The sequence below is a fragment of the Actinomadura rayongensis genome (assembly GCF_009831215.1).
Classification (GTDB): Bacteria; Actinomycetota; Actinomycetes; order Streptosporangiales; family Streptosporangiaceae; genus Spirillospora; species Spirillospora rayongensis.
In genome coordinates this window covers 1-57,671 of record NZ_WUTW01000003.1, presented here as the reverse complement: position 1 = coordinate 57,671, position 57,671 = coordinate 1, and the positions used below count along the sequence as shown (strand labels likewise).

At 73.8% G+C, this 57,671-nt stretch carries 37 protein-coding genes (1 of these 37 running past the window's edge); 15 read left to right on the top strand and 22 right to left on the bottom strand.

From position 1 onward, the window contains the following. Positions 1 to 708, bottom strand: partial view of an epoxide hydrolase family protein gene (locus GQ466_RS17230; protein ID WP_161103994.1) — the 5' portion only. The gene continues 456 nt to the left of window position 1, outside the view; 708 of the gene's 1,164 nt are visible here — the first part of the coding sequence; the start codon lies at positions 706 to 708; the stop codon falls past the left edge of the window. A gap of 62 nt (positions 709 to 770) precedes the next feature. On the opposite strand from GQ466_RS17230, the gene GQ466_RS17225 reads away from it, so the two are divergent. Beyond that, the gene (locus GQ466_RS17225; protein ID WP_161103993.1) at positions 771 to 1,730 is read left to right on the top strand and encodes a helix-turn-helix transcriptional regulator; all 960 of its coding nucleotides are present in this window, start codon (positions 771 to 773) and stop codon (positions 1,728 to 1,730) included. 69 nt (positions 1,731 to 1,799) lie between these two features. On the opposite strand, the gene GQ466_RS17220 is transcribed toward GQ466_RS17225, so the two are convergent. Genes GQ466_RS17220 through GQ466_RS17195 form a run of 6 tightly spaced genes read right to left on the bottom strand, consistent with a single transcriptional unit; the run spans position 1,800 to position 10,509 of the window. Continuing rightward, positions 1,800 to 3,611: a sulfatase-like hydrolase/transferase gene (locus GQ466_RS17220; RefSeq protein ID WP_161103992.1), complete on the bottom strand. Its 1,812-nt coding sequence runs from the start codon at positions 3,609 to 3,611 to the stop codon at positions 1,800 to 1,802. Further along, on the bottom strand, positions 3,608 to 5,371 hold the full coding sequence (locus GQ466_RS17215; protein ID WP_161103991.1) for a sulfatase-like hydrolase/transferase: 1,764 nt from the start codon (positions 5,369 to 5,371) through the stop codon (positions 3,608 to 3,610). Before GQ466_RS17215 ends, GQ466_RS17220 begins: the two co-directional genes overlap by 4 nt. A 48-nt stretch (positions 5,372 to 5,419) precedes the next feature. Beyond that, positions 5,420 to 6,253: an ATP-binding cassette domain-containing protein gene (locus tag GQ466_RS17210; RefSeq protein WP_161103990.1), complete on the bottom strand. Its 834-nt coding sequence runs from the start codon at positions 6,251 to 6,253 to the stop codon at positions 5,420 to 5,422. Then, a complete protein-coding gene (locus GQ466_RS17205; protein WP_161103989.1) occupies positions 6,250 to 8,001 on the bottom strand; it encodes a dipeptide/oligopeptide/nickel ABC transporter permease/ATP-binding protein in 1,752 nt (583 codons plus the stop codon). The genes GQ466_RS17210 and GQ466_RS17205 overlap by 4 nt, the downstream gene beginning before the upstream one ends. Next, positions 7,998 to 8,942 (bottom strand): ABC transporter permease subunit, encoded by a 945-nt coding sequence (locus GQ466_RS17200; protein WP_161103988.1) that lies wholly within the window; start codon positions 8,940 to 8,942, stop codon positions 7,998 to 8,000. The genes GQ466_RS17205 and GQ466_RS17200 overlap by 4 nt, the downstream gene beginning before the upstream one ends. 1 nt (position 8,943) lies before the next feature. Continuing rightward, positions 8,944 to 10,509, bottom strand: a complete 1,566-nt coding sequence (locus tag GQ466_RS17195; RefSeq protein ID WP_202420704.1) for an ABC transporter substrate-binding protein — start codon at positions 10,507 to 10,509, stop codon at positions 8,944 to 8,946. 347 nt (positions 10,510 to 10,856) lie between these two features. On the opposite strand from GQ466_RS17195, the gene GQ466_RS32380 reads away from it, so the two are divergent. Continuing rightward, positions 10,857 to 12,557: a putative Ig domain-containing protein gene (locus tag GQ466_RS32380; protein ID WP_272918050.1), complete on the top strand. Its 1,701-nt coding sequence runs from the start codon at positions 10,857 to 10,859 to the stop codon at positions 12,555 to 12,557. A gap of 35 nt (positions 12,558 to 12,592) precedes the next feature. On the opposite strand, the gene GQ466_RS32375 is transcribed toward GQ466_RS32380, so the two are convergent. The 4 genes from GQ466_RS32375 to GQ466_RS32835 are packed head-to-tail and all read right to left on the bottom strand — an operon-like array spanning position 12,593 to position 18,224. Continuing rightward, on the bottom strand, positions 12,593 to 15,226 hold the full coding sequence (locus GQ466_RS32375) for a helix-turn-helix domain-containing protein (protein WP_161103987.1): 2,634 nt from the start codon (positions 15,224 to 15,226) through the stop codon (positions 12,593 to 12,595). After that, the gene (galE, locus tag GQ466_RS17180; RefSeq protein WP_161103986.1) at positions 15,223 to 16,179 is read right to left on the bottom strand and encodes a UDP-glucose 4-epimerase GalE; all 957 of its coding nucleotides are present in this window, start codon (positions 16,177 to 16,179) and stop codon (positions 15,223 to 15,225) included. Before galE ends, GQ466_RS32375 begins: the two co-directional genes overlap by 4 nt. Positions 16,180 to 16,206: 27 nt before the next feature. After that, complete coding sequence (locus GQ466_RS17175; RefSeq protein ID WP_161103985.1) at positions 16,207 to 16,905, bottom strand: hypothetical protein; 699 nt, start codon at positions 16,903 to 16,905, stop codon at positions 16,207 to 16,209. 41 nt (positions 16,906 to 16,946) lie between these two features. Further along, positions 16,947 to 18,224: a PucR family transcriptional regulator gene (locus GQ466_RS32835; protein WP_337193515.1), complete on the bottom strand. Its 1,278-nt coding sequence runs from the start codon at positions 18,222 to 18,224 to the stop codon at positions 16,947 to 16,949. A gap of 521 nt (positions 18,225 to 18,745) precedes the next feature. Here GQ466_RS32835 and GQ466_RS17165 point away from each other — a divergent pair. Next, positions 18,746 to 20,227 carry a sigma-70 family RNA polymerase sigma factor gene (locus tag GQ466_RS17165; RefSeq protein WP_161103983.1) on the top strand — a complete coding sequence of 494 codons (1,482 nt, stop codon included), beginning with the start codon at positions 18,746 to 18,748 and terminating at the stop codon, positions 20,225 to 20,227. A gap of 7 nt (positions 20,228 to 20,234) precedes the next feature. On the opposite strand, the gene GQ466_RS17160 is transcribed toward GQ466_RS17165, so the two are convergent. Then, entirely contained in the window at positions 20,235 to 21,143 is a 909-nt protein-coding gene (locus GQ466_RS17160) for a poly(ethylene terephthalate) hydrolase family protein (RefSeq protein ID WP_161103982.1), read from the bottom strand. A 716-nt stretch (positions 21,144 to 21,859) separates the two neighbouring features. Here GQ466_RS17160 and GQ466_RS32830 point away from each other — a divergent pair. Continuing rightward, positions 21,860 to 24,739 carry a fibronectin type III domain-containing protein gene (locus GQ466_RS32830; RefSeq protein ID WP_161103981.1) on the top strand — a complete coding sequence of 960 codons (2,880 nt, stop codon included), beginning with the start codon at positions 21,860 to 21,862 and terminating at the stop codon, positions 24,737 to 24,739. A gap of 84 nt (positions 24,740 to 24,823) precedes the next feature. On the opposite strand, the gene GQ466_RS17150 is transcribed toward GQ466_RS32830, so the two are convergent. From GQ466_RS17150 to GQ466_RS17140, 3 genes are read right to left on the bottom strand one after another with little or no spacing between them, the layout of a single operon-like run. Then, entirely contained in the window at positions 24,824 to 25,747 is a 924-nt protein-coding gene (locus GQ466_RS17150; RefSeq protein ID WP_161103980.1) for a patatin-like phospholipase family protein, read from the bottom strand. Continuing rightward, on the bottom strand, positions 25,744 to 34,212 hold the full coding sequence (locus tag GQ466_RS17145; protein WP_161103979.1) for a type I polyketide synthase: 8,469 nt from the start codon (positions 34,210 to 34,212) through the stop codon (positions 25,744 to 25,746). Before GQ466_RS17145 ends, GQ466_RS17150 begins: the two co-directional genes overlap by 4 nt. A 29-nt stretch (positions 34,213 to 34,241) precedes the next feature. After that, positions 34,242 to 35,597, bottom strand: a complete 1,356-nt coding sequence (locus GQ466_RS17140) for a wax ester/triacylglycerol synthase domain-containing protein (RefSeq protein WP_161103978.1) — start codon at positions 35,595 to 35,597, stop codon at positions 34,242 to 34,244. A gap of 409 nt (positions 35,598 to 36,006) precedes the next feature. Between GQ466_RS17140 and GQ466_RS17135 the strand changes: the two genes are divergently transcribed. Then, the gene (locus GQ466_RS17135; RefSeq protein WP_337193514.1) at positions 36,007 to 36,339 is read left to right on the top strand and encodes a response regulator transcription factor; all 333 of its coding nucleotides are present in this window, start codon (positions 36,007 to 36,009) and stop codon (positions 36,337 to 36,339) included. A gap of 23 nt (positions 36,340 to 36,362) precedes the next feature. Beyond that, positions 36,363 to 37,880, top strand: coding sequence for an acyl-CoA synthetase (locus tag GQ466_RS17130; protein ID WP_161103976.1), 1,518 nt, complete (start codon positions 36,363 to 36,365; stop codon positions 37,878 to 37,880). Positions 37,881 to 37,889: 9 nt separating this feature from the next. On the opposite strand, the gene GQ466_RS17125 is transcribed toward GQ466_RS17130, so the two are convergent. Next, positions 37,890 to 38,498: a TetR family transcriptional regulator gene (locus GQ466_RS17125; protein WP_161103975.1), complete on the bottom strand. Its 609-nt coding sequence runs from the start codon at positions 38,496 to 38,498 to the stop codon at positions 37,890 to 37,892. 265 nt (positions 38,499 to 38,763) lie between these two features. On the opposite strand from GQ466_RS17125, the gene GQ466_RS17120 reads away from it, so the two are divergent. The 3 genes from GQ466_RS17120 to GQ466_RS17110 all read left to right on the top strand — a co-directional run bounded on the left by GQ466_RS17120 (position 38,764) and on the right by GQ466_RS17110 (position 42,479). Further along, positions 38,764 to 39,978, top strand: coding sequence for a lipase family protein (locus GQ466_RS17120; RefSeq protein ID WP_337193513.1), 1,215 nt, complete (start codon positions 38,764 to 38,766; stop codon positions 39,976 to 39,978). 145 nt (positions 39,979 to 40,123) lie between these two features. Next, positions 40,124 to 41,137, top strand: coding sequence for a protein kinase domain-containing protein (locus GQ466_RS17115; RefSeq protein ID WP_161103974.1), 1,014 nt, complete (start codon positions 40,124 to 40,126; stop codon positions 41,135 to 41,137). Positions 41,138 to 41,381: 244 nt separating this feature from the next. Further along, positions 41,382 to 42,479, top strand: a complete 1,098-nt coding sequence (locus GQ466_RS17110) for a DNA glycosylase AlkZ-like family protein (RefSeq protein WP_161103973.1) — start codon at positions 41,382 to 41,384, stop codon at positions 42,477 to 42,479. 255 nt (positions 42,480 to 42,734) lie between these two features. On the opposite strand, the gene GQ466_RS17105 is transcribed toward GQ466_RS17110, so the two are convergent. Beyond that, entirely contained in the window at positions 42,735 to 43,256 is a 522-nt protein-coding gene (locus GQ466_RS17105; RefSeq protein ID WP_161103972.1) for a pyridoxamine 5'-phosphate oxidase family protein, read from the bottom strand. Positions 43,257 to 43,400: 144 nt separating this feature from the next. Between GQ466_RS17105 and GQ466_RS17100 the strand changes: the two genes are divergently transcribed. Next, positions 43,401 to 43,844 (top strand): DUF1877 family protein, encoded by a 444-nt coding sequence (locus GQ466_RS17100; protein ID WP_161103971.1) that lies wholly within the window; start codon positions 43,401 to 43,403, stop codon positions 43,842 to 43,844. Between the two features lie 4 nt (positions 43,845 to 43,848). Here the strand turns inward: GQ466_RS17100 and GQ466_RS17095 are convergent, their stop codons facing one another. Beyond that, a complete protein-coding gene (locus GQ466_RS17095) occupies positions 43,849 to 44,928 on the bottom strand; it encodes a fatty acid desaturase family protein (RefSeq protein WP_161103970.1) in 1,080 nt (359 codons plus the stop codon). A gap of 357 nt (positions 44,929 to 45,285) precedes the next feature. Between GQ466_RS17095 and GQ466_RS17090 the strand changes: the two genes are divergently transcribed. Genes GQ466_RS17090 through GQ466_RS17075 form a run of 4 tightly spaced genes read left to right on the top strand, consistent with a single transcriptional unit; the run spans position 45,286 to position 50,636 of the window. Next, positions 45,286 to 45,804, top strand: a complete 519-nt coding sequence (locus GQ466_RS17090) for a DUF4365 domain-containing protein (RefSeq protein WP_161103969.1) — start codon at positions 45,286 to 45,288, stop codon at positions 45,802 to 45,804. Further along, positions 45,801 to 46,919, top strand: a complete 1,119-nt coding sequence (locus GQ466_RS17085) for a hypothetical protein (protein ID WP_161103968.1) — start codon at positions 45,801 to 45,803, stop codon at positions 46,917 to 46,919. Before GQ466_RS17090 ends, GQ466_RS17085 begins: the two co-directional genes overlap by 4 nt. Then, positions 46,909 to 47,535 (top strand): hypothetical protein, encoded by a 627-nt coding sequence (locus GQ466_RS17080; protein ID WP_161103967.1) that lies wholly within the window; start codon positions 46,909 to 46,911, stop codon positions 47,533 to 47,535. The genes GQ466_RS17085 and GQ466_RS17080 overlap by 11 nt, the downstream gene beginning before the upstream one ends. Next, complete coding sequence (locus GQ466_RS17075; RefSeq protein WP_161103966.1) at positions 47,532 to 50,636, top strand: helicase HerA domain-containing protein; 3,105 nt, start codon at positions 47,532 to 47,534, stop codon at positions 50,634 to 50,636. Before GQ466_RS17080 ends, GQ466_RS17075 begins: the two co-directional genes overlap by 4 nt. 4 nt (positions 50,637 to 50,640) lie before the next feature. Here GQ466_RS17075 and GQ466_RS17070 read toward each other — a convergent pair whose 3' ends face one another. Together GQ466_RS17070 and GQ466_RS17065 are read right to left on the bottom strand one after the other, a co-directional pair. Next, positions 50,641 to 51,726: a baeRF2 domain-containing protein gene (locus GQ466_RS17070; RefSeq protein WP_161103965.1), complete on the bottom strand. Its 1,086-nt coding sequence runs from the start codon at positions 51,724 to 51,726 to the stop codon at positions 50,641 to 50,643. A 35-nt stretch (positions 51,727 to 51,761) separates the two neighbouring features. Then, on the bottom strand, positions 51,762 to 52,109 hold the full coding sequence (locus GQ466_RS17065) for a VOC family protein (protein ID WP_202420702.1): 348 nt from the start codon (positions 52,107 to 52,109) through the stop codon (positions 51,762 to 51,764). 52 nt (positions 52,110 to 52,161) lie between these two features. Here GQ466_RS17065 and GQ466_RS17060 point away from each other — a divergent pair, with 52 nt between their 5' ends. After that, positions 52,162 to 55,323 (top strand): BTAD domain-containing putative transcriptional regulator, encoded by a 3,162-nt coding sequence (locus GQ466_RS17060; RefSeq protein WP_161103964.1) that lies wholly within the window; start codon positions 52,162 to 52,164, stop codon positions 55,321 to 55,323. 4 nt (positions 55,324 to 55,327) lie between these two features. Here the strand turns inward: GQ466_RS17060 and GQ466_RS17055 are convergent, their stop codons facing one another. Beyond that, positions 55,328 to 56,128, bottom strand: a complete 801-nt coding sequence (locus tag GQ466_RS17055; protein WP_161103963.1) for an ABC transporter permease — start codon at positions 56,126 to 56,128, stop codon at positions 55,328 to 55,330. Continuing rightward, positions 56,125 to 57,096, bottom strand: coding sequence for an ATP-binding cassette domain-containing protein (locus GQ466_RS17050; RefSeq protein ID WP_161103962.1), 972 nt, complete (start codon positions 57,094 to 57,096; stop codon positions 56,125 to 56,127). The genes GQ466_RS17055 and GQ466_RS17050 overlap by 4 nt, the downstream gene beginning before the upstream one ends. Positions 57,097 to 57,671 lie beyond the last annotated feature (575 nt).

Genomic DNA, 57,671 nt, shown 5'->3' with positions numbered 1-57,671 from the left:
CCAGTCCTGGAACCCGGCCAGCCGCCGCCGCTCGGCGTCGTTCAGCGCCCCCATGACCGACGGGTCGCCGGTCGGGAACGTGAGCAGGGCGTTGACGTGGATTCCGATCACGCGGTCGGGCGCCAGACGGCCGATGAGCGGGGCGACGAACGCGCCGACGTCGCCGCCCTGCACGCCGTAGCGGTCGTAGCCGAGCCGGGACATCAGCTCGGCCAGCGCCGCCGCCGTCCGGCCGTCGGTCCAGCCGGTGCTCGTCAGCGGCCCGGAGAAGCCGTAGCCGGGCAGGGACGGGATGACGACGTCGAACGCGTCGCCGGGCGTGCCGCCGTGCGCCACCGGATCGGTGAGCGGCTCGACGAGGTCGAGGAACTCGACGACGGAGCCGGGCCAGCCGTGCAGGAGCAGCAGCGGCGTCGCGTCCGGCTCGGCGGAGCGGACGTGCAGGAAGTGGACGTTCGCGCCGTCGATCACGGTCGTGAACTGGGGATACCGGTTGATCGCCGCCTCCTGTACGCGCCAGTCGAAGTCGGCGGCCCAGTAGTCGGCGAGCTTGCCGAGGTACGCGGTCGGCACGCCGCGTTCCCAGCCGGTGCCGGGGATCTCGGGAGCCCAGCGGGTGCGGCGGAGCCGGTACCGCAGGTTCTGGATCGCGCTCTCCTCCACGTCGACGCGGTAGGGGATCAGGTCTCTGGTGGTTTCGCTGTTCATGAAACTGACGCTATTCGGCATTGGTGTCAGGTTCTGGCACTGATTCTTGGCATGATGCGGTCATGCTGGAAACGTCGGCCCGGCTGCTGCGGCTACTCTCCCTGCTCCAGTCCCGGGCGGACTGGACCGGCGCCGAACTCGCCGAACGTCTCGGCGTCGGAATCCGCACGCTGCGGCGGGACGTCGAGCGGCTGCGCGGGCTGGGCTACCCGGTCGAGGCCACGCCCGGCGCGCTCGGCGGCTACCGGCTCGGGATCGGCGCGAATCTGCCGCCGCTGCTCCTGGACGACGAGGAGGCCGTCGCCGTCGTCATCAGCCTGCGGACGGCGGCGACCGGGACCGTCGCGGGTATGGAGGAGGCGGCGCTGCGGGCCCTGGCGAAGGTCCAGCAGGTGCTGCCGTCCCGAATCCGGCACCGGGTGACCGCGCTGCAGACGATGACGGTGTCGCTGGCGAGCGCCGCCGACACGGGGGTGAGCGCGGACCTGCTGGCCGCGCTCGCCACGGCGTGCCGCGACCACCGCCGGATACGCGTGCGCTACCGGACGTCGTCGCGGGAGCTGGAGCCGTACCGGCTCGTCCACACGTCCCGCCGTTGGTACCTGCTGGCGTGGGATCTCGGCAGGGACGACTGGCGGACGTTCCGCGCCGACCGGATCGAGCCGCCGCTCGGGCCGCCCGGCGCCCGCTTCGCGCCGCGTCCGCTCCCCGACGGCGACCCGGCCGCCTACATCTCCCACTCGATCAGCGCGGCGCCGTACCGCTACCAGGCGCGGGTCCTCTTCCACGCGCCGCTGGAGCGGATGGCCCCCCGCACCTCGCCCGCGGCCGGACGTCTGGAGGCCGTGGACGACCGCACGTGCGTGTTCCACACCGGCTCGAACTCGCTGGAGGAACTGGCCCTGTACGTCGCGGTGAAGGGAGTCGACTTCGAAATCCTGGACCCGCCGGAACTGATCCCGGTGCTCCACGAGATCGCCGACCGCCTCCACCGAGCCGCGACCCCACGCCCCCGCCCATGACTTCCCGCCGACCCGTCCAGACGCGCCTGCTCCCACGCCTGGTAGCCCACCGAGGCCGAGTGGGAGTCGTCAGACCAGCCCGGTGTGCTGGGCGTCGAAGTGGTCGTTGTCGAACACGACGGTGTCGGGCGTGTAGTCCCCGCGCAGCCGGAGCAGCAGGTACCGGGCCGCGGACCGGACGCCGGGATGGTCGGCGTCCGCTGCCGCGGTGAGGCCGTCCTCGGCGAGAGCGGCGTCGGTGCCCAGGTACACCAGCGCGTTGAGGGCTTGGAGGCGTATCGGTGGCGGGTGCTCCGGGCTGAGCGCTTGCGCCAGGACGACGACGCCGCGCGGGCCGTCCACCGCCAAGCCGTAGGCCTCGGCCGCTGCGATCCGGACGTGGGCCGACGGATCGTCCAGGGCGGTCTCCAGTGCGGTTGCGGCCGGGGCGGCGTCTGCGCCCAGCATCAGAAGGCCCTGCGCCGCCCAGTACCGGATCACCTCGTGGGCGTCGGTGAGCGCGGTGACGAACGTGGCGAGGTTCGCCGGGTCCCGGGTGATCGCCGTGGCGGCCAGGGCCATGACCTCGCGCAGCGGGTAGGCGCCCGGTTCCCTGCTCGGGCCGTAGCCCTGGAGCGGTGAGCCTTCGGGGATGAAGCCGTTGTCGTTCACCCGCAGGAGGTGGGCGTCCAGCAGGTCGCGCAGGGTCGCCAGCCGCTCGGCGTGGCGGGGGTCGTCGGCGAGGTTGTGCGTCTCGTCGGGGTCTTCGGCCAGGTCGTACAGTTCCTCGGCGGGCTTGGGGCGGAAGAACCGGTCGGTCGGCTCGTCCAGCGTCCCGGCCAGGTGCGCGGCCTCCCACGCCTGGTAGCCGCGCGCCATCCACATGTACGCCACGTGCTGCCCGTACGGACGGTGCGGGGCGTAGTTGCGCAGGTAGCGGTAGCGCTCGTCGCGCACGGTGCGGACGAAGTCGTACCGCTCGCCCATCCGGTCCCGGCCGCCGAACGCCAGGCCGGCCGGGGGCTCGGCGGCGCGTCCGAGGAGCGGACGGCCCTGCATGCTCGCGGGCACCCGGACGTCCGCCAGCGACAGCAGCGTCGGCGCCAGGTCGATGTGGCTCACGGCGGTGGTGACGCGCTCGCCGGGACGCCACGGGGACAGGTGCGCGAACCGCGCGGGGACCCGGACGACGAGCGGGACGCGCAGCCCCTCGTCGTAGCAGAACCGCTTCGACCGCGGGCCGACGCCGCCGTGGTCCGACGAGTACAGCACGACGGTGTCCTCCCACAGCCCGTCTTCTTCCAGCTCACGCAGCAGCCGCGTGAACACGCGGTCGACCTTCTCGATCGCCGTGTAGTAGCGGGCGAGGTCCGCGCGGATCTCGGGCAGGTCCGGCAGGAACTCGGGGACGCGCACCTGCTCGGGCGAAACGGTGGTCACCGGCTCGTGGAAAAGCGCCGACTCGTGCGTGTCCATGGGATTGAAGACCGCCAGGAACGGCGCGCCGTCCGGACGGTCGCGCCAGTGCGCGGTGGCGCTCGACTCGTCCCAGACGGCGTCCTTGTCGAGATCGGTGTTGTAGTCGGTCTTGGCATTGTTCGTGCAGTAGTAGCCCGCTTCGCGCAGCAGCTCGGCGTAGGTGTCCAGGGCGTCCGGGAAGGGCGAGACCGCGCGCATGTGCTGCGCCGGTCCGTGGCTCGCGGCATGGACGCCGGTGATCAGGCTGAACCGGGACGGCGCGCAGACCGGCGCGGTGCAGAACGCCTGCTCGAACAGCACGCCCTCGCGGGCCAGCCGGTCGATCGCGGGCATCCGCCCGAGGACGTCCCCGTAGGCCGCGCCGTGCGGGGAGCAGTCCTCGCTCATCAGCCACAGGATGTTCGGCCGCGACGCGCCGGTCATCGCGTCTCCGCCAGGTCGGCCGCGAGCGCGCGCAGCTGCCGCGTGGTCAGGTGGGCTGAGCGGGCGAGGTCGTAGAGGGTGAGCTGCGGCATCGCCGCGACGAGTTCGCTGTCCAGGACGAACGGCACGTGCTTCTCCAGGACGGGCCGCACCGGCGTCCGGGCCAGGTGCAGGAGCGGCCGGGTCAGCAGGTCGGACGCGGGCAGCCCCTCCACCGGCGGCAGCGGCTCGGCGGCGGCGTCGGCCTGGTCCCGCTGCGCGGCGACGAGGAGATGGTCGCGGGTGACCGGTTCGTCCTGCGGTATCCCGAGGCGCCGGTACTGCGAGGGCGGCGCGTCGCTCTCGCGCAGCAGGCGTTGCAGCAGCCGGAGCATCCGCAGCTCGACCTCGTCGTCCACCAGCGGGTGTTCCTGCCCCGGATCGGTCTCCAGGTCGAACAGCAGCGTCCCGTGCAGCCACGGGTTGGACATGCGGGCGGATCCGGCGGCCGGCATGCGCATCGTCCGCAGGCCCTTGGTGAACGACAGCGGCTCGGACGGCTCCCAGTCGACCAGCTCACCGACCGCGAAGCGCGACCGCATGTGGGTCGGCATCAGCGTGAACTCCTCCAGCGGTTCGTTCGCGCGGTCGGTGGCGGCGCGCATGTAGACGTATCGCCCGTCGGTGACGTTCACGTGGCCGCCGTGGATGCCGAACAGCGCGCCGTCGCGGACGGCGCGGTCGTCCTCCAGGACGTCGGCGAGGTCGCGGCCCTGCATGTCGGGGGTCGGTGCGAGGCCGAAGAAGCCCAGCACCGTCGGCGCGATGTCGATGGTCTGCGCGAGCGCGGCGCGGCGGGTGTCGCGGTGGGCGGTGCGGGGGTCCCAGACGAACATCGGCAGGTGGACGAGTTCGTTGAACCACGGCATCACCGACTTGGCCCACCAGCCGTGCTCGCCGAGCAGGAACCCGTGGTCGGTGTTGACGATCAGCAGCGTGTCGTCCCACAGGCCGTGCCGGTCCATGGCGTCCAGCACCCGGCCCAGCGAGCGGTCGCACATCGACACCAGCGCCGCGTACTCGTTGCGCGCGTGCCGGACGGTGTCGGCGGGCTCGACCGTCTTGGCGTACGGCGGCCAGTCGAACCGCGGCTCGGGATAGTCGTCCGCGTACTTCTTGCGGTACTCGTCGTTGTTGGTGAAGAACGGCTCGTGCGGGTCGAACATCTCGATCTGCACCAGCCACCGGTCGGCCGCGGCGTTGGTGTCGATGAAGTGCACGCCCGCGTCGACGGTGAGCGTCTGGGAGTGCTCGGCCTCGGTGGGCATGTACCGGCGGTTGACCTCGTCCTGGCTCAGCATCCGGGCGCGCTGCCCGGCGGGCGGCTGCCCGGTGACCACGCCTTTCCACGGGTCGCCCTCCTGGCCGCGGAAGAACTCCCAGGTCGAGTAGCGGGTGTGGTACGTCGCGCCGCCGTCCTCCCAGTAGTGCGGGTGGTCGGACGCCAGATGGGTGTGCACTCCCGCGTCCCGCAGGATCTGCGGCATCGAGTCGTCGAACGGCTCCAGCGGCCCCCAGCTGCGGTGCAGGAAGTTGTACCGCCCGGTGTGCAGCTCACGCCGCGCCGGCATGCACGGCATCGACCCGGCGTAGAAGGTGTCGAACGTCACCGCCCGCCGCGCGAGCCGCGCGAAGTTGGGCGCGTCGACGAACGTGTCCCGCGCGTACGGCGCCAGCAGGTGCCGGTTCAGGCTGTCGAACATGACGATGATCGCCTTCACCGTGGGTCGGTTCCTCTCCGGTTGGTCGAGCGGGGGGACGGTCGCGGCTCACGCGGTCTCGGCGCGCAGCCGCCGACGCGCCTCGCGGCGCTCGCGCTGGGCCTGCGGATCCGGCAGCGGCGCCGCCAGGAACAGCTTCTGCGTGTAGGGGTGCTGCGGGTGGTCGGTGACCTGGCGCACCTCGCCCGACTCGACGATCTCCCCGGCCCGCATGACCGCGACGCGGTGGCTGAGATGCCGGACGACCGCGAGGTCGTGCGAGACGAACAGGTAGGCGACCCCGGTGCGCTCCTGGATCTCCCGGAACAGGCTCAGCACCCGCGCCTGCGTGGACAGGTCCAGTGCCGAGACGGGCTCGTCGCACACGATCAGCGCGGGGGAGAGGGCCAGGGCGCGGGCGATCGCGATGCGCTGCCGCTGGCCGCCGGAGAACTCGCGCGGCAGCCGCCGCCCGGCGTCCGCGGGAAGGTGGACCTGGTCGAGGAGGTCCCGCACGCGCCGGCGCGCCTCGTCGGCCGGGACGCGCCGCGCGAGCAGCGGCTCGACCAGGGTCCGCTCGATCACCAGGGACGGGTTCAGCGAGGTGTACGGGTCCTGGAAGACGACCTGGATCTGCGCGGCGAGCCCGCGGCGCGCGGACCGCGACAGTCGGCTGATCTCCCGGCCCCGGAAGCGGATCGAACCGGACGTCACCGGGGCGAGGCCGAGCACCGCGCGGCCGAACGTGGTCTTGCCCGATCCGGACTCCCCGACCAGGCCGACCGTCTCGCCGGCGTCGACGTCCAGGCCGACGCCGTGCAGCGCCCGGAACGGCGGCCTGCGCAGGCCCTTGACGGGGTACTCCACGACGAGGTCCCGCACCTGAAGCAGCGGCTCGTTCATGCGTCCGCCCCGTCCTGCGGCGACCCCGCGGGCTCCCCGGTCGCGATGACGGCGTCGAACAGGGCCCGCGTGTACGGGTGCTGCGGCGCGGCGAAGAGGGCGTCGACCGGGCCGGTCTCCACGACGCGTCCGTGCCGCATCACCGACACCCGGTCGCACAGGTCCGCCACGACGCCGAAGTCGTGGGTCACCAGCAGCACCCCCATTCCGAGGTCGTCGCGCAGGTCGCGCAGCAGGTCGAGGACCTCGGCCTGGACGGTGACGTCCAGCGCGGTCGTGGGTTCGTCGGCGATGAGCAGCTTCGGCTCGCAGGCGACGGCGCCCGCGATCAGCACGCGCTGCGCCATGCCGCCGGAGATCTCGTGCGGGTAGGCGCGGAACGTCCGCTCCGGGTCGGGGATGCCGACGCGGTCCAGCAACTCCAGCGCGCGGGCGCGGGCCTGCGCCCGGCCGTATCCGCGGTGCGTCCGGATCGGTTCGACGAGCTGGCTCCCCACCGTGAAGCTCGGGTCGAGGTTGCTCATCGGTTCCTGCGGGATGTACGCGATCGCGTCGCCGCGCAGGCGGGTGAGCCGCTTGGCGGGCAGCCCGGTCAGCTCGGTGCCGTCGAACACGATCGATCCGGACGTCCGGGCTCCGGCGGGCAGCAGGCGCAGGATCGAGAACGCCGTCTGCGTCTTGCCGGAGCCGGACTCGCCGACCAGGCCGTGCACCTCGCCTTCGCGGACCGACAGCGACACCTCGTCCACGACCCGCCGGGCCGAGCCGTCGGGCCGCCGGTACGCGACCACCAGGTCGCGGACCTCCAGCAGCGCTTCCCCGCCGGACGGCGCCGGGGGCGCGGCGTGCTCGTCGTCGGCGTCGTGCCGTGTCGGCGCGGGCTCGGCGGTGCGTTCCAGGGCGTCGCGCAGCGCGTTGGACAGCAGCGTCAGCGCGACGCAGGTGACCCCGATCGCCAGGCTCGGCCAGGCCAGCGCGACCGGCGCGGTGTAGATGTTGGCGAACGCGTCGTTGAGCATCCCGCCCCAGGTCGGCACCGACGGGTCGCCGAGCCCGAGGAACGTGATGCCCGACTGCAGGGCGATGGCGGCGCTGCCGACGCCCGCCGCCAGGATGATCGCCGGTGCCCGCACGACGGTGAGGACGTGCCTGCCGATGATCCGCGGATCGCTCAGGCCGGACACGCGCGCGGCGTCGACGTACAGCTCGTTGCGCACGCCGGACACGGCGGCGTGGACGACGCGGTAGAAGGCCGGGGACAGCAGGACTCCGAAGATCGCCATCGTCGTCCACAGCGACGGCCCGACCACCGCCCGGACGGCCAGCAGGGCGACGATGCCCGGCAGCGCCATGATCAGGCTCGCGACCCAGGTGCCGGCGGTCTCCGTCCATCCGCCGTAGTAGCCCGCCAGCAGCCCGGCGCCGATGCCGATCACGGCCGCGACGAGCAGGGTCAGCGCGGCCCCGGCCACCGAGATCTGCGACGCGTGCAGCAGCCGGGACAGGATGTCGCGGCCCGAGCCGTCCGCGCCGAGCAGGTGCGCGGAGCCCGGACCGGCCAGGATGTCCCGGGCCGCCGGTTCGTCGGGGTCGTACGGGGAGAGCCACGACGCCAGCAGCGCCGAGACGAGCACCAGCGCCAGCCATCCGATCGCGGCCACGCCGAGCGGGTTGCGCAGCAGGCGGCGCAGGCTGCCGGGCGCCGGAACGGAGGCGACGTCGGGCACCGCGAGGGACGGGTCGCTCATCCGAGCCGCACCTTCGGGTTCAGCCAGCCCTGGACCAGGTCGACCAGCAGGTTCACGAGGACGACCAGGACGGCCGACACCACCACCAGCCCCATCACCAGCGGGATGTCACCCTGCCCGGTGGCGGTGACGGCGACCTGCCCGAGGCCCGGGATCGCGAAGACCTGCTCGATGATCACCGCGCCGCCGAGCAGCCCGACGACCTGCACCCCGAGGAAGGACAGCGCGGGTCCGGCGGCGTTGCGCAGCACGTGCCGGTACACCACGCGGGACTCCGGGAGGCCCCGGCTGCGCAGCGTGCGGACGTAGTCCCGGCCGAGTTCGTCGAGGACCGATCCGCGGACCTGCTGGACGACCCCGGACACGCCGTTGATGGTCAGCGCCAGCACGGGCAGCGTGATGGACGACAACCACAGCTGCGGGGAGTCGGCGAACCGGACGTACCCGGTCGGCCGGAACCAGTGCAGCGAGATCGCGAAGAGGGTGACCAGGCCGAGCGAGATCAGGAAGTTCGGGACGGCGTGCCCCAGAACCCCCAGGAACTGCACCACCCGGTCCACCCAGCCGCCGCGCGTGGCGGCCACGACGCCGAGCACCGTCGCGAGGACCACGGTCAGCAGCGTGGAGCCGATCACCAGCGTCACCGTGACCGACAGGCGGCTCAGGATCGCCGTCCGGACGTCCTGGCCGTTGAACCACGAGGTGCCCAGATCCCCGTGGACCGCTCCAGACGCCCAGTGGCCGAACTGGGTCCAGATCGGGCGGTCCAGCCCCAGCTCGTGCTCCTTGGCGCGGACCGCGGCGTCGTCGGCGTCCTCGCCGAGCAGCTGCCGGGCGATGCGATCGCCCGCGCCGAGATAGAGCAGGAAGAACGTCAGGGTGGCGAGCGCCGCGATCAGGACGACGCCGGAACCGAGCCTGCGTGCGATGAACCGGTACACGTCAGCCCCTGGGGGTGATGTTCCACAGGTACGGGTAGGCGTTGTTCTGCTGCGGCACGGCCGTCGTGTTGCGGTCCACCGCGAAGCCAAGGCGCGGCCGGTACCAGGGCGCGAACCACGCCTGCTCGACGATGTACCGGTTGAGGTCCTTCCCGGCCTTCGCCGCCTCGGCGGCCGAGCCGGTCTGGAGCTTCCCGGCGAGCGCGGCGACCGTCGGGTCGGCGGTGTGGAACGGGTTCCAGGTCGCGTGCGGCAGCAGCTTGAAGTTGGCGACGTGCCAGGCCGTCGGGTCGGTCTGGAGCGGGAGGCCGGCGACCACGGAGAACTTCCCCTTGGCGACGTCGGCGAGCAGGCTGTTCTGCGGCTCGTTCACGTACTTCACGGTGATCCCCACCGCGCCCAGCTCCTGCTTGACCAGGTCGTAGAGGACCGTGCTCCCGCTCGGGACCTGCGGGATCGTCACCGCGAACCCGCCCGCGTAGCCGGCGTCCTTGAGGAGCTGCTTGGCCTTGGCGGGGTCGTAGGGGTAGCGGCCGTCCAGCGCCGGGTCGAAGGACTCCTTGTCGGTGGCCTTGAAGATCTGGGTGGTCGGCGTGCCGAGGCCCTTGCCGACGGCCTTCACCAGCGTCGGGCGGTCCACCGCGTAGTTGATCGCCTGGCGGACCCGGACGTCCTTCAGCGCGGGCGTGATCTTGCCGTCGCGGTCGAACAGCAGCAGGCCGAGGAAGTTGAGCTCGGAGGTCTTCACGTCGAACCCGGCCGCCGCGACCTGCTGCTGCACGCTCGCGTCGGGGACCGCGACGCCGTTGACCTGTCCGCCGCGCACGGCGTTCACGGTCGCCGTGGGCGTCTGGTAGACGGTGAGGACGATGCTCGCGTAGTGCTGGTCGGCGGGCTTCCAGTAGTTCGGGTTCCGCTTGTAGACGTACGTCGAGCCGATGACGGTCTTCGCGGCGTCGAGCACGTAGGGGCCCGTCCCGACCGGACGGGTGTCGGCGTTCGCTGCGCCGAACGTCTTCGGGCTCGCCTGCAGCCCGGCAGCCCCGGCCAAGTACGACAGCAGCGCCGGATTCGGCGCGCTCAGGGTGAGCCGCAGGGTCGAGGCGTCCACCGCCTCGGCCGTGCGGACCTCCTGCAGATAGGACCGCAGGTTGGAGGTGCCGTCCCGGAACCGGGTGATGTTCTCGGCGGCGACCTTGGCGTCGAAGGGCGTCCCGTCGCTGAACTTCACGCCCGTGCGCAGCTTCAACGTCAGCACGGTCTTGTCCGCGTTGTACGACCACTCGGTCGCCAGGCCGGGCTCGATCTTCAGGTCCGGGTCCTGCCGCAGCAGGGTGTCGTAGACGGCCTGGTGGAAGGGCGCGTCGTTCGCCCAGGCGGCCTTGCTCGCCGCCAGCGAGGCGGGGACGACCACCGAGCCGAGCCGCAGCGTGCCGGTGGCCCGCGCCCCGGTGGCGTTCTTGTCGCCCGCCGCTGTGCCCGCGTCACCGCCGCACCCCGCCAGCCCCAACACGGCGCCGACGACCAGACCACCTGCGGTTATCCTGCGGACCCAGAGCACGAGCATTCCTCTCATCGAAGCGGTTACCGAACCATACCGGTAGGTATTGGTAACTGTTGCCCCTGGGTGTCCCCGCACCGGACCGCTGCGCCGACGCGTCCTCTCCGCGTCGCGGTCTCGCGCTGCTGCGCGAACTTCCTTCCCGCCGCGCCGGTGAGCGCGACGGCGTTCTCGCCGGTGGCTCCCGGGACGCTGCCGGTGACGGCGGCCCACGCGCCGAGGCGGTGGTCGCCGCCGGCGGGGCGGGAGTGAGGTCGTGGGACGGCAAGGGTTTTCCCGGTTTCGGGGGATCAAGGGTCTTCCTAGGTTGAGCGCGACACACGGGGGATCGCGTTCGAACCGTAGGAGACTGGATGAACTCCCTCTTCCGGGCCTCGACCTTCCGGCGCGCCCTGGGCGCCGGATCGGCGCTGGTCCTGACCCTTCCCGGGGTGGCGGTGGCCGCGCCGCCGCCCGGTCCCGGCGCGTCGGTGCGGATCGCGCCGGGCATGGCGGCGGCGATGCGCCGCGACCTCGGACTGACCGATGAGCAGATGCGCGCCCGGCTGGACGCCGAGGCGGCGGCGCGCGGCGTCGCCGCCCGGCTTCCGGCCGGGCCCGACCAGCCCGGACGGTGGTTCGACGCCGCGTCGGGACGGCTGGCCGTCGCCGTCACCACCGACGAGGCGGCGGCGCGGGCGCGCGCGGCGGGGGCCGTGCCGGTGCGGGTCCGCCATGACCAGGCCGCCCTGGCGCGCGCCGTCCGCGCGGTGACGCCCGCTCCGGGGCTGGTCAGTTGGGGAGTGGATCCGCGGCGGAACCGCGTCCGGGTCGCCCTCGACGCCCGTGCCGACGATCCGGCGACCGCGGCTCTGGCCCGGCGGCTGCGCGGGCTCGGCGACGTGGTGTCGGTCGTCACCGCCGCGCGGCAGCACCAGCAGGGCACGGTGCGCGGGGGCGACAAATGGGTGCCGGGCAGTGAGGGGGCGTGCTCGGTGGGATTCTCGGCCGTGGGTTCCGACGGCTCCCGCCACTTCCTGACGGCCGGGCACTGCACCAACGACGCCAACCAGGCGGCCTATGGCTACGACGGCTCCCGCGTCGGTACGTCCAACACCGGCGGCACGCATAGCGTCAACGCGCGTGAGGGGGACTTCGGGCTGGTCGACGTCGACCAGCCTGGTTGGACGCTGTCGCCCGACGTCAACACCTACGGCGGCAGTGACGTGGTCGTCACCGGGTACGCCCAGCCCGTCACCGGGATGTCGATCTGCCGTTCCGGGCAGACGTCCGGCTGGCGGTGCGGGACGGTCACGGCGGTCAACCAGTCCGTGGACTACGGCAACGTCGTCGTCGACGGCCTGTTCATCACCAACGCGTGCTCGCAGGGCGGCGACTCCGGCGGCTCCTACGTCAGCGGGGACAAGGCCGTCGGGATCCACTCCGGCGGCGGGAACGCCTGCGGGCAGTCCAATCCCAACACCGACGCCCAGCCGGTCGGCGAGGCCCTGGCCAAGTGGAACCTCACGCTGAGCACCGGCGGGACGCAGCCCGGCAAGGTCACCGTGGCGTCCCCCGGCGACCAGACCGGGACCGTCGGGCAGGCCGCCTCGCTGACGCTGCGCGCGTCCGGCGGCACCGCGCCCTACACCTGGTCGGCGACGGGCCTGCCGTCCGGACTGCGGATCGACGCCTCCACCGGCGTCGTCTCAGGCACGCCGAGCACGGCCGGGACGAGTTCCGTCACCGTCACGGCCCGCGACAAGAACGGCACGACCGGCACCGCCTCGTTCGGCTGGACGATCCGGACCACCGGCGGCACCACGCCGACGATCGTCAACCCCGGGTCGCAGACCGCCTACGTGGGCACGCCGGTGACGCTGCCGATCCAGGCGTCCAACGCGGTCCGCTACCAGGCGACGGGCCTGCCGACCGGCCTGCGGATCGACGCGGCGACCGGCGTCGTCTCCGGCACGCCGAGCCAGTGGGGGATCTTCACCTCCACCGTCACGGTGACCGGGTCCGGCGGGGCGACGGCCAGTGCCCGCTTCACCTGGAACGTCTGGTTCCGGTAGGCGCAGAGGGCCTGACCGCCGGGACGTCCCGGCGGTCAGGCCCGCGCCGCCTCGTCCCGGCCGAGCGCGCCCGCGAGTTCGGTGCGCGACCGGACGTCCAGCTTCCGGTAGATCCGGCTCAGCGTCCCCTCCACGGTCTTGACCGACAGGAACAGCCGCTGCGCCGCCTCCTGGTTGGTGGCCCCGGCCGCGACCAGGACGGCGAGCCGCCGCTCGGTCTCGGTCAGCGCCGCCCCCGCGGACGCCGCCGGACGGTCCAGCAGCGCCCCCGCCAGCCGGCTCCACGGCCGCGCCCGCGCCGTGTCGAAGAGGTCGGCGGCGTGCTCGAAGTGGGCGCGGGCGGCGGCGCGGCGGCGCCGGGCGCGTTCGACGCGGCCCGCCGCGAGCAGCGTCCGGCCCGCCTCCACCGGCATCCCGAGCGCGGTGAACCCGGCGGCGCCCGCGCGGAGCCGGACCGCCGCCTCGTCGTGCCGGCCCCGCGCCGCCGCGCACAGCGCCGCCGCCCGCTCCACGGCGGGATGGGGATCGAGGGCGGCCAGCACGGACTCGGCCTCGGCGGTCGCGCCCGCCGCCGTCAGCGCCTCGGCCAGCTCCGGCCGCCAGCGCAGCACGCGCGGGTCGGCGACGCGCTGGCGGGTCTCCAGCTCGGCGACCTCGCGCAGCGCCGTCACCGCGTCGGCGGCGCGGCCGGCCATCAGGTGCGCCGAGCCGAGCGCCAGCAGCCCGCGCGGCAGGAAGACGAGGTCGTGCTCGCGGCGGGACGACCGGACGGCGCGCCGGGCGAGGTCGGCGGCGCGGTCCAGGTCCCCGCCGGCGGTCTGCGCGACGGCGGCGGTGTACCAGGCGGGCCCCGGCGACAGGCCCGCCGCCGCGCACACGCCGACGGCGCGGTCGCTCCAGTCGAGCGCGCGGGCGCACGCGCCGCGCCGGACGTCGACCTCCGCCAGGCTGCGCAGCACCTCTTCCAGGTCCTCGGCGTCGCCGCGCCGCTCGGCCGCCGGGAGCAGCGCGAGCAGCCGGTCGCGGGCCTCGTCCAGCCGGTCGTCGAACACGGCGTGCCGCGCGGCGAGGTACTGCGGGCAGCGCTGGACGCCGATCGCCTCCACCGGGACGTCCAGCGCGAGCGCGGCGGCGAGGGTGCGCGCGGCGGCGGGGTCGCCGGTGATGCGCTCCATCCGGGCCAGCATCGTCAGGGCCGTCGCCTCGCCCGCGCGGTCGCCGCCGCGCCGGGCGAGGTCGACCGACCGGGCGGCGGCCGTGCGGGCGCGCCCCGGGTCGCCGCCGAGATTGTGCCGGACGGCCGTCCGGAGCTGCACCGCCGCCGCCAGCACCGGGTCGTCCCCGGCGGCGGCCGTCGCGGCGGCGAGCACGTCGTCCAGCTCGTGCAGCGCCTGACCGCCCGCGTCGACGGCGGCCAGCAGCGCCGCGACCCGTTCCGCGCGGCCCGCCGACGCGGCCTCCACCGCCGCGCCCACCCGGCGGGCCAGCTCGGCGGATCCGCCGGCGGCGGCGTCGGCCGCCGCCGCGCGCAGCCGGGCGCGGCGCGCGCCGTCCTCGCCGGGCGGGGTCCGCCGGGCCGCCAGCAGCGCCAGCTCCCCGGCCGGCTCGCGGCGGCCGCGGGACCGGGCGACGGCGGCGGCGCGGTCGGCCTCGGCGGCGAGCGCGGCGTCGAACCCGTCCCGGGCCAGCAGGCGGTGCCGGACGGCCTGCACCGGGTCCTCGACGGCCCCGGCCAGCGCGGCGTGGACGGGCCGGGTGTCGCCCGCGTCCCTGACGAGCGCCGCCGCGAACAGGCCGGCGGTGAAGCGGACCGTCCCGTCGTCCTCGGCCGCCACCACGCCCGCGCGCGCGGCGGCCTCCAGGTGGACGGCCGCGTCCCAGTACCCGGCCCGGTGCAGCACCGCCGCCGTCGGGCGCCGCACGAGGGCCGCCGCCGTCAGGGTCGCGCGGACGTCCGCCGCGAGCCGGGCCAGGCCGTCCGCGGCGGCGTCCAGGGCGTGGGACGGCGGCGCGGGCATCCGCGCCGGACCGGGCGCGCCCGCCGCCAGGCTCTCGGCGAGCGCTACGGCCAGCCGCGGATTGCCGCCGCAGGCGCGGTGCGCGCGCGTCGCCCAGGCGGCCGGGAGCCCGTGCGTCTCCAGCAGGGCCGCGACGTCGTCCACCGTCAGCGGGGGGAGCAGCAGCCGGGCCGCCCGGGGGCCGCACAGCCGCAGGGCGTTCCCCGGACGCGGCTCGGTCGCCGTCACGCGCGCCGGGACGGAACTCAGGACGCCCGCGAGGATCCCGACGTCGGCGTCGTGGAGCCGCTGGGCGTCGTCCACGAGGATCCGCGCGCCCGGCGCCGCCTTCAGGGCCGCCGCGAGCGCGAGCCGGACGGCGACCGGGTCCCAGCCCCCGGCGGGCGGGGCGGCCCGGCGCACGAGCGCGTCGGTGACCGCGCGCAGCGGCCCCGTCGGCGCGGGCGGCGCGAGCCCGGCCGCCGCCAGGCCAGCTAAGAGCTCGGCGACCGCGCCGTACGGCCCGTCCGGCTGACCGGAGATCCGCACGACCGGGCCGGGGACGCGTTCGGCCAGCGCGTCCAGCAGCCAGGACCGTCCGTAGCCCCAGGGCCCCCAGACCACGGCGCGCGCCGCCGCCGCGGCCCGGTCCACCAGGCCCGCGCGCGTCATCGCCCGTCCCGGTGGAAGCGCCAGGCGTCCTCGACCATCGCGGGGAGGCCGCGCCGGGCCGTCCAGCCGAGGTCGGCGCCGATCCGGGCCGCGGACGCCACGAGCACGGGCGCGTCGCCGGGCCGCCGGGGCGCGACCCGGACTGGAATGGGACGCCCGGTGACCTCGCGGCACACGTCCAGCACGTCCTTGACCGAGTAGCCGGTCTCGCCGCCGACGTTGTAGACGACGTGCCGTCCGGGCTCGCACGCCTGGAGCGCGAGCGCGTAGGCCGCGCCGAGGTCGGCGACGTGGACGTAGTCGCGGACGCAGGTCCCGTCGGGCGTGGGGTGGTCGGTGCCGAAGAGGTCGGCGCGGTCGCGGCGGCCGAGCGCCACGGCGAGCAGATTGGGGACGAGATGGGTCTCCACGGCGTGCCGCTCGCCGTGGCGGCCGTACGCTCCGGCGACATTGGCGTGCCGCAAGCTGACGCCGCCCAGCCCGTACCGGCGCGCGAACTCCTCCAGGGTCTGGTCCACGGCGAGCCTGGCGGCCCCGAACGGGCCGGTCGGCGCCGTCGGATCGGTCTCCCGGACGGGCACCGACGTCGGCTTCCCGTAGACGGCCGCGGTCGAGGACGCCACGATCCGGTCCACGCCGGTGCGGCGCATGGCGTCGAGCAGGACGAGGGTCTCGCCGAGGTTGACGTCCCAGCAGTCCTCCGGCCAACTCGCCGACCCGTCCGCGACCGAGCGCGCCGCGAGGTGCAGGACGGCGTCGAACCCGCCCTCCGCCAGCACCCGGAACGCCGCGCCGCGCAGCGTGCCTCGGACGAGGCGCGCCCCGGCGGGGCAGGCGTCGGCGTGGCCGGTCGACAGGTCGTCCAGGACGACGACCCGGTGCCCGAACTCCAGGAGCCGGGCGGCGACGACGCTGCCGACGTAACCGGCGCCCCCGGTGACCAACAGCTTCATCGCCGCCCTTTCACCGCCCCGGATTCTTTATGACGTGAGGTAGAGCTTGCGGTCGAAGGTTCCCGAGCCGGGGACCTTTTCGCCGCGCGCGATGGCCGACGCGCCGAACGTGCCGTTGGCGGGGCAGAGCCCGTCGCTTCCGGGCAGCCTGACCAGGGTGATGTTGGTGGACTTGCCCTGGGCGTCGTCGTTGGGGAGCGGGCGGTTGGGGTTGTCGCGGTTGTAAAGGTCGAAGGAAAGGCCCGGGGTTCCATTGGTGCGGAAGCCGAAGTAGCAGACGCGGTGGGCGAAGAGGAAGTCGCCTTCGAGCTTGAAGGTGAGGTCGCCGTCGATGGTGAGGGTGCCGTCGCGTCCGCGGGCGACGGGCGCGTAGGTGACGTGGCCGGTGTTGCGGGGCAGGTCGCCGAGGTCGGTGGGCGGGGAGCTGATGCCGTTGGACGTCCGGCAGGCGCCGATCGACGCGGCCGTGAGCGCGCCGGTGCCGGCGGCCGTGATCGTGCCCTTCAGCTTCGCGTTGTCGCAGGTCCCGGTCACGTTCGTGCCGAGGAAGGAGATGCCGAAGGTGACGGCGCCGACCGTGGAGACCTGCCAGTTCCCCGCGTAGGGGGCACCGGTGGCGGTCTCCTGGCGGACGGTGGTGGTCGCGGCCGACGCGGCGGTGGCCGTCGCGCCGACGACGGCGCCGGCCGCCACGAGGGACAGCGGAAGAAGCGAGCGGATTTTCACGGGTTCTCCTGTCGGGTGGGTTTTCAGGAAAGGGCGTGCGGTCATGAGATTCCGGCGGACAGCGTCGTCGCATGGCCCGCGCCGAACGGGTGTTGTGTTCGCAGCGCGTTGCGGGCGGGCGGCGTCCGGGTGTTTCCCGTGCGCGGCCGGACGAGTTTCGCGCTGTCGCTCCCCGCGGGTTCGCCGTACCGGGCGCGCAGGATCATTTCCAGTTCGAGGCAGCCGCGCGGATCGTGGAGGTCGGTGCCGAGCAGTTCTTCCAGGCGCCGCAGCCGGAACCGGATGGTCTGCGGATGGACGCAGAGCCGGACCCCGGCCTCTGTCGCGTTGAAATTGCATTCCAGCAGGACCAGCAGCGTCCGCGCGAGCCGGTCGGCCTGGGCGGGCGGAAGGCCGGCGAGCGGGGCGAGCCGGAGGTCGGCCGCGTGGTCGAGCAGGTCCTCGGCGGCGAAGACCACCAGCAGCGGGACGTGGTCCATGCAGCGCACCACGCCGTCCGCGGCGATCTTGCCGCGCCGGACGAGGTCCAGCGCGCGCCGCGCCCACGTCAGCGACTCGGGCAGCCGGGGGACCGGCAGCGCCGGCCCCTGCACGACGATCCACTCCTTGAGCAGCGCCCGGAGCTGCCGGGCGCGGGCGCCGCCGTCGGGGTCGGGGACGATCAGGCGCGGCTCGGGCAGCGCCGGGTCGACCAGCACGTCGGGCGGGAGCAGGAGCGGGCGCGGCTCGGCGGCGCGCGGGTGCAGCAGCACGGCCGCCGCGGCGGCGGGGACGCGCCAGTCCGCCGCGCGCGCCGCCTCCGGCAGGGTCCGCGGGTCGGCGCCGTCCAGGAGCCGCCCGACCAGCCGGACGCGCCGGCGGTGCAGCAGCTCGTGGGCGCCCGTCCGCGCGGCGGCGTGCCCGGCGGCGGCCTCGGCGAGGACGGCGTCGAGGTAGGCGAACTGGGCTTCGGCGATGGCGCCGAGCGCGGCGCCGTCGAGGTCGAGCGACTCGGCCACCGGGACGAGCGCGCGCCAGACGGCGCGCGCGCCCCGGTGCAGCGCGGTGTGCAGGTCGCCGAGGTCCAGGCCGCGCAGCGCCACGCCGTGGCCGATCTCGCGGTAGGTCGCGGCGACGCGCGGCCAGGCGCGGCCGGGGTCTCGGGTGAGCGTCTCGAACAGCCGCAGGCTCTCGGCGGCCCAGGCGCGCGCCTCCGCGCTCACGGCGTCGGCCTGCGGATCGGCCGCCAGTTCCTCGGCGATCAGCGCGACGTACGGGCGTATCCGGTCGAGAAGGCCGGGGCGGATCGCCTCGAACGGACGCGTGTCGAACCGTGGCACGGCAGTGGGTCCGTGCGCGTCCGCTCGCGGGACGCTCGATCGGTCGCTCATCGCTCGCGCGGACCGGCGCATGTCGCGACGCGCCTCCGGAAGCGCGGCCCCTCCACGGCCGCGACCGTCCGGGGAGCGGGGCGGGCGACCGCGCGGAACGTCGCGGCGGAACTCGGTCTGGGGCGCGGGGACATGGCGAGGTCCTTTCGGCGTGCGCGTGTGAACCGTCGCGGAGAAGACGTCGGCGCGGCGGCCGGATTACAGGGCCGCGCGGAATTTCTTCGTCCGGTTCCGCGCCGGCGTTGTCACGTGAGCACGAGCGAACGCGCGGAGAGCGCGCGAACAGTGCATTGCCGGGCGGGTGCGGCGGGGGCATCCTCGGTGCTCCGTGATCGCCGCGGGACGGAACGCGTCCCTTTCCGTCGCCCACGTCCGCGCAGGGCCGCGAAAACGTTTCACCTTCGGGATTTCGGTCGCCGTTGCGCGGGGGCGCGGCCAGCGATGTTCGTCTCCGGGGAGGGAGCCTGAACATGATCGAGGCGGTCGGTGCGGATCTGGCGGAGCGGGTGCGGGCGGGCGACGAGCAGGCCGTCGCGGAGGTGTTCCTGCGGCACCACTCGGCGATGCTGGCGTACGCGCAGGCGTTGTGCCGGGATCGGCATACGGCCGAGGATCTGGCCAGTGAGGCGTTCACGCGGACGCTTCAGGCCGTCCGGCGGGGCGGGGGCCCGGACGGTGCGTGGCGGCCGTATTTGTATGCGGCGGTGCGGAACCTGGCGGCGGACTGGGCGCGGGCCCAGCGGCGTGCGGTGCCGTCGGACGACATCGCCGACCTGGCCGAGTCCGCAGGCCGTCCGGCGGACACCGGCACGGGGCCGGACGAGCACGCGGCGCGTGCGGAGGACCGGTCGCTGATCAGCGCGGCGTTCCGGGCGCTGCCGGTGCGCGAGCAGACGGTGCTGTGGCACACGATCGTGGAGGAGGAGCCGCGCGCGCAGGTCGCCGCCGCGCTGGGGACGACGCAGAACCATCTCAACGTGCTGGTGTTCCGCGCCCGCGAGAGTCTGCGCGAGGCCTACTTGGCGTTGCACGCCGCGACCACGTGCGCGGGGTACGCCAAGCTCCTCGCCCGCGCCGTCCGCAGGCAGCGCGATTCGCGCAGGCTGCGCGCGCATCTGGACGACTGCGCGCACTGCCGGGCCGTCTACGCCGAGCTGATCGACCTGGACCGGTACCTGCGCGCCGCGCTGCTGCCCGCCGTGCTGCTGCCGGCGCTCGTCGGCAAGTCCGGGGCGGCGGTGACGGGCGCGGTGGCCGCCAAGGCCGGACTGCTGCACAAGCTGGTGTCGCTTCCGGGCGCAGCCGTGGCGGGGACGGCGGGCGTCGCGCTGGTCACCGTCCCGATCGTGATCGCGCTGAACGGGCCCGACGGTCCGGCGCCCCGGCACGACCCGCCCGCCGCCGCCACCGCGCAGCCCGACCCGTCCCAGACCCGCCGACCCCGCCCCCCGGGAGCGACCGGCGACGTCATGGCCGAACCGATCCGCGGCCAGACCGCCATCACGACGCCCGCGCCGTCCACGCCGCCCGCCCGCACGGCGCCCAAGCCCAGACCCACCGCAGGCGCCACGGACGCGCAGCGGCGCGCGATCCAGGACGGCCGGAGCATGATCGCCGCCGCCAACCGGGGACGCACCGCCAACGGCGTCCCGCCCCTGCGCACCGACGACCGCCTCAACCGCGCCGCCGCCGACCAGGCGCTGGAAATGGCGCGGACCGGCACCGTCCAGGCCCAGACCCAGACGATGGCGACCCGCTACGGCTACCCGACCTGGTCGGGGGCCTACAGCTCGGGCGGCATCGACCCCGTGGCCGCCGCGACCCGCTGGTTCGGCCCCCAGGCGCCCGCCGGCAGCGTGGCGCGCTCACCCGACACCCGCGCCATCGGCGCCGCCTGCGCCCGCGGCGCGCAGGGCGCCACCTGGTGCTCCCTCCTCGTCGGACGCACCTGAGCCCGCTCTAGGACGACGGGCAGGAGTCGCGGTACGCGGTGAGCCCGGAGTCGGTGGGGGCGGGGCACAGGAACTGCTCATAGCGGGCGTCGTCGTCCACGAAGCGCTTCAGCCAGGCGACTTCGAGTTCGCCGATGAGCGGATTCCCGCGGGCGAAGGTGCCGTGGACGGCGTTCGCGATCTCGGCGTAGGCGCGCTCGCGGGCGCTCGTGAGGCTCCGGTAGATCGGCTTGGCGAAGGTGCCGACCGGCGCGGTGGTGTCCTGCGTCCCGCCCTGGACCAGGGTGGGGACGGTGATCCCCGACCAGTTCTTGGTGGTGTGCCAGGGCGCGAGGGGAATCGCGGCCTTCAGGCTCGGTCGTTTCCAGGCGGCGTAAAGGGTGCCGCCACCGCCCATCGAGTGGCCGGTCACGGCGAGGCGCTTCGGGTCCAGGCGCTGCCGGACGGCGGCCGGGGACTTGCCGGTGAGGTAGTTCAGCGCGGCGAGGAGCTGCTGACCGCGTGCGGTGGGCTGGTTGGTGAGGCTGTTCGTCGCGATGGTGAAAACGACGAACCCCTGCGAGGCCAGGCGCGGCCCCAGCCAGGCGACGGCCTTCTCGCTGCTCTTGTAGCCGGGCACGGCGGCGACGCCGCCGAACGTGCCCTGGCTCGTGTCGTCGGGGTAGTAGATCGTCCCGCCGCCGAACGCGCCCCCCGCCTGGCCGGCCGTGACGGTCACGGTGGAGTAGGTGAACGGGCCGCGCTGGGCGCGGATGCCGGACAGCGTGGGGGCGGGTCCGCGCGCGTACGACACGGCGGCGACCGGGCGCGCGACGCTCGTGGTGGGCCCGCCCGTGGACGCCACCGCGAGGGCCGCCGCCGCACCGAGGGTCAACACGACGGGAATCGCCGCCAGCCTGCGCGGAACCGACTTCATCAATACTCCAGCTTTCGGGACCAGACCAAAATGGCGAGTAGATTCTGTTGCCTGCGAGTTCTCTCGTCAACGGCCGCCGCGCCCGCCCGGGGATGATCTCCGCGGGCGCGCCGCGGGCCGGACGGGACCCTGCCGGTCGGCCCCGCTTCCGGCGGGACGCGGCCCTCCGCGCCCGCGCGTCCGCACTGTCCGCCTAGGCTTCGCTGCGCTGCGGACATGCGCTCGGAGAATTGGGCTTCGAGTGAGCCCCTGGGGGGTGAAACTTGTCACAGCCGTACGATGACGTTGGACTCGTCAGGCAGTAGTTTACGTCCACGAAACGTCGGAGGAAACGGCTCGACGAGAGCCGGTGCGACCCGCCATCGACCCCCGCCCGGGTGATTCCCTCGATCTTTCCGAGAACGGCCCGGCAGTCGGGCGTGCCCCACACGCCCGACGGGTTCTTTTCGATTCAGAAAGGCGTGGCGTGAATCCCAAGAAAACGGGGACCGGGAAAAACGCGGCACCGGTGCCCGCGACCTGCCCGATCGCCGCGCCGGAGAACCCGCGGCCCGCTGAACGGCGTTCCCGCCGCCTTCGCCTCCCGATCCGGTGACCCCCGTCGCCTTCGGCGGGGAGAGCGCCTGAGCGGTCATCGGGCGTGCACGCTCCCGCCGTCGAAGTGAGCTCCACGCGGTGCGAGCCCTGGTCCGTCAATCACAGGAGAGAGATAAACGGTGAGTTCGACTTCACGAGCACGAAGGGGCAGGGTCGTCGCGGTCATCGCGGCGGCGGCCACCGCCTTCTCCGGTGCCGTCGCCTTCGGGGCGGCGCCGTCCGCCTCGGCGGACGTGCCGCACGGTGAGCTGACGCTCAACTACCGCTGCGTCTACCCGATGATCGGCGCCCAGGACCTGACGGTGAAGGTCAAGGTGACGGGCATCCCCGACACCGTGTCGTTCGGTCAGACGGTCGACCCGCTCCCCATCGAGACCGTCGACACCGTGAGCGCCGCGACCACCAAGGGCCTGTTCGCGATGGACGCCAAGTCCCTGGAGGGCTCGGCGACCGCGGAGGTCCAGGGGACGTGGCCCGACGGCCACAAGGAGGTGCTGACGGGCGACCTCCCCATCCCGAAGACGAGCGTTCCCGACGACGGGGCGTTCCCGCTGTCGGTGAACGGCAAGACGCCGAAGGCGATCACCGCGCCGAACACCAAGGGCTGGGGCCGCGTCAACGTCGGCAACCTGAAGCTGCACGTGGCGCCGAAGAACGCCGCGGGCGAGCTGACGGCGCTGGGCGAGTTCGACGTCCAGTGCTACCAGAAGGCCGGCCAGAACAACCAGATCGCGGCGATCTACGTCAAGGAGGGGTCGGAGAACCCCGGCACGCCTCCGGTCGTGAACTGGGACGTTCCGCCCGCGCCCGAGCCGAAGGCCGACGACCACAAGCCGGTCGACGGCAAGCTCAGCGGCCTGGTGTTCTCGTGCAAGTTCCCGATCATCAAGCCGCAGGGCCTGAAGGTCGACGCGAGCCTGCCGTACCCGGAGGACATCCACGCCAACACGCTGACCCCGGAGATGAAGGTCACTTCGGACGCCGAGGTCAACGCGTACACGGTCAACGCGATGCAGACGGTCATCGACCCGCCCGCGGCCTCGCTTGAGGGCTACGCGATCGCGACGGCCAACCTGTGGGCGCCGGAGATCCAGAACGGTCAGACCCCGCTGGCGGCGAAGCTGAAGCTGCCGATCGCCAAGATCCCGGTTCCCGAGTCGGGCGCGCTCCCGATCAAGGGCCTGCTGGGCACCGCCCCGCCGCTGGTCTTCTCCAAGGCCGGCGAGGGCAAGATGGGCGTGCAGCGTCTCGACCTGTTCGTCATCCTGCGCGACAAGGACGGCAACCCGCACCCCGACCTGAACGCGGGCGGCAAGCCGTTCCAGGTCCCCTGCACGCTGGACGGCCCCGCCGCTCCGACCGGGCAGAACAACATCATCCACACCTTCAAGATCACCGGTGGCGGGACGCAGCCGGGCGACACGACGGCGCCGACCGTTCCGGGCAAGCCGGCCGTGGCCGACATCACCGGCACCACGGCGAACGCGACCTGGGGCGCCTCGAAGGACGAGGACGGCGGCTCGGGCCTCGCCGGGTACAACGTGTACCTCAACGGCACCAAGTTCGGTGACACCGTCACCGACCCGAAGGCGGCGCTGACCGGTCTCGAGGCGGGCAAGCACTACAAGCTCGAGGTCGAGGCGGTCGACAAGGCCGGCAACAAGTCCGACAAGAGCTCGGCCGAGTTCGACACCCCCGCGGCGGCGACGAAGCCGGGCCCGGTCACGGGTCTCCAGGTCACCAGCACGACGTCCACGTCGGTGTCGCTGAAGTGGAACGCCGCCGAGGGCGCCGAGTCCTACGTCGTGAAGTACGGCGCCAAGACCCAGGACGTCCCGACGGGCACCACCGCGACGATCAGTGGCCTGACCCCGAACACCCCGTACACCTTCTCGGTGAACGGCGTGAACAAGCAGGGCTCCGGTGACGCGGCCAAGGTCGACGCCAAGACCCAGGAGGACACGCCCCAGAAGCCGGCGGACCTCAAGGGCCTGACGGTCGTCGGCACGACCTTCGACTCGGTCACGGTCAAGTGGGACCAGAGCACCGGTGCCGCCAAGTACAAGATCGCGTGGAACGGCGGCTCCGCGGAGACGGCCGACACCACGTACACGATCAAGGGCCTGACCGCGAACACCGCGTACAAGGTCACGGTCACCCCGAGCAACGCCGCGGGCGACGGCACGGCCGCGTCGGTCGACGCCAAGACCCAGGCCAAGACCGACACGACGAAGCCCTCGGTTCCGGGTGACGTCAAGGGCACCGCGACCGACACGAGCGTCGCGCTGACCTGGTCCGCGTCCAAGGACGAGGACGGCGGCTCCGGCCTGGCCGGCTACTACGTCTACCAGAACGGGACCAAGCTTCCCGGCCTGGTGACCGGCACCAGCAAGACCATCAGCGGTCTGGCGGCGGGCAAGTACTCGTTCACGGTCTCGGCCGCGGACAAGGCCGGCAACGAGTCGGCGCAGAGCACGCCCGTCGAGGTCACGGTGAAGGCTCCGCCGACCGGCGGCGACGTCACCTACACGCTGGCCGGTTCGTCCCTCGTCAAGGGCGTCAACGCGACGATCCCGCTGACCGGCAGCGTCGCCACGACGATCACCGGCGGCAAGGTCACCGGCGACCTGAAGCTCAACCCGAGCGCGGGCAAGTTCTCGCTGTTCGGCTTCCTGCCCGGCACGGTCGACGTCGCCTACGCCCCGCAGGGCAAGACGACCGGCACCCTGTCCGGCAGCACGCTGAAGACCACGACCTCGACGGTCGTCAAACTGACCTCGATCAAGGTCTTCGGCTTCGAGATCGGCAGCCCGACCTGCCAGACGACCGCTCCGGCCACCATCCCGCTGCAGTCGTCCAACTTCGGCGCCGCCGGCGGCGACCTGAAGGGCACGTACACGCTGCCCGCCCTCAAGGGCTGCGGTTTCCTGAACCCGCTGATCAGCGCGATCGCCGCGGGCCCGGGCAACACCGTCACCCTGAAGGCCGTCAAGAAGTGACCCCCGGTCACGGCTGACCAGCAATAAGACGGAGCCCCCGTCGCCGCGTCCAGCGGCGGCGGGGGCTTCCGCTTCCCCGGTCTTTCACGTGGCGGGCCGGTGGCCGCCGACCCTCTTGCGGGCCGACCTGCCGATCTGGCCTTCCAGCCGGAGATAGGCGGCCGTGGCCTGGTAGGCCGCCTCCATGTAGTGCTCGCCCTCGCGTCCGGCCTCCGCCGTGTCGAAGCCGTAGATCCGGCGGATCATGTCCAGGCCGTGCGGGGTGCGGCGGCGTCCGAGGGGCAGGAGATGCACTTCGACGCCGTCCGGAAGGTCGCGCAGGAGCTTTTCGAAGACGAAACGAAAGCTCCCTTCCGCGAACCCCGCCTCCCAGAACGTGCGCGGGAAGTGGGGCGTCTCGCCGAAGTCGGACGCCTGGAGGACGTAGACGGTCCGGGCACCCAGCCGAACGGCCCGGTCGACGGGCACGGGATCGACGAATCCCCCGTCGATATAACGCTCACCGCCGATCCTCGTGTGCGCCACCATCCCGGGCGCGGCCCCGGCGGAGAGCAGCGCCGGGACGAGCGGCCCGGAATCGAACCAGTGCTCGCGCACGCTGCGCATCTCGATGGCGTTGCACTCGAAATGCACCGCCAGTTCGTCGAACGTGCGGGCCTTGATGTGCCGCTCCACGATCGACCGCAGGCAATCCTGCGCCCTGGCCCGCGCGCTCGCCGAAATCAGCCTGGCCGTGGCGTGCGGGATCGTCCATTTCAGGGCCGGGGCGGTGAGGATCTCGGTCCAGCAGTCGTACACCGAACCGAGGGCGCCGGGACGGTCGGCGAACGCCGCGCCGATGATCGCACCTGCGGAGCTGCCGAGGACCATGTCGGGCCGGATCTCCGCCTCGGCCAGCGCGGCCAGCATGCCCAGCTCGGTGCTCGCCATCTTGCCGCCGCCGCTGAGGACGAACGCGACCGGCCCGGACGGCTGTTCCACCTTCTCCGCGAGATCGGCCGGGCTCATGCCGGATCCCGCAGCCACGTCTCGGCGGCCCGCGCCGTCGTGGCGGCCCGGGTCGTCATCATGGTCAGGTGGTCGCCGGGCGTCCGGTCCGTGCGCCCGGGACGCGCCCAGCCGGCGTCCGCGCCGGGCATGGACTCCTCGGCCCGCAACGCGAGAACGGGACAGGAGAGAGCGCCCGGCGTCCATTCGCCGAACAGTTCCGCGTAGCGCATCATGGCGGACACGTTCGCGTCGTCGAGCAGCGGAAGAAGGTCCATCCGCGCCCAGAGGCGATCGGCGGTCCCGACCATGGCGCGGAGGTCGTTCCAGCCGATGTCGACGGGGTCCAGGAGAACGAGTCCGGCGGGGGAACGTCCGTCCTTCTCGCATTGTTCGGCGACGGCGTGCGCGAGCCACGCGCCGGACGAATGCCCGACGAGAACGAACGGAGCGTCGCCCGCCTCGGCGAGCACCGCGCGGGCCGCCGCACGGCCGAAAGCGTCCACCGTCGCGGGAAGCGGCTCGCCGTCGGAGAAGCCCGGCAGGGTGAGGGCGAGAACGTCGCGGTGTCCCCGGAAGAACCTGGCGAATTCGCCGTACTGGTCGGGTTCCGCGGGCGCGAGGATCGACGGCAGGCAGAACAAACGCGGCACGGCGTCCCCCGTGGAAAGGCGCACCGGCCGGACGGCGAGGTCCCCGTTATCGCCTCCGGATTCGCGGGCGCCGAGGATTTCCCGCAGCAGGGCCACTTTTTCGTCAGGGTCCACCTTTTCGTCGCCGAGGCGCCGCAGACGCGCGGTGCCGTCATCGGCGGGCGCCGGCCCGCCCGACCGTTCCGCGAGCCGGACGTCGATCTCGCGGGCCAGCGCGAGCGGCGTCGGGTGGTCGAAGACCAGGGTCGTCGGCAGCTTCAGCTCGGTCAGCCGGTTCATGTGGTTGCGGAGCTGGACCGCCATGAGCGAGTCGAACCCCATCTCCCGGAACCGCCGGTCGGCGTCGATCTCGTCCGCCCGGCTGTGCCCGAGCACGGACGCCGCCTGCGCGCGGACGACGCCCAGCAGTTCGCGGACCCGGTCGTCCGCCGGGAGCGCGGCGAGCCGTTCGCCGAGCGGCGCCGGGTCGGTCTCGGCGGGACGCGTGCTCGCCTTCGCCCGCGCCGGACGGACGAGACGGCGGAGCACGGCGGGCACCCCGTCCTCGGGCCGCCCGGCGAGCGCGCCCGCGTCGAGGCGCGCCCCGACGAAGAACGGCCCGCCGTCGGCGAGCGCGGCGTCCAGCAGGGCCAGGCCGTCCCGGTCGGACAGCGGGAGCTGGCCGTTCTGCGCGAGCCGCGCCCGGTCGGTGTCGGCGAGGCGTCCGGTCAGCTCGCTGGCCCGCTCCCACAGCCCCCAGGCCACGGACGTCGCGGGCAGGCCGTGCTGACCGCGCCGCAGCGCCAGGCCGTCCAGGAACGCGTTGGCGGCGGAGTAGTTCGCCTGCCCGCCGGTGCTGACCACCGACGCCACGGACGAGTAGAGCACGAACGCGGCCAGGTCGGACCCCCGGGTGAGCCGGTGCAGGTTGAGCGCGGCGTCGGCCTTCGGGCGCAGGACGCGGTCGATCTGCCCGGGCGTCAGCGCGGTCACGACGCCGTCGTCGGTCACGGCCGCCGCGTGGACGACGGCGGTCAGCGGATGCTCGGCGGGAATGCCGTCCAGCAGCCGCCGCAGCGCCGCCGGGTCCGCCGCGTCGCAGGCGGCGATCGTGACCTCGGCGCCGAGCGCGGTCAGCTCGGCGCGCAGGTCCTCGGCGCCGGGCGCGTCCGGCCCCCGGCGGCCGACCAGCAGCAGGTGCCGCAGGCCGTGCTCGGTGACGAGGTGCCGGGCGGTCAGCGCGCCGAGCGCACCGGTGCCGCCGGTGATCAGGACGGTCCCGGCGGGGTCGGGCCGACGCGGCACGGTCAGGACGATCTTCCCGACGTGCCCGGCCCGCCGCATGTGCTCGAACGCCTCCCGGGCGTCCCGGACGTCCCACGCGGTGAACGGCAGCGGACGCAGGACGTCCTGCTCGAAGAGGCCGCGCAGGTCGCCGAACAGGGCGTGCAGCCGGGCGGGATCGAGCAGGCCGAGGTCGAACGCGGCGTAGCTGACGCCCGGATGCTCCCGGGCGACGGCGTCGGCGTCGCGCAGCTCGGTCCGGCCCAGCTCGACGAACCGTCCGCCGGGCGCCAGCAGCCGCAGCCCCGCGTCGATGACGTCGCCGGTGAGGCAGTTGAGCACGACGTCCACGTTCTTGGCGGTCGCGCGGAAGTGCTGCTCGAAGGCCGTCGAGCGGGACGAGGCGATGTGGGCGTCGTCCAGCCCGAGCGCGCGCAGCGCCGGGTGCTTGGCGGGCGAGGCGGTGGCGAAGACCTCGGCGCCGAGGTGCCGGGCGATCTGCACGGCCGCCAGCCCGACGCCCCCGGTCGCGGCGTGGATCAGCACCGCTTCGCCGGGCCGCAGCGCGGCGAGGTCGGCGAGCGCGTACCAGGCGGTCAGGAACGCCACCGGGACGGTCGCGGCCTCCGGGAACGTCCAGTCGTCCGGGATGGGAACGACCAAACGCGCGTCGGTGACCGCCGTGGACGCGAACGCCGTGGTGCCGGTGAAGGCACCCGCCACCCGGTCGCCGGGCGCCACGTCCGTCACGCCCGGCCCGGTCGCTTCGACGACGCCCGCGCCGTCGAAGCCCAGGAGCGGCCAGACCTCGTGCCGCTCCACGAGGCCGCCCGCGACCGCGACGTCGCGGAAGTTCAGCCCGGCGGCGCGCACGGCCACCCGGATCTCGCCGGGCCCGAGCGGCGTCTCGTCCGCCGGGACGATCCGCAGGCTGTCGGGGTCGCCCGGCTCCAGGTCGAGGCGCCACGGCCGCTCGTCCGGCGCGTCGCCCGGCTTGGCCGGGACCAGGCGCGGGACGTGCAGGGCGCCGCCGCGCAGCGCGATCTGGGGCTCGCCGGTGTCCAGCGCGGACGCGACCGACGTCTCCTCGTCCAGGTCGATCAGGACCAGCCGGCCCTGGTGCTCGGGCTGCGCGCCCCGGACCGCGCCCCAGACCGCCGCCTGCGCGAGGTCGGTCACCGCGTCGCGCGGATGCACGGCCACCGCGCCCCGCGTGAGGACGACCAGCACGCCGGGCGGCTCGTCGCGCAGCCATTCCCGCAGCTCCGACAGCACATGGCCGACCGTCTCGTGGGCCCCCGAGCGCGGGCAGACGAGGACGGCGACGTCGGGCGCGCCCGACGCGCGCAGGGCGGCGACGTCGGGGAAGACGGCCGGGCTTCCGGGCAGGACGCCGCGTGCCTCCTCGTCCCCGACCAGCGCCCAGGTCCGGGCGTCCGGCGCGGTGCGGTCCGCCGGCGGCACGACGGGCCAGTCGAGACGGAACAGGCCGCCCGCGCCGGTCGTCCGCAGCCGCTCCACGGTCCGCAGCGCCAGCGACCGGACGGTGAGGACGGGACGGCCGGCCGCGTCGGCGACCGTCACCTCGAACGTGTCGGGTCCCGTCCGGGCCAGCCGGGCGCGCAGCGCGGTCGCGCCGACGGCGTGCAGCCGGACGTCCTGCCAGGAGAGCGGCATCCGCAGCCCGTCCGCCGCGTCGAGCAGCGTCCCCTGCAGCGCCGCGTCGAGCAGCGCGGGGTGCAGGGCGTACGCCTCGGTCTCCGCGTCGCCGGTGAGCGCGATCTCCGCGAACACCTCGTCGCCGCGCGACCAGGCGGCCCGGAGATTGCGGAAGGCCGGACCGTACTGGTAGCCGCGCTCGGCGACCCGGTCGTAGAAGCCGTCCAGCGGGACGGGCTCGGCGCCGGACGGCGGCCACGCGGTCAGGTCGTCCGTGTCGGACGGCGGGGGATCGCCCGCCGCGCCCGTGGCGTGCCGCGTCCATTCCGGGGCGGACTCCGGCCGGGAGAAGATCTCCAGGGTGCCGTCCTCGTCCACCGTCGCCTGGAGCCGCACCGGCTCGTCGGCGGGAATGACCAGCGGTGTTTCCAGGATCAGTTCCTCGACGCCGTCGAACCCGGCCCGGTCGGCCGCCTGGAGGGCCACCTCCAGGAAGGCGGTGCCGGGGAACACGACGGCGTCGTGCACCGCGTGGTCGGCCAGGAAGGGGTGGGTGCGCAGCGACACCGATCCGGTGAGCAGCAGCACCTGGGAGCCCGCCAAGTCCGTCGCGGCGCCGAGCAGCGGATGGCCCGCGTCCTCCAGCCCCGCCGTGGACAGGCCGGCCGCGCCCGGGGCGTCGGCGTCGAGCCAGTAGCGCCGGTGCTGGAAGGCGTAGGTCGGCAGGTCGAGGAGGCGCGGCGCGGTGCCCGCGAAGGCCCGCGACCAGTCCGCGGCGACGCCGTGCGCGTCGGCCTCGGCGACCGCGAGCCGGAACCGCCGCAGGCCGCCGTCCCCGCGCCGCAGCGTGCCGAGCGCGACGGCGTCCGTCCCGGCGTCGTCGATGATCTCCTGCATGCCCATCGTCAGGATCGGGTGCGGGCTGATCTCGATCAGCGTCCGGTGGCCGGCGGCGAGCGCGGCGCGGAGGGCGGGGTCGAACCGGACGGGGCTGCGCAGGTTGGTGAACCAGTACTCGGCGTCCAGGGCTTCGGTGTCCAGGAGTTCGCCGGTGACGGTCGAGTAGAAGGGGACGTCGGACGTCTTCGGCCGGACGCCGTCCAGGTCGTCCAGCAGGCGGTCGCGGAGCCGTTCGACGTGCGCCGAGTGCGACGCGAAGTCCACGGCGATCCGGCGCGCCCAGACGCCCTCGGCCTCCAGTTCTTCCAGCAGGGACGCGACGGCGTCGGTGTCGCCGGAGACCACGACCTCGGCGGGGCCGTTGATCGCGGCCACCGAGAGCCGTTCGTCCAGCCGTTCCGCCGCCGCGTCGGGCGGCAGCGCGACGGTGGCCATCGCGCCCGTCCCGGCCAGCACGCGCAGCGCCCGGGCGCGCAGGGCCACCACGCGGGCGGCGTCCGCCAGCGACAGGGCGCCCGCGACGACGGCCGCCGCCATCTCGCCCTGGCTGTGCCCGAGCACCGCGTCCGGGACGACGCCGTGGTCCTCCCACACGGCGGCCAGCGACACCATGACCGCGAACAGCGCGGGCTGGACGACGTCGGTCCCCGCGTCGTCCGGGACACCGGCGCGCAGCACGTCGGTGAGCGACCAGTCGATGTAGGGCGCGAGCGCTTCGGCGCACTCGGCGATCCGCCGGGCGAACACCGGGGACCGCTCCAGCAGTTCGGCGGCCATACCCGACCACTGCGATCCCTGGCCGGGGAAGACGAACACATTGTGGGCGTCGTGGACGTCCGCGCCCCGCACTAGCTGGGGAGCGTCGGTACCGGCCGCCAGCGCCGCCAGGCCGTCGAGGAGTTCCGCGCGGTCGCCGACGATGACGCCCCGGTGCTCCAGCCGGGCCCGCGACGTCGCGAGCGTCCAGCCCACGTCGGCGGCGCGGGCCCCGGGGTTCTCCCGCACGTACCGCAGCAGCCGCTCCGCCTGCGCGCGCAGCGCCGCCGGGGACCGGGCCGTGAGCACCCACGGGAGCGCCGGGACGTCCTCGGGCGCCCGCTCGGCGGGCCGTTCGGACGGCGACTGCTCCAGGACGAGGTGCGCGTTGGTGCCGCTGATGCCGTACGCCGACACGGCCGCCCGGCGGACCCGGTCCGTCCGGGGCCAGTCCCGGTTCTCGCGCAGGACGCGGACGTCGCCCCGCGACCAGTCCACGTCCGGGTTCAGCCGCTCCGCGTGCAGCGTCTTCGGCAGGACGCCGTGGCGCAGCGCCAGCACCGCCTTGATGACCCCGGCGACGCCCGCGGCGGCCATGCTGTGCCCGATGTTCGACTTGACCGACCCGAGGAAGACCGGGTGCCCGGCGGGCCCGTAGGCGGCCAGCAGGGAGCGGGCCTCGATCGGGTCGCCGACCTTGGTGCCCGTCCCGTGCGCCTCCACGAGGTCGATGTCGCCCGCCGTGAGGCCCGCGTCCTCCAGCGCCCTACGGACGGCCAGCTCCTGCGCGCCCGCGTCGGGGACGGCCAGGCCCTCGCTCGCGCCGTCCTGGCTGAGCGCCGAGCCCCGGATGACGCCGAGCACGGGACGGCCGAGCCGCCGGGCGTCCGAGAGCCGGGCGAGCAGGAGCATCCCGGCGCCCTCGGCCATGCCGAACCCGTCGGCGTCGGCGGAGAACGCGCGGCTGTGCCCGTCGTGCGACAGGGCCTGCTGGCGGCTGAAGTCGACCAGCAGGCCGGGCGTGCCGAGCACGCTGGCCCCGCCCGCGAACGCCAGCGAGCATTCGCCCGACCGCAGCGACGCGACGGCCTGGTGGACCGACGTCAGCGAGGACGAGCACGCGGTGTCGATCGTCATGGCCGGGCCCATCAGCCCCAGCGCGTAGGCGATCCGGCCGGACAGGACGCTCAGCGTGCCGCCGGTCAGCATGTACCCGGAGGATCCGGCGCCGGCCTCGTGCATGCGCGGGCCGTACTCGGTGGCGAAGGCGCCGATGAAGACGCCGGTGTCGGTCTCGCGCAGCGACAGCGGGTCCACGCCCGAGCGCTCGCACGCCTCCCACGCGATCTCCAGCAGGATGCGCTGCTGGGGGTGCATGGCCGTCGCCTCGCGCGGGCTGATCCCGAACAGCTCGGCGTCGAACTCGGCCGCGTCGGTGAGGAAGCCGCCTTCCTTGGTGTAGGACGTGCCCGGTTTGCCGGAGTCCGGCTCGTACAGCTTCCGAGTGTCCCAGCCCCGGTCGTCGGGCAGGCCGCCGATCAGGTCGCGGCCCTCAATGACCGCGTCCCACAACTGCTCGGGGGTCTCGATGCCGCCCGGGAAACGGCAGGCCATGCCGAGGATCGCGATGGGCTCGCCGGGCCCGTCCGCCCCGTCCCCGACGCGTTCGGTCGCGGCGCGTTCAGCCACGGCGGGCCCGATCTCGGCGCGTTCGGTTGCGGCAGGTTCGGTCACGGCGGGTTCGGTTGCGGCAGGTTCGGCCATGGCGCGTTCGGATGCGGCGGGCTCCGTCACGGCGGGCTCGGTTGCGGCGGGCTCGGTTGCGGCGGGCTCGGTTGCGGCGGGTTCGGTCGCGGCGGGTTCGGTCGCGGCGGGCTCGGCCACGGCGGGCTCGGCCACAGCGCGTTCAGTCGCGGCGCGTTCGGTTGCGGCGGCTTCGGTTGCGGCGGGTTTGGTCGCGGCGCGGACGGGCTCTGCGGGGACGGGGTCCGCGTGGACGGTCGCGTGCGCTGAGGGGGCGGCGGGGGCGAGCGCCCGGGCCCAGTCCACCGCGACGCCGTGGCAGTACGCCTGCGCGACCGAGCGGGTGAACTGGTCGAGGCCGCCGTCGTCGCGGTCGACCGAGCCGAGCACGACCGCGTCCGCGCCCGCCGCCCGGACCGTGTCGCGCATCGCCGTGAGCAGCGACGGATGCGGAGCGCTCTCGATCAGCGCGGCCGGACCGTCGGCGAGCGCGGACCGCGTCGCCTCCTCGAACCGGACGGGCTCGCGGACGCAGCGGTGCCAGTGCCCGGCGTCCAGGAGCGCTCCATCGGTCTCCGTTCCGGTGGTCGCCGAGTGGAAGGGGACGCGGCCGACGCGCGGCGTGATCGCGGCGAGCCGGTCGAGCATCGCCGTCCGGGCGCCGTCCAGCCGGACGGTGTGAGTCGGCGCCCCCGTCCGGACGGCCGTGGCGAACACGCCCTCGTCGTCAAGGGCGGCGAGGAGTTCGTCGCGCGCCGCGCGGTCGCCGGAGACCAGCGTCCATTCCGGCGCGTTGACGCCCGCGACCCACAGCCGTCCGCCCCACCGTTTCAGCTTCGCGGCGAGCGCCGGCGCGGCCAGCCGGACGGCGGCCATGTCCCCGAGCGCCGCCACCCCGGCCTGCGCCTCGGCCATCGCCGTGCAGGCCAGCGCCGCGTCCCGGAGCGACAGCGCGCTGCCCGCGTACGCCCCCGCCGGCTCGCCGATGCACTGCGCGAGCACGGCCGCGGGCTCGACGCCGAACGACCGCCACAGCTCGGCGAGGGAGACCATCACCGCGAACAGGGCCGGCTGGACGACGTCGACGCCGTCGTCCGGCACCTCGGGCGGCGAGCCGAGGGCCCGCTCGCACGCGTTGAGGCGCCGCGCGAACGGGGGAGAGGCGTCCCGCAGCGCCCGGCCCATCCCCGGCCACTGGCACCCCGCCCCCGGGAACACGAGGACGGGCCGCCGCGCGGACGGCGCCGCGCCGGTGACGAGCGACGGCGCCGTGCGTCCGGAGGACAGGGCGTCCAGTCCGTCGAGGAGCCGCGTCCGGTCCGCCGCGAGGACGACGGCCCGGTGGCGTTCGGCGGCGTCCCGCGCGGCGCGGTCCGCCGCCAGTTCGCCGAGGTCCCCGGCCGCGCGGACCTCGTCGGCCAGCGTCGCCGCCAAAGCCCGCAGCGCCGCCGCGTCGGGGGCCGACAGCACCAGCGGGGTCAGTTCGAGGCGTCCTACGGAGAACTCGTTCATGACATGCCTTTCGGAGAGGTTCAGGGGGGTCAGGCGCGCGCCAGGGCGAGGACGGCGTCGGCGTTGTCCCGGACGAGCCGGCCGAACGCGGACGGGTCGGCGACCGCCGCCGGGTCGAGGTTCAGGCCGAGCCCGGCGGTCTCGTCCTGGGACATCAGGACGGCGGTGCAGGCGCCGTGGGCGCGCGGCCCGAACACGAGCGTCGACGTCAGCCGCGCTCCGGCGATGTAGGCCCGGTCCGGCATCCCGGGCACGCTGCTGGCGGTGAGGTCGTGCGCGCCGGCCGCCCAGCGCGCCGCCCGCAGCAGCACCGGGACGGGCACCACGGGGCTCAGCGACGTCAGCGCCGCCGACCATCCGGCGAGCGGGCTCCGCCGCGCGCGCCGCAGCAGCGCGTCCACCGCGGCGAGGCGGTCGTGCGCGGTCGCCTCGGTGAGCGGTCCGCCGAGCATGAGTCCGCCGACGATGTTGTTGCCGTCCGCCCGGCCGCGGCTCCGCACGTCCACCGGCACCGTGATCGCCAGCGTGCCGCCGGTGCGCCCGTGGAGGCGGTGGTAGTCGGCGAACGCGCCGAGCAGGACGGCGATGAAGGCCGCCGTGACCGTCGCGCCGACGGTCTTCCCGGCCGCCTTCAGGTCGGCGAGCGGCAGCTCGACGGCGTCGAACCGGCGGTCGCGCCCGCGTCCGGCGAGCAGCGGGGACCGCCCGGGGACGGTCACCGCCCCGCCCAGCGCGCGGGCCAGCCGGCCGGCCCGCGCGGGCAGCGCCGCCGGTGCGGCGGACGCGCGCGCCAGGCCCGCCGCCAGCCGGGCGCCAGCCGCGCCGATCTGTGCCGGCGCGGCGCCGAGCCGGCACGCGAACTCCCGCGCCGCGACCTGCTGAGGAGGCGCGTGGCGGGGCGCGTCGGGCGGCGGTCCGGGCGGACGCAGCGACGCCCGCCGCGAGCGGGGCAGCAGCGCGAGCATCGCCCGTCGCAGGCCCGCGCCGTCGGCGAGGACGTGGTGGAGCTTGATCACGATCGCGGCCCGGCCGGTCTCGCCCTCCTCGGCGAGCACCGCGCGCCACGGCGGACGGGCGGGATCGAAGACCGAGGCGCCGACGTCCTCGGCGAGGTCCAGCAGCTCGCGCCGTCCACCCGGGGCGGGGAGCCGGACCCGCCGGACGTGGGCGGCGAGGTCGAACGCCCCGTCCACCTCCCAGACCGGCGGGCCGATCCGCAGCGGCGGTTCGGCCACCCGGAGCCGCAGCCGCGGCAGCACCCGCGTCAGCCAGGCGCAGCACTCCAGGAACCGGTCCCACTCCGGGACCCGGTCCAGGGTCCAGACCATGACGACGTCGGTGCGCAGCGCGGCGTCGGAATCCATCCGCCACATCGCCGTTTCCATGCCATTCATAAGGGCGGCGACGCCCCATCCGTCGACGCGTGTTGCGGTGGTCAAAGCGGCTCCGATCCAACGTTTCCGGGGAGCGGACGGGTTTTCGATCAATGCCCGTCGCGATCATCGTGATCCGTCGTACCCCTCGTTTCCCCCTCGATACTGGGTACTTTTGCCCAGACCACCGGGTCCTCGGCCGTAGGTACCGGAGTGCGTTTCCGCAATGCGGATTGGCGGGCCGGTTTCGCGCGGGACTTGACATCCCGCCGCAAGCGGGTGGACCTTACAGGAGAGGCCATCGAATCCGGTGCCCTCCGATCGCCTCGGGCCACGGTAGTTAATGGAAGAGCACGTTCCGCCCGCCGCCGATCCGGCGGGCTGCGCCGACCCGTCCGCGCAGGCGGGAGTCGTCGCGGAGGTGGCCGAAGCCCTTCAATTGATCAGAAGAACTCTCGCCGAACTGGACCGCCTGCTCGTTTCCCTCGAAAGCGCACGTTCCACACGACCGGGCGAAACGGGAACGGGGTCCGAACCGCCGCCCGCGGAATCCGGCCGATCCGCCGTGCGGCTGACCCGGCAGGAGCGGCGGGTGCTCGACCTGATCTGCGCGGGGAAATCCAACCGGGAGATTTCGCGCGCCCTCGGCATCGCCGAGAAGACCGCGAAGAACCACGTCTACTCGATATTCCGAAAGCTCGGCGTGCACAGCCGCCTGGAAGCGGCGTTCGTCTGGACGGGCGACCGGGACTGAGCACCGCCGCCAAGGAGAGCCGCATGTATCTGACCCAGGGACTCCACCGCGCGCTCCAGCAGGATCCGGACGCGCCGCTGACCGTCTTCGGCGACCGCGTCCGCACCGTCCGGGAGAGCGCGGACCGCGTGGCCCGGCTGGCGGGGGCGTTCCGGCGGCTCGGCGTCGGCCCGGGCGACCGGATCGCGATCCTGTCGCTCAACTCCGACCGCTTCCACGAGTACCTGCTGGCCACCTGGTGGATCGGCGCCGTGGTCGTCCCGCTCAACATCCGGTGGGCCGTCCCGGAGAACCGGTACGCGCTCCGTCAGTCGGGGACGCGCGTGCTCCTCGTGGACGAGACCTTCGCGCCCCTGGCCGCCGAGCTGCGCGACGACCTCGACACGGTCGTCCACTGCGCGGACGGGCCCGCGCCGCCCGGGACGCTCGCCTACGAGGACCTGGTCGGCGGCGCCCCCGTCGCGGACGCGCGGTGGGGCGGGGACCGGCTCGCGGGCATCTTCTACACCGGCGGCACCACGGGCTTCCCCAAGGGCGTCATGCTGAGCCACGCCAACCTGCTCGTCTCGGCGCTGGGCAGCCAGGCGGCGGTGGAGTTCGCCGTCCCGGGCGGACGGCTGCTGCATGCGTCCCCCATGTTCCACCTCGCCGACCTCGCGGCGTGGACGGCGCAGACCGTCGTCGGCGGCACCCACGTCATCGTCCCCGGCTTCGAGCCGTCGGCCGTGCTGTCGGCCGTCGAGACCCGGCGGGTGACGTCGACGCTGCTCGCGCCGGTCATGATCCGGGCGCTCGTGGACCATCCGGGGCTCGCGTCGAGCGAGCTGTCCAGCCTCCGGACCATCGTCTACGGCGCCTCGCCGATTCCGGAGGAGACGCTGGAGCGCGCTTTGGCGGCGCTGCCGGGGACCGCGTTCGTCCAGGCGTACGGCATGACCGAACTGGCCCCCGTCGCCACGCTGCTCTCCGCCGCCGACCACGCGGCGCGCGCGCACTTGCGGAGCTGCGGCCGGGCCGCGCCGCACGCCGAGGTCCGGATCGTCGACGGCGACGGCGCGGAGGTGCCGCGCGGGCAGGTCGGCGAGGTGGCCGTCCGGGGCGCGAACGTCATGCTCGGCTACTGGCGCGATCCCGAGCAGACGGCCCGCGCCGTCCAGGACGGCTGGATGCACACGGGCGACGGCGCCTACATGGACGACGACGGCTACGTCCACATCGTGGACCGCCTCAAGGACATGATCATCACCGGCGGCGAGAACGTCTACTCCACCGAGGTCGAGAACGCCGTCGCCGCGCATCCCGCCGTCGCCGCGTGCGCCGTCATCGGCGTGCCGGACGCCGAGTGGGGCGAGCGGGTCCACGCGGTGATCGTCCTGCGGCCGGGCCGGACGCTCACCCACGAGGAGATCCGCGCGCACTGCAAGCGCACGATCGCCGGGTACAAGGCGCCGCGCAGCACCGAGTTCACCGACGAGCTGCCCTGCCTGCCCACGGGCAAGGTCCTCAAGCGCGCCCTGCGCGAACGCCACGGGACCCGCTGACGGGTCCGCTCACGGGGACGGGACCTGGCGCAGCCCCGCCGCGATGGTGCGGGCGGCGAACCGGATCGTGTCGTGCCAGCCGACGGCGTGCAGGCGGCTGCGGCTGCTGGTGAAGTGGTCGGCCAGGCCGTTCAGGTTCGCCCACAGGAACGTCACCGCCGTCTCGCCCCCGGCCAGCGCCGGGTCGATGCGGGCGAACGCCGCGACGAGCGTGTCCATGATCCGCAGCGCGGCCTCGGCGAGCGGCAGCGCGACCTCGGGCGGGAACCCGCCCTCGTCGAACATCGCCGACCACACGTTCAGCTCCCGGCCGTACACCCGGTAGACCGGCAGGTACCGGTCGGCCACGGCGACGAACAGGTCCTCGGCGGTGGCGGCCCGCTCGGTCTCCCGGACGATCTCGGTGTGGAACTCCTCCAGCCGCCGGGCGTACAGCGCCGCGAACAACTGCTCCTTGGACGCGAAGTAGGTGTAGACGGCCCCGGCGGAGATCCCGGCGCCCTTGGCCACCGTGCGGATGTTCAGCCCGGCGTATCCCTCGTCCTGGAGCAGCCGCCGGGCCGCCTCCAGGATCTCCAGCCGCCGCGCCGCCCGATCGCCCCACCGCGCACCCGCCACCGAGGGTCCCTCCCGTCACCGAATGAACGTGGTTCACGATCGCAGATCGGCGTCCGTCGCGGCAACTGCTGTCTGTGCAGGCTTTTCTTTGATCCAATCTGAACCGTGTTCACAATACCTGACCTGGCGGATTCGTCGTCGAGTGAGCGAGGCCGCGCGCCGCACCCGCAGCCGGGGCACAAGATTCCGGGCGTCGGCCGGTTCATGATGACGGCCACCCGTCCCCGGGGCGGCCCGTCCGCCCGGCCCAGGAAGCAGGAACGCCGTGAACAGACCGAGACCGCTCCGCCGCGCCGTGCTCGCCGCCGGCGCCCTGCTCGCCCTCGGCGTCGCGCCCGCCGTCCCGGCCGCGGCCGAAGCCGCCCCGGTGCCGTCCGCCGACCCCTTCTACCGTCCGCCGTCCCCGCTGCCCGCCGGACGGCCCGGCGACGTCATCCGGTCCCGGCCCGCGGCTTTCCCGGTGTCGTCCGCGGTTACCTCGACGCAGGTGCTGTACCAGAGCGAGAACGCCACCGGGAGAACGATCGCCGTCTCCGGCACCGTCCTCGTCCCCAAGGCCCCGTGGACCGGGAAGGGCGCCCGGCCGCTGGTGTCGTACGCGGTCGGCACCCGCGGCCTCGGCGACGCCTGCGCCCCGTCGTACACCCTCGCCCAGGGCCTGGACTACGAGGAACTGTTCATCAACGACCTGCTCAACAAGGGCTGGGCCGTCGCCGTCACCGACATGGAGGGCCTCGGCACGCCCGGCGGCCACACTTATGTCGTCGGCCAGTCCGAGGGACGTGCCGTCCTGGACATGGCCCGCGCCGCCGAGCGCCTGCCCGGCACCGGCCTCACCGCCGCGACGCCCGTCGGGGTCTTCGGCTACTCCCAGGGCGGCGGCTCCGCCGGCTGGGCCGCGCAGCTCGCCGCGACCTACGCCCCCGACCTGGACCTCAAGGGCGTCGCCGCCGGCGGCATCCCCGGCAAGATGCTCTCCCTGCGCAGCCTCGAAGGAGGCCCGTTCACCGGGCTGCTGCTCATGGCCGCGCTCGGCTACGACAGCGCCTACCCCGAGCTGAACCTCGACTCGTACCTCAACGACAACGGCCGGAAGATCAAGGCCCGCTACAGCGACCTCTGCCTGCTCAGCTTCGACCTCGCCCCCGTCGCGGTCGACACGGCCTTCCGCCATATCGGCGACTTCACCACGCGCAACCCCGTCGACGACCCCGCCTGGGTCGCCCGGTTCAACGCCAACGACCTCGGCGGCATCAAGCCCGGCGTCCCCGTCTTCCAGTACCACGCACTGCTGGACGAGGTCGTCCTGTTCGACCAGGCCGACGCCGTCCACAAGGACTGGTGCAAGAACGGCGCCGATCTGACCTGGAAGACCTACCCGTTCGCCGAACACCTCCTCGGCTTCCTGTGGGGCTGGCCCGACTCCGTCGCCTTCCTCAACGACCGCTTCCAGGGCAGGCCCGCCACCGGCAACTGCTGAGCCGGGCGGGCGGGTCCGCGCTCGTCCAGAAAGCAGGAATGCGGTGTCCTGCGTGTAGATCGCGGTTGTCCACGAACGGCTTGACGCGCCGCCGTCGGTGGACGAGAGTCCGCTACGACCTGTGTTCGGCCGGAAAGGGTTCCTCGTGGCGGCAGCGGAGGCGGCGGACGCCTGGTACGTCGACCCGTTCCTCGTCGCGGCGGTCGTGGTCGTGTTCATCGTGATCGGCGTCGCGCTGGCGCGCGGCCTCCGCCGCCGCGTCCCGCCGCCCGCCGCGCCGCCGCCCGTGCCGCAGCCCGTGCCGCAGCCCGTGCCGCCGGTCGCGCCGCCGCCCGCGGCGGAGACCGCCGCTCGTCCGGCGGACCGCTACACGCCGCTGGAGGAGCTCGGCCGGGGCGGGATGGGCGTGGTCTGGCGGGCCAGGGACGTCGTGCTGGGACGGGAGGTGGCCGTCAAGCAGCTCCTCCCGCCGTCCGGCCTCGCGCCCGGCGCCCGGGACGCCGTCCGCGCGCGCATGCTGCGCGAGGCGAGAGCCGCCGCGCAACTGCATCACCGCAACGCCGTGACGGTCCACGACGTCCTCCTGGACCGCGACTCGGTGCTCATCGTGATGGAACTCGTCAAGGCGGCGACGCTCGACCGGACGGTCGCGTCGGACGGCCCGCTCCCGTCCGCGCGCGTCGCCGCGCTCGGCCTCGCCCTGCTCGACGTGCTGGACGCGGCGCACGCGATCGGCATCGTCCACCGCGACATCAAGCCCGCGAACGTCCTGGTGAGCGCCGACGGATCGGTGAAGCTCGCCGATTTCGGCATCGCGCGGTTCGAAGGCGACCCGACGCTCACCGAGGCCGGCGCCATCATCGGCACGCCCGCCTATATGGCGCCCGAGCAGATCCGGGGGACGGAATGCTCGCCCGCCACGGATCTCTGGGGCCTCGGAGCCACGTTGTTCTATGCCGTCGAAGGCCGTTCCGCGTTCGGCCGTCCGAGTGCGACGGCGGCGATGGCGGCCGTCCTGACCGAACCGCCGCCCGTCCCGCACCGCGCGGACGGGTCCTTGGGCTCACTGCTCACCGACCTGCTCGCCAAAGACCCGGCGGCGAGACCGACCACCGCCCGGCTCCGCGCCGAACTCGCACAGTTCACCGAAACGGCCTGAGCCCAACACCTGGATGTCCACGCCGGACGGACGCCGCCAAGTCGTCATCGCCATGAACGTCTACCCCGGAATGAACAGCGGCACGATCGACCAAGCCGCCTCGAACACGTTCTGCCCGGGATGGACGTCGTCCACCGCCGTCCAAGCCCGTCGTCCCCCTGCGGTTATAGCGGCCAGAAACTGACCGCTTCTGCTGCGACCCTGGCGTCGAAAATGGCCCGACGCCGAGACCAAGGACGCAGCAGTGAAGACACGTCTCAGCCTCCGGGCGCTCAACCGCGCGACCCTCGCCCGGCAACTCCTGCTGGACCGCACCGACCTCCCACCCCTGGACGCGGTCGGTCACCTGTGCGGCCTGCAAGCCCAAGAACCGCAAGAGCCGTTCATCGGCCTATGGACACGCCTGCGCGCATTCGACCCGGCGACGCTCAACGACCTGCTGGTCGACCGGCAGGTCGTGCGAACCCACCTCATGCGCCGCACCGTCCACCTGGTCACAGCCGCCGACGCCTTGGCCTGGCGCCCCCGCCACGACGCCATGCTTCGCCAACGCGTCCTGGCGACCTACCGCAAAGAACTAGAAGGAGTGGACCTGGACGACCTGGCAAAAGCAGGCCGAACGATCATGGCCGATGGCGCCCCCCGCACGATGGCCGAACTGGCAAGAGCCGTAGCCGACCGCTGGCCGTCCCCACCCCCAAGGGCACTGGGCGAAATGCTCGTGGCAGCCCTCCTCCCCACGGTCCAACTCCCACCGCGCGGCATATGGCGAACACGCGCGGGCGTCCGCAACACCCTGCTCACCTCCTGGCTGGCCAAAGACCTGACCCCCCTCCCCACAGACGCGAAAGACCCGGTGGGCCAAACCCTGGTCCGCCGCTACCTAGCCGCATTCGGCCCGGCAACGACCGCCGACCTACGCGCCTGGTGCGGCCTGTCCGGCCTCCCCGCCGCAATAACCGCCCTACGCCCCGAACTAATAACCTTCCACGACGAAAACGGCAGAGAACTCCTGGACCTCCCCGACGCCCCCCGCCCCGACCCCGACACCCCGGCCCCCGTCCGCTTCCTCCCGGCCTTCGACAACGCCCTGCTCGGCTACCACGACCGAACCCGGATCGTCGACGACGCCCACCGCAACCTCTCAGTAGCAGGCGCCCGCGTAGTCCTCCTGGACGGCCGAGTAGCCGCGACCTGGACCACGAAAAACGACACCCTGACCATCACCCCGCTCCACCCGCTAACCCCCCAAGACCGCACAGCCATAACCGAAGAAGGACAAGCCCTGGCGTCGTTCCTCTCCGACAACACCACCACCGCCCTCCAGATCACCACCCCCTAAATCCACGACCCCAAAAACCGCGCATCTTCACGCGAAGGCAGCAAGGCCCGCGACCAAATGCAGGACGCCGGGCCCGATGTATTCTTTAGCGTCCGCGTCGCATCCCGCGTGGCCTGCACGTGCAAGCAGTTCAACGAAGCGGCGGCAACAATGCACGGACGGGCGTGGCCGCGTTGAACGGTGGTTGGCGCAGCGGTGAGGACGGCGTCGTTGCGAGCGATTCCGTCGGGTCATTGCCGCACGGTTGCCCGACCGTCAGGAGAAGCGCCAGCGGGTGGCGCCGTAGGGCTCGGTGGTGGCGACGCCGAAGGCGGTGTGGACGGTGATGCGGTGGACGTGCCACGGGGGCGGGCCTGCGCTGGGGGCGCTGTAGGGGGCCGTGAGGGCGTCGGCGGCTACGTCGGCGGGCCAGCCGCCTTCGCTGTAGGCGCGGGCGACGTTGGTGAGGGTTTCGGGGTCGGTGACGCGGGCCGCTTCGCCTTCGAGGATGAGGTCGATGCCCTGGAGGCGCATCGAGAGCGTGCAGAACGGGTTGGCGGCCAGGTTGCGGGACTTGCGGGTGCCGGGGCCGCTGGTGATGTAGAGGTCGTCGTCCAGCCAGAGGGCGCCGATGCCGGCGGAGTGCGGGCGGCCGTCCGGGCGCGTCGTGCCGAGGAACACCGGGGTGCTCATCTCGACGAGGTCCACCTTCAGGCGGTCGTGGGCTCTGCTCCAGGGAAGCGGCGGATCGTCGTAGATGTCGAGGTTCGTGGTCGAAGTGGGCTCTCGCGTCGGCATGCGGCGTCCTCCCGGTCGGGCCGTGCGGTCTGTTCATGAGACCAGCGGGCGGCCGGAAACTCATCGACCGTCCGTGCCGTGCGTGTGTCGGTGGCGCTGGCTAGGGTCGTCCGCGAGACGGGCCGAGGGATCGGGAGCGGGAACATGGCGATGGCGCACTGGCTGCAGGCCGTGACGGACGAGGACGCCGCGGCGCTTCGGAGCGATCCGTCCTCGATCGAGCGGCTCGACACGCCGCTGTCGTGCTGGACGCATCTCTACGCCGCCGTCGAGTACTTCGCCGGGCCGCTCAAGTCCGGCGAGAGTTTGACGACCGCGAGGCTGGAGACCGGCTGGTTCCATCTGCTGAGCACGGACGACGTCACAGAGAACGCCCAGCGCCTCACCGGAATGGACCTGGAGCGGTTGCGCGAGCAGGTGCGGCGGGCGGACTTCGACGAGCTGATCGACGAGCACGAGCTGTACGAGCTGGAACTGCTCGACGCCGCCGAGGCCCCCGATTTCATCGCCGACGAGACCGAACGGCTCGCCGACTTCTACACCGAGGCCGCCGGAAAGAACCTCGGCGTCGTCTTCTACATCACCTGAGCCGCTAGGGGAGCGAGAGGCGGAAGATCTTCTTCCACGTGCTCCCGACCTGCCGCGCCAGCGACGCCGAGTTGTACGGAAGGTCGTACTTGTCGCACAGCGCCCGCACCTGCGGGGCGATCTTGGCGAGCCGGTGGCTGGGCATGTCCGGGAACAGATGGTGCTCGATCTGGTGGCTGAGGTTCCCGCTCAGCAGGTCCAGCACGCGCCCGCCCGCGATGTTCGCCGAGCCGGTGAGCTGCCGGACGTACCACTGTCCGTGCGTCTCGCCGTCCAGCCGCTCGGGCGGGAACACCTCGACGTCCCCGGGGAAGTGACCGCAGTAGATGACGGTCGTCGCCCACAGGTTCCGGACGGTGTTGGCCACGAAGTTCGCCAGCAGCGTCGACCCGAACCGCCGCCCGGACAGCAGCGGGAACGCCACATAGTCCTTGCTCCACTGCCGCGCGATCTTGCGGCGGATCGTCCGGAGCTTGGCCTGCGTGACCTCGCGGTCGTCCTCCCCGGCGAGGATCTTGTCGATCTCCAGGTCCGCGACCGCGACGCCGTACTCGAAGAACGCCATCAACAGCAGCGCGTACAAAGGCTGCGCGACGCACGCCGGGTTCCACGGCTGCTCGGGCGTGATGCGCAGCAGCCCGAACCCCAGGTCGTCGTCCACGCCGAGCACGTTGGTGTTCGTGTGGTGGACGACGTTGTGCAGGTGCTTCCACAGATCAGCGGGAGCGACCGCGTCCCACTCCCACGTCGTGGAGTGGATCTTCGGGTCGCGCATCCAGTCCCACTGGCCGTGCATGACGTTGTGCCCGATCTCCATGTTCTCCAGGATCTTGGCCAGGGAGAGCGTGGCCGTCCCGGCCGCCCACACCGAACGCCGCAGCGCGGTGCGCCGGTCGCGGGGCAGCAGCGCCGCGATCTGGAGGACCGCGCGCCCACCCGCCTCCAGGCCCCGCTGCCAGGCGATGACGCGATGGATATAGGCGGCGTCGCGAGCGCCCAGCTCGGCGGTGACACGCTGGCGCAGAGCGTCCAGTTCGGCGGCGATGGCTTCGTGGTCGGCATCGGTGAGGTGCACAGTCGGCATGTCGATCCACAGGGTCGGGGGCGTATGCGGGACGGAACCACCCCGGAGCGACCGGCGGCGTTCACGTCATGACACGACGTTGCCTCATGGACGGATGAGCAAGGAATGCAGTCGAGTGCGAATACGCCACTCCATCTCCGTACTCGACGACGGACTCCGCCCCCCACGACGCGCCTCAGGTGAGCATCCCGCACCTCTCGGGACGCACGAGCACCGCCCCGCACGGACGTTGAGCGTCCAGGTCCGTCACGGACCGTAAGAGGCCGGAAACCGCAGCCCATGTGGACTTTCCGGACGTCGGAAACGCCCGTCGCCGCTAGGCTTCCGCGCAGTGCCACGCCGACAGGGGAGACGCCGGTGTTAGACCCGTGGAACCATCAGGGGAAGTTCGCGGAGGACTATGTCCGGGCGCTCGCCTCCGCCGCCGGTCTCCTCGTCTACAAGGACGACCTCGACTACGACGGCATCGACCTCGGGTTCCGTTATCCGGGGCGCGCGGGGCACATGTCGTCCCCCTCCGTCGAGGTCCAGATCAAGTCGTGCTCGAATCCGCGGTTCTCCGGCGGTGAACTGCTCTACGACGGGCTGACCGAGGTCCAGTACAACAAACTCGTCGACGGTCCCTTCACCGTTCCCCGCTACCTGTTCGTGGTGGTCGTGCCGCAGGACCGCGATTCCTTTGCGACGGTCGAGACGCGCGGGACGCTCCTGAGCCAGCTCGCCTACTTCCACGGCTTCGAGGGCGAAGCGGCGATCCCCGAGCCGAAGGCGCGGAGCCGGCACCGCGTGCGCGTTCCGCTCGCCAACGTGCTCACGGCCCGGACGCTGCTCGACCTCGTCCGCTCGCCGGCCGGGTCGCCCGTTCCGGCGGCATGAGGACGCCTCTGTCGGTCGCCGACATCAGCAGTTATCTCGCCGCGTCCGGCTGGACGCGCCAGCCCGACCGGTGGCGCGGCGCGGCCGTCTGGGTCCACGAGCGCGACCACGAGGTGCTGGTCCCGGCCCACGACGGGATGGGCGACGGCGCGCGCCGGGTCCGCGACATCCTGACCGCGCTGGCCGCCGTCGAGGACCGGTCGCGCGACGCCGTCGCTGCCGACATCCGCACGCCGGCGGCCGACGTCCAGTGGTATCGAACGGACGCCGGAAACGCGGACTTCGCCGGGCTCTCCGCCGCCGTCGCGACGCTGGGCGGCGCGCGCGACGTCCTGACGGCGGCGGCCCGCGCCGTCGTGACCGGCCCGCAGGCGGTGTTCGAGGGCGCCCCGCCCAAGCAGGTGCGCGACCTGCTCGCCGGGGTGCGGATCTCACCGTTCGACCCGGCCGACGACCGCGTGACCCTCCGCGTTCCGCTCGGGGAGGGCGCTGATCCGCTGGCGCGGCGCGTCCTGCTGCTCCTCCGCGACGCGATGCGGCAGTTGCGCGAGGCTGCCCGCGCGGCGGACGAAACGGGCGATCTTGATGTTTTCGCGACCACCGTCCCGTCCGGCGTGTCGGCCAACCTGTGCGGCGCCCTGGCCAGTCTCGCCGGCCCGGACGGTGCCGCGCCCTTCGAGGTCGGGTTCCGGTGGGCGCGCACACGGCCGACCGAGGCCCCGGCGTCTGTCGCCTTCGCCCCCGGGACGGGCGCGCTGCTGCGGCGGGTCGGGCACCGTCTGCGCCGGCTGCACCACACGGGTTCGGCGTCGGTCACCGGCCGCGTCGGCGCCCTCCACGACGGGGGCGCGGGCAGCCGGGACCGTTTTCGTGTCCTCGTCCTCGGCCGGGCGGTGTTGGCGGACGGCACCACGACCCGCTCCGGCGTCTGGGTCCGCCTGCCGGACGCGGCCACCTACGACCGCGCGATCATCGCCCATCGGGAGGGGCGCCTCGTGACGGCCCGCGGCGAGTTGAACACCGTCAACGGCCCCCTCGAAGTCGGCACCGGGCCGGACGGGTTCCGCGAACTCACCGATCGACATCCCCGCGAGGAGAATCCCCATGACACATGACGAGTTCGGGACACGGGAACGCGCGCTGCTCATCGCGTTGATGGCGCTCGGCGGATCGGCGTCCAACCCCGAACTGAGGGAGGCGTTCGGGGACGCGCTCGACGGCGCGCCCCGGCGGCGGATGAACGATCTCGGCCTGGTCGAGAGCGTGAAAGAACGCTCTTTCCGGCACGAGCTCACCGACAAGGGCTGGGCCTGGTGCGCCGAGGAACTCTCCGCCGTCGCGCCGCCGCGAGCCGGGTCGCTCGGACGGGCGTTGTTCTGCGTTCTCGGGGCGCTGCGCAATTCGCTCGACGACATGCAGTTGAGCCTGGGCGAGTTCATCGTCCGGAACAACGCGGCCCCCGCCGGCGACGACCTGGAGACGCGCATCCGCGAGGCGTATTGGAGCCTGGCGAAGGAACCGCAGGACTGGGTGCTGCTGACCGCCGTCCGCCCGCTGCTCGGCGCAGCGGCGCGCGCCGACGTCGATGCCGTCCTCAGCCGGATGGGACGGCTTCCGGACGTGAACTTCGCGCCCGAGGCCGACCAGAAGACGCTCACCGACGAGGACCGCGCGGCGGCCCTCCGGATCGGTGGGAAGGACAAGCACCTCCTGTCGATCGAGGCGCGGTGAACGAGGCGGAACGGGAGGCGCTGGCCCGGGTGGCGTCGGGCCTGGACTGGGCCGCGACGTCCGAGCACGCGTGGAAGAACCCGCCGTTCCACGTCGACGCGCTGCACCGCCAGGCGGAGTCCCTGGTCCTCGCCGGTATCGCCGAGGCCCGGGCGTCGCAGGACGCGAGCCCGCTCGGCGTCGTCCTCCAGGGCGAGGGCGGGGTCGGCAAGACCCATTTCCTGAGCTGGGTCCGCGGACGGGTCGGCGCCGTGGGCGGGTACTTCTTCCTGCTGGACTTCAGCGTCGAAGGCGACTTCTGGGCGCTGGCCGCGCGGGCGATGGTCGAGGACCTGGGCCGTCCCGGCGCGACGGACGACGCCCGGTCCACCCAGGTGGCGGTCCTCATGCGCCGCCTCGCCGCGCTCGCGGGCGCCGACGAGGCGACGTCGGCCGCCCTCGCCGGTGAGACGCCGTGCACCAAAGACGACCTCGACGCGCTGGTCGACGGCCTGCTCGTCCACGACCGGCGCCTCGTGGCCAGGTGCGCGGACACGCTGCGCGCCCTGGCGTTGTACGCGTCGCCCGCAATGCGCACGCTGGACGTCGGTCGCGATCATCTGACGTCCACCGAGGAGGCGGAGCCGGGCGACCGGCGGGCCTGGGGGATGAGCCGCCGCGTCAAAGGTCCGCAGGAGATCGTCATCGACCTGTCCGCGATCCTCGCGCTCACCGGACCGAGCGTGATCGCCGTCGACCAGGTCGACTCGCTCCTCCAGCACACGGCGAAGGCACAGCGCGTCGACCGGCCCGACGACGGCGCCCCGGACGACGTCACGACGCTCGAACGGGTCGCGGGCGGGCTGATGGCGCTGCGCCAGACGACCCGCCGGACGCTCTGCCTGATCGCCTGCCTCCCGTCCTCGTGGAAGCTCGTGCGCGGTCAGGCCGTGGAGACCGTGACGGACCGGTTCCGCGCGGCGCCGGTCCTCGCCACGCTGAGCGACGCGGACGTGGCGCGCGACCTCGTGGAACGCCGGATCGGCGCCGCGCTCGCGGGAAGCGGGTTCACGCCGCCCGTTCCGTCCTGGCCGGTCGCCCCCGCCGCCTTCGCGACGGCGCCGGGGCACACGCCGCGGGCCCTGCTGAAGAAGATCCACGCGCACGTTGAGACGTGCCGGCGCGACGGTGCCGTCCGGCTCCTCGAGAGCTTCGCCGACGAGCAGGCGGCTCCCCGCGAACCGACCGCCCCGCCACCCGTCCGCGTGCCGCTCGCGGATCTCCCGGCGCTCGACGCCCGGTTCGCCGAACTGCGCGCGGCGGCCGACATCGGCGCGGCGGTGAACCCCGAGACCGAGGACGCGACCGTCCCCGCCCTGCTCGCCGCCGCCCTCAAGGCGTGGACCATCGAGCAGGGTCCGGCCGGCGAGGCGTTCCGCGTCGACCCGCCGCCCGGCCGGCGTCCCGAACTGCACGCCCGTCTGCGCCAGGTGCTCGACGAGGCCACCGACGTCCAGCGGCACTGGGCGTTCCGCGCGATCGGAGCGCCGCACCACCTCGCGGCGCAGAAGCGGCTGGACGACGCGTTCACGGCCGCGGGCGTCACCCCCGACGGCACGGACCGGACTCTCGTCATCCTCCGCACCGTCCCCTGGTCCACCGGGCCCAAGACGCAGGCGAAGCTCCAGGCGCTGGCCGATGGCGGAGGGCTGTCCGTACCGCTCGTCGGCGACGACCTCCGCACCTTCGCGGCCCTCGCGACGATGCTGGCCGAAGACCGCGCCGACCTGCACGACTGGCTGCGGGCGCGCCGTCCGGCCGGCGGCACCGAGTTGCTGACCCGGGTTCTCGGTGAAGCGGCGGCACCACCGCCCGAGCCCGAACGCGCGGAGAACAGCGTGGGCCGCATCCGGATCGGGACGCGGGTGCGCCGGGGCGACCCGGTGGAACTGGAGCTGGCCACGCTCACCCGGCACACCGCCGTCTTCGCCGGATCCGGTTCGGGCAAGACCGTGCTCCTGCGGCGGCTGGTGGAGGAGTGCGCGCTGAGCGGCGTCTCCGCGATCGTCCTCGACCCCAACAACGACCTCGCCCGGCTCGGCGACCCGTGGCCGAGCCCGCCCGACGGCTGGACGGGCGACGACGCCGCCCGGGCGCGCGAATACCTCGCGACGACCGACGTCGTGGTGTGGACGCCGGGACGCGCCGGCGGACGGCCGCTGAGCTTCCAGCCGCTGCCCGACCTCGGGGCGGTCCGCGACAGCCCGGACGAGCTGCGCTCCGCACTGGACATCGCCGTCGAAGCGCTCTCCCCGCGCGCGAACGTCACCGGCAAGACCCGCAAGGCGCAGCTCGGCCAGGCCGTCCTGCGCGAGGCGCTCGCCCATTTCGCCCGCAGCGGCGGCGGGAGCTTCACCTCCTTCCTCGATCTGCTGGGGGAGCTTCCGGTCGAGGCGAGCCAGATCGACAAGGCCGCCCAGATCGCCGGAGAGCTGGAGCAGGCGCTGACGGCCGCGACCGTCAACGACCCGCTGTTCGCCGGCGGCGGGGTCCCCGTCGATCCGGGGACGCTCCTGACACCGGCACCGGGGAAACGGGCGCGCGTGTCGGTCATCAGCCTCGTGGGTCTCGGAGACGAGCGGCGGGAGAGTTTCGTCAGCCAGCTCCAGGTGGCGCTGTTCGCCTGGATCAAGCGGAATCCCGCCCGCGACCGCCCGCTCGGCGCCCTGTACGTGATGGACGAGGCGCAGATCCTGGCGGGCACCTCGCCCAGATCGGCGGCGCTGGAGAGCACGCTGATGCTCTCGTCGCAGGCCCGCAAGTACGGCCTCGGGCTGGTCTTCGCGACCCAGGCGCCGAAGGGCCTGCACAACAAGATCGCCGGGAGCGCGACGACGCAGTTCATCGGCAAGCTCAGCAGCCCCGTCCAGATCGCGGCGGCGAAGGAACTCGCGCGGGCCAAGGGCGGTAACGCCGACCAGGTGGGGATCCTCGGCCAGGGGCACTTCTACGTCGCGAGCGACGGACTCTCGTTCGTGCAGGCTCGTACGCCCCTGTGCCTGACGCACCATCCGTCCGACCCGCTCACCGAGGACGAGATCGTCGAGCGCGCCCGGCGGTGACGGATCAGGACGGGTCGGGGTAGCGGAGGACGGCGCCGACGCCGAGTTCGGCGTTCGGGCCGTCGGACGGCAGGACGACCAGTTCACCGTCCGTGGCGGCCACGCCGCGCACCAGGGCCGCGTCCGCGCGGTCCTCCACGGGGTCGGGGACGCCGCGGCGGAGCAGTTCGTCCCGCGTCGCCGCGATCTGGTCCGGTTCGGGGCCGACCCAGAGACGCGCGGGCGCGTCGGGGTCGTCCAGGAGCAGGCTCGCGACGCGTCCGTCGCGGACGGCCGCCACCGTCGCGGGCAGCCCCGCCACCGCGCGCTCGCCCCGCGCCAGCTCCCGCTCGAACCGCTCGGCGACCGAGAACACCCGCTCGGCGGCCTTCAGCTCCAGGACGCGCGCGACGTCGGAGTCCAGGCCGGGCCCGCTGCCCCGGTCCGACTCGACCGTCCGGGACAGGACGCCGTCCGACACCTCCTCCAGCACGGCCGTCCGGGCGCGCACGTCGCCCGCCACCACGACCGCCTCCGCCCGGTGCCGCCGCGCCGCGCGGTCCAGCGCGCGTCCGACGCGCCGGGCGTTGCCGCGCCACACCGTCTCCGCCGACCGCTGCGCGCGGGCCTCGTCGCGGTCCCGTCCGGACGCGCCGCGCGGCGGAGGCTCGCCCGGCACGTCGATCCGCCGCCGCAGCCCGGCCGCACTCACGCAGTCGATCTCTCCGCCGCGCCGGTCCACGACCGCGACCAGGTACGGGATGCGCTCGCCCCGCGCCGCCAGGAACGGCACGACGTGCGGGAGCGGCGCGGCCCGCGCGACCGGCGCCGGCGGCGCGACGTCCAGCGCCTCCACCCGCGCCGAGCCGTCCGCCGCCGCGAACACCGCGAGCCCCCCGGTCCGCCGGTCGCGCAGCGCGCCCGCCACCGCCCGGTCCGCCGCCGCGAGCGCCGCGGACGCCGCGTCCTGCGCGCAGAGGTCCGCCCGCAGCGCGCGCCAGCGCAGCTCGGCGGCCTTCGCGGCGTCCTCGGCGGGACGCAGCAGCTCGGCGTAGACGGACACGAACGGGCCCGGACGGCGGTACAGCGGCTTCAGGAAAGACAGATCCATGCGGCCCGGGCTACCCGTCCCGCGCGTGCCAAACGTCACTCCGGCGGAACGATGAGACAGAATTCGTTGCCCTGCGGGTCGGCCAGCACCGTCGTCAGCCAGCCCTCGTCGTCGAACGGCCCCCGCACGACGGACGCGCCGAGCCCGAGCGCTCGCGGCAACCAGACGTCCATGTCGGACACGCGTAGATCGAGATGCATCCGGTTCTTCACCGTCTTCGGCTCCGGGACGCGCTGCAACAGCATCCGCGTCTCGCCGTCGGCGTCCAGCACCGCTTCGTACCGTCCGCCGTCGCCCCGGACGGTCCAGCCGAGCAGATCCGCCCAGAACGGCGCGAGCGCGGCGGGGTCCGCGCAGTCCAGCACCCACACGAGGTCCACCATGCGCCTCCCGTGCTCATTTCGTCCCCCTCCAAACGCGGGGGACAATGGCCGGGTGCGCATCGGAATCCTCGGGACCCTCGACGTCCGGGACGAGACGGGCCGCGCGGTCCCCGTCCGCGGCGCACGCCTGCGCGCCCTGCTGATCCGGCTCGCCCTGGACCCCGGCCGACCTGTCTCGGCCGACCGCCTCCTGGACGACCTGTGGGACGGCGACCCGCCCGGCGGCAACGCGCTCCAGGCCGTCGTGTCCCGGCTGCGCGCCGCCGCCGGACGCGACCTGGTCGAACACGGCCCCGCCGGGTACCGGCTCGCGCTCGACCCGTCCGCCGTGGACGCCGTCGCGTTCGAGCACGCCGTCGCCGCCGCCCGCGCCGACCCCGACCCGCGCCGCCGCGCCGCGTCCCTCGGCGCCGCCCTGGACCTGTGGCGCGGCCCCGCCCTCGCCGACGTCGCCGGCGCCGCGTTCGCCGCCCCCGCGATCACCCGGCTGGAGGAGGCGCGGCTCACCGCCGTCGAGGACCGCGCCGACGCCGACCTCGCGCTCGGCGCGGGCGCCGGGCTCGCCGCCGAACTCGAACCGCTCGTCGCCGCGCACCCGCTGCGCGAGCGGCTGCGCGGCCTGCTGATGCGCGCGCTCGCCGCCGCCGGACGGCCCGCCGACGCGCTCGGCGTCTTCGCCGACGGCCGCGACGTCCTCGCCGACCGGCTCGGCGCGGACCCCTCGCCCGAGCTGACCGCCGTCCACCTCGCGCTGCTGCGCCGCGACCCCGCCCCCGCGCCCGCGCGGCGCACCAACCTGCCCGCCCGGTTCACGACCTTCGTCGGACGCGAGGCGGAGACCGAACGGGTCCGCAAGCTCGTCCGCGAGTCCCGGCTCGTCACGCTCACCGGCCCCGGCGGCGCGGGCAAGACGCGGCTGTCGGCCGAGGCCGCCGCCGGGCTCCTGGACGACAGCCCCGAAGGCGTCTGGTTCGTCCCGCTCGCCTCGGTCAGCGACGGCCGCGACATCCCCGCCGCCGTCCTCACCGCGCTCGGCGTCCACGAGAGCCTGCTGCTCAGCGAGAACCGCGCGCCGCTCCCGCCGCTGGACCGGCTCGCCGAGGTCCTGACCGGACGCGACGCCGTGCTCGTCCTCGACAACTGCGAACACCTCGTGGACGCCGTCGCGACCGTCGTGGACCGCGTCCTCGGCGCCGCCCCGGCCGTCCGCGTCCTCGCCACCAGCCGCGAACCGCTCGGCATCACCGGCGAGGCGCTGTGCCCGGTGCCGTCGCTGCCGCTGCCGCCCGAGGACGCCGGGCCCGCCGACGCGCTCGCCCACGCGTCCGTCCGGCTGTTCGCCGACCGCGCCGCCGCCGTCCGGCCCGGCTTCGAGGTCGACGCCGCGACCGCGCCCGACGTCGTCCGCATCTGCCGCGCCCTGGACGGCATCCCGCTCGCCATCGAACTCGCCGCCGCGCGGCTGCGGTCCCTCACGCCCGCGCAGGTCGCCGAGCGCCTGGACGACCGGTTCCGGCTGCTCACCGCGGGCAGCCGCACCGCGCTGCCCCGGCACCGCACGCTCCGCGCCGTCGTCGACTGGTCCTGGGACCTGCTGGACGACGCCGAACGCACCGTCCTGCGCCGCCTGTCGGTGTTCGCCGGCGGCGCCACGCCGGACGCCGCCTGCACGGTCTGCGGCGACGGCGACGCCACCGACCTCATCGACGTCGTCGCCGCCCTGGTCGAGAAGTCCCTGGTCATGGCCGAGGGCACCACCGAGGTCCGGTACCGGCTGCTGGAGACCGTCCGCGTCTACGCCGCCGAACGGCTCGCCGAGGCGGGGGAGGAGCGGGCCGTCCGCGACCGGCACGCCGCGTGGGTCGTCGGGTTCACCGCCGACGCCGAACCCGAGCTGCGCCGCGCCGAACAGCTCCAGTGGGCCGACCGGCTCGCCGCCGAGCGGGACAACTGCGCCGCCGCGCTGCGGCATCTCGTGGACGTCCGGGACGTCCCCGCGGCCGTCCGGCTCGTCGCGTCGCTCGTGTGGTTCTGGTTCATGCGCGACCTGGAGCGGGAGGCGGGCGGCTGGGCCCTGGAGGTCGAGGCGATCGCGGGCGACGCCGCGCCGCCCGGCCTCGCCGAGGAATTCGCGATCATGAAGTTCAGCGCACGGCTCGTCAGCGAGATGCTCGCCAGCGACGGACCCACCCCGGCCAGCCTGCGCGCCGCGCTGACGGACGCGCTGCGCGCCGTCCCGCCGGAGCCCGCCCACCCCGGCCTGGTCGTCGTCAGCGCGTTGTCCTGCCTGTTCACCGGCGACTACGACCTGTGCCGCGAACGGCTCGCCGCCATCACCGACCACCCCGATCCGTGGGTGCGCGGCGCCGTCCGGCTCGCCACCGCGTTCCTCGCCGTCAACGACGGGGACATCGAGACGGCCGCGGCCAGCACCGAGGCCGGGCACGCGATCTTCACCGCGCTCGGCGACCGCGTCGGCATGATCATCGGACGGACCGGGCTGATGCGGCTCGCCGTCGCCCGCGGCGACCTCGACACCGCCCTGCGGCACGGGGAACGCGCCCACGAGCACGCCGTCACCGGCGTCAGCCCCGAACAGGGCGCGTCCGTGCTGGTGGAGATGGGCAAGATCCGCGCGCTCGCCGGGGACCTCACCGGCGCCGACCGCGACCTGCGGCTCGGCATCGCCCAGTCCGAGCGGGTCGGGGAGTTCGCCGAGGCCGCGAACGGCTACGTGGGCCTCAGCGACATCGCCCGCCGCGCCGGGGACCTCGCCGCCGCCCGACCGCCCCTCGAACACGCCTTCGACCTGGTCGAGCAGCGCATGCGCCGGCCCGACTTCGGGTCGGCGGCGGTGACCGTCCTCAGCCGCCTCGGCACCCTCGCCGACCTGGAGGGCGACCCCGAGAACGCCGCCCGCTGGCACGCCCGCGCGTTCGCCCGCCTCGACGGCGACATGATGATCGGGAACCAGGGCGTCGCCGGGCTCCTGTGGGGGCTCGCGCTCCACCGCGTCCTCGGCGGCGACGCCGTCCGGGCCGCCGAGCTGATCGGCGCCGCGCAGACCCTCAACGGCTACCGGGACGGCTACAACGACGACCTCCTCCGCGCGGAGGACGCGGCCCGCTCCGCGCTCGGCGACGCCCCCTACGAGGCCGCCCGCGCGCGGGGCCGCGCCCTCCCGCCCGAGAGGATCCGCGCGATCCGTCCCTGACGCGTCACGCCCGGCGCGCGTACATGCGCATGGCCAGCGGGAACGTCACCAGCATGATCCCCGCCGCCCACGCCAGCGTGTACCAGACGTGGTTCCCGACGGGACCGCCCAGCATCAGCGCCCGCAACGACTCGGTGAGATGCGACACCGGGTTCGCCTTCGCCCACGTCTGCAGCCAGCCCGGCATCGTGGACGTGTTGGCGACCAGGATGCTGCTCCCGAACGTCAGCGGCATCACCCACAGGAACGCCAGCCCCTGGACGGTCTCCGGCGACGGCGCCACCAGCCCGATCAGCACGGAGATCCAGCTCACCGCCAGGTAGAACACGTACGCCAGACCGAACCCGGCCAGCACCGACAGCGGATCAGTGTGGAAGCGGAACCCGAGCAGCGAACCGAACGCCGTCAGGCAGGTCATCGACGTCGCGAACCGCACGGTGTCGCCGAGGATCGTCCCGACCAGCGGCGCCGACCGCGCGATCGGCAGGCTCCGGAACCGGTCGAACACGCCCTTGTGGATGTCCTCGTTCAGCGCGGTTCCAAGGCCCATCGTGGCGAACATCGCCATCTGCGCGACCAGGCCCGGCAGCAGAACTTGCAGGTAGGCGTGCGTGCTGCCCTGGACGGCGCCGCCGAACACGTAGAGGAACAGCACCAGGAAGATGATCGGCATCAGCGTGCTGTCGATCAGTTTCTCCGGCGAGTGCCGGAGCTGCGCGATGTTGCGCCAGGCCAGCGTCAGCCCGTGGCGAAGCGTGCGGCGGGGGCTGATGCGGCGGGGCGGGGCGAGGACGGCGGTCGTCATGCCGGGCTCCCTTCCATGATCTTCTCGTCGGCGGTCTCGGCCGTGTGGCCGGTCAGGTTGAGGAACACCTCGTCGAGGCTCGGCATCCGCAGCGCCAGTTCGGTGACGGTGATGACGGCCTCGTCCAGCGCGCGGACCAGCGCGGACAGCACGGCCGCGTCCGGGACGGGGACGGACACCAGGCCCGAGTCCGACACGTCCGGCCGCTCGCCGGTGAGCCGCGCCACGATCGCGGTGAGCTGCTCGGTCCGGTGCGCCTCCGCGGCCCGGACGACCAGCGTCCGCCGGCCCGCGCCGGCCTTCAGCTCGTCGGCCGTGCCCTCGGCGATGACGCGGCCCTGGTCGAACACGACGATCCGGTCGGCGAGGGCGTCCGCCTCCTCCAGGTACTGCGTCGTGAGCAGGACGGACGCGCCCTCCGACACGATCGTGCGGACGGTCTCCCACACCTCGTTGCGGGCGCGCGGGTCCAGGCCCGTGGTGGGCTCGTCCAGGAACACCACCTCGGGACGGTTCACCAGGCTCGCCGCCAGGTCCAGGCGCCGCCGCATGCCGCCCGAGTAGGTCTTCACGGCGCGTCCGGCGGCGTCGGTCAGCCGGAACCGCGCCAGCAGCTCCCGGGCCCGCGCCTTGGCCTCGGCGCGCGGGAAGTCCAGCAGCCGTCCGATCATGACGAGGTTCTCGGTGCCGGTCAGCTCCTCGTCCAGGGACGCGTACTGCCCGGTCAGGCCGATCTTCGCGCGGACCCGGACGGCGTCGCGCACCACGTCGAAACCGCAGATCTCGGCGCGTCCGGCGTCCGGCTTGATGAGCGTCGCGAGCGTGCGGACGGCCGTGGTCTTTCCCGCGCCGTTCGGTCCGAGCACGCCGAGGACGGTTCCGCGCCCGACCGAGAGATCCACTCCGGCGAGCGCATGGGTCGTCCCATACGTCTTGTGCAGGCCTTCGGCCCTGATGACTTCGTTCATGCCCATCACGGTCGCCGACGCCGCTGACAGACCGCTTCCATGCGCTGACATCGCACTGACGACGGCTCTCCGCCGCCTATCAGCGGGCCGCGTCACCGCAGGTCGGACCGCGTGTCCGCCGTGTCAGCGACCGTCCCCTCGCCGTCCCGATTTGACGGCCCGCAGGGGCGAATCTAATGTTCTCCATGCCCCGAGGGACGCGGGACGCCGCAAGGCGGACGGTCTCCGGGGAACCACTTGGGCGTAAAACGGTACGGACTGCGGTTCGCGCCGGGGTAGGCTGGAGTGGACAGCCCGGCACGGGATGCGGGACGCCTCTGAGGCGGACGGCCCGGTGGGACTCCTCTGAACGATCATGGTGGCGGTTCTGGCCGTCTGGTTCGTCGTGGGGTGGGCTGGCTCTCTTGTGGGGTTCGATCCGGTGGGTCGGATTTGACAGGGGGGAAGTTCCCGGTAAGTTAGAAGGGTTGCCCCGGAGCGAGCGCCACGGAAGTGAGCGGGAGCGCGGTGGGTGTCCGTTTCTTGAGAACTCAACAGCGTGTTAAAAGCCAGTGCCTTTATACGGCCCGACATTG

What these genes read in the sequence shown, in the direction of transcription:
- GQ466_RS17225 (WP_161103993.1), top strand. Translation starts at nt 771, where the DNA reads ATGCTGGAAACGTCGGCCCGGCTGCTGCGGCTACTCTCCCTGCTCCAG.
- GQ466_RS17220 (WP_161103992.1), bottom strand. Translation starts at nt 3,611, where the DNA reads ATGACCGGCGCGTCGCGGCCGAACATCCTGTGGCTGATGAGCGAGGAC.
- GQ466_RS17210 (WP_161103990.1), bottom strand. Translation starts at nt 6,253, where the DNA reads ATGAACGAGCCGCTGCTTCAGGTGCGGGACCTCGTCGTGGAGTACCCC.
- GQ466_RS17205 (WP_161103989.1), bottom strand. Translation starts at nt 8,001, where the DNA reads ATGAGCGACCCGTCCCTCGCGGTGCCCGACGTCGCCTCCGTTCCGGCG.
- GQ466_RS17195 (WP_202420704.1), bottom strand. Translation starts at nt 10,509, where the DNA reads ATGCTCGTGCTCTGGGTCCGCAGGATAACCGCAGGTGGTCTGGTCGTC.
- GQ466_RS32380 (WP_272918050.1), top strand. Translation starts at nt 10,857, where the DNA reads ATGAACTCCCTCTTCCGGGCCTCGACCTTCCGGCGCGCCCTGGGCGCC.
- GQ466_RS32375 (WP_161103987.1), bottom strand. Translation starts at nt 15,226, where the DNA reads ATGACGCGCGCGGGCCTGGTGGACCGGGCCGCGGCGGCGGCGCGCGCC.
- galE (WP_161103986.1), bottom strand. Translation starts at nt 16,179, where the DNA reads ATGAAGCTGTTGGTCACCGGGGGCGCCGGTTACGTCGGCAGCGTCGTC.
- GQ466_RS17165 (WP_161103983.1), top strand. Translation starts at nt 18,746, where the DNA reads ATGATCGAGGCGGTCGGTGCGGATCTGGCGGAGCGGGTGCGGGCGGGC.
- GQ466_RS17160 (WP_161103982.1), bottom strand. Translation starts at nt 21,143, where the DNA reads ATGAAGTCGGTTCCGCGCAGGCTGGCGGCGATTCCCGTCGTGTTGACC.
- GQ466_RS17150 (WP_161103980.1), bottom strand. Translation starts at nt 25,747, where the DNA reads ATGAGCCCGGCCGATCTCGCGGAGAAGGTGGAACAGCCGTCCGGGCCG.
- GQ466_RS17145 (WP_161103979.1), bottom strand. Translation starts at nt 34,212, where the DNA reads ATGAACGAGTTCTCCGTAGGACGCCTCGAACTGACCCCGCTGGTGCTG.
- GQ466_RS17140 (WP_161103978.1), bottom strand. Translation starts at nt 35,597, where the DNA reads ATGGAAACGGCGATGTGGCGGATGGATTCCGACGCCGCGCTGCGCACC.
- GQ466_RS17130 (WP_161103976.1), top strand. Translation starts at nt 36,363, where the DNA reads ATGTATCTGACCCAGGGACTCCACCGCGCGCTCCAGCAGGATCCGGAC.
- GQ466_RS17105 (WP_161103972.1), bottom strand. Translation starts at nt 43,256, where the DNA reads ATGCCGACGCGAGAGCCCACTTCGACCACGAACCTCGACATCTACGAC.
- GQ466_RS17100 (WP_161103971.1), top strand. Translation starts at nt 43,401, where the DNA reads ATGGCGATGGCGCACTGGCTGCAGGCCGTGACGGACGAGGACGCCGCG.
- GQ466_RS17095 (WP_161103970.1), bottom strand. Translation starts at nt 44,928, where the DNA reads ATGCCGACTGTGCACCTCACCGATGCCGACCACGAAGCCATCGCCGCC.
- GQ466_RS17085 (WP_161103968.1), top strand. Translation starts at nt 45,801, where the DNA reads ATGAGGACGCCTCTGTCGGTCGCCGACATCAGCAGTTATCTCGCCGCG.
- GQ466_RS17080 (WP_161103967.1), top strand. Translation starts at nt 46,909, where the DNA reads ATGACACATGACGAGTTCGGGACACGGGAACGCGCGCTGCTCATCGCG.
- GQ466_RS17070 (WP_161103965.1), bottom strand. Translation starts at nt 51,726, where the DNA reads ATGGATCTGTCTTTCCTGAAGCCGCTGTACCGCCGTCCGGGCCCGTTC.
- GQ466_RS17065 (WP_202420702.1), bottom strand. Translation starts at nt 52,109, where the DNA reads ATGGTGGACCTCGTGTGGGTGCTGGACTGCGCGGACCCCGCCGCGCTC.
- GQ466_RS17055 (WP_161103963.1), bottom strand. Translation starts at nt 56,128, where the DNA reads ATGACGACCGCCGTCCTCGCCCCGCCCCGCCGCATCAGCCCCCGCCGC.
- GQ466_RS17050 (WP_161103962.1), bottom strand. Translation starts at nt 57,096, where the DNA reads ATGAACGAAGTCATCAGGGCCGAAGGCCTGCACAAGACGTATGGGACG.